Consider the following 57,671-nt stretch of genomic DNA (forward strand, 5'->3'; position numbering starts at 1 on the left):
TATGAACTGGTCATCTTCGATTGCGACGGCGTTCTGATCGATAGCGAGACGCTGGCAAGTCGAATCGATGCCGAAGAACTTACCCGCATTGGCTATCCCATGTCGTATTCTGATGTGATTCTGCGGTTTACCGGCCTTTCCTCAGCCACCATGCGGAAAATGATCGAAGAAGACTGGGGCCGCCCTCTACCCAGCGACTTCGACGTCATCGTGCAATCCCGGATAAAGGAAAGCTACCAGACGGAACTGCAAGCGATCAGCGGCATTGACCAACTCCTGCATCAGTTGCGATTGCCGCGCTGCGTCGCATCGAGCAGCGCCCCCGACAAGCTGCGGCTTGGTCTTGAACTGACGGAACTTTGGGCATACTTCCATCCCCACGTGTTCAGCTCCGCCATGGTAAAGGCCGGTAAGCCTGCACCGGACCTCTTCCTGTTCGCTGCCGCCCAGATGGGCACTAAGGCAGCGCGCTGCGTCGTTGTCGAGGACAGCATTGCAGGCGTTCGAGCCGGTATGGCCGCGGGGATGATGGTGATCGGTTTCACCGCGGGCGGCCACTGCCACGACGACCACGGTCAACGATTGCTGTCAGCCGGCGCTGCGGTGGTCGCGCGATCAGCCGAAGAACTTAGCGTCCTGCTGATGACGAGCGAAGTCCAGCCCAATACAAAATGGCAGGAGGCGGACCCGGTGGCAGCAGGTGCCGTAAGGTGAACTGCAGCAGCTTCCCATCCACTCAACCCCACAAAAATGTCTTCCTATACCGACTGTCCCGGCGATTCCGTCCACTTGACATAAATCCGAACAAAGCTCCCTTGCATTCGATATCGGCGAAGTCTGACAGGCGGATGCGGCATGGGGCGGGCGCGCGCAAGCGACACTCAACGGTGTTCGACCGAGCTGCTCACAAATTACAATTGAGGGTCAAGAAGGAGCATTCGTGTCTGCGTGGGGGAACTCACCGGAGCTCGAAGCACAGGCCCGTGGCACCGTTTCGATGATGGACGAGTTACTTCATGATCAACCGAAAGCGATAGCGACCGAGGTCCCTTATGCGGCCCGAGCATTTACAACTCGCGACATTTATTGGCCGTTCGTCGGTCAACTGTTTGCTTTGGAATCGAACACCTCGATCCGGGCGGCAGAGAGGGTCGACCCCTCACTGCTCACGGTTCGCTGTCAGACGCCTGGAATAGATGGTCACCACAACGACGGCAATCAAGTGGCCTGACGCAGCAGCGGTCTCTTGTCCCACTTCCTCCCAGGGTCGGGCCCAATCTGAGTGTGGAGCAATGCAGAAAATCATTCATATCACGGATCCTCATTTTGTTGCCCCTGGCAAGACGCTTTACGGCATCGATCCGGCGCAGAGATTGCGCGACACCTTGGACCATGTCTCGCGCGTACACGCAGATGCCAAGCTCATCCTTATTACCGGCGATCTTGCTGATACAGGCGATCCAGCCGCTTACGCACTCTTGCGCGAGATCTTGTCGGAGGTCCGGCTCCCGGTCCATTTGACGATCGGCAACCACGATGACCGCGGCGCATTTCGAGGCGTATTCGGCGGGGAAGGATTCGTTCAGGCGGCTGTCGACTTGCACGACTGGCTCGTCGTCTTGCTCGACACAAAGGACGACATCAGCCATTTCGGTTGTCTTGACGGTGGCCGGTTTGAATGGCTGCAGGACCAGCTTTTCCGTGCCGCCGGCCGACCAGTCGTGGTTGCTATGCACCATACGCCGGCGGATTTGCATGTGCCTTGTTTTAAGACGAGCGATATGAAGGAGTCCGATCGGCTCCTTTCCATCCTTCGGAAAAACGCATCGGTCCGCCACATGCTCTTTGGTCACCGGCATGTTGGTGCAGCAGGCAGTTTGTCGGGCATATCGTTTACTGCCAGCCGTGGCACGGCGCAGCATATCGTTCTGGACTGGGAACAATATGGCAAGCCCATATTTGTGGCGGCTGCGCCATCATACGATGTCGTCATGTTGGACGGATCGGATGTCGTTGTCCATCGTCACGAGGGACTTGATCAGCTGCCTGTCATTCGTCCCGGTGATCCGAAATGATGGCTTCACCATCGATCAAAACGTCCGATCGGTCGCGGCCTCGACTGATCATCTTCGATTTTGACGGCACCCTTGCGGAGACGGAAATCGTAGCATCGGAGGTGATTTCGGCAAAACTTGCCGCGGAAGGTTTCCAGGTGCATCCAGATGAAATAACGGCAACGCTCTCCGGTGTTGAGCGAGACGATCAACAACGGCATCTGGAAAGACTTGTCGGTGTAAGCCTGCCGAAGAACTTCATGGAAACGGCCGCGGCTGAGATCCAGCTGGCCGCCTCTGGGATCCTGTCGGCGACACCTGGCGCGGTTGAACTGCTCCAGTGGCTTTCCATTCCCTTTTGTGTCGCATCGAACACATCTCGTTTCGAACTCATCCACCGCATGAGAGCCGCCAATCTCTTGGGGCTTGTTGGCTCACGGTTCTTCTCCTCCGATGACATCGGTGTCCGGAAGCCTGACCCTTCTGTGCTGCTATTGGCGGCGGAAATCATGGGCGTGTCTGCCAGAGAGTGCCTTGTCATTGAGGACAGCGTCATCGGTCTTAGTGCCGCGCGAAATGCAAATATGCGCTACTGCGCATTCGGGGGCGCCCGCCACCATACGAGTCGACTGAGGAATGACCTCCGGACCTTTGAGCCGGAGGCATTGTTGCTGAACTTGGCGGAACTTAAAGGTTTGCTTTGCCCAATGTAGAAAGAGGGCAGCGGCGTGGACGGTCCGCCCGCGCCTGCATCCGGAACACCATACCCCGGCGGGCAGTGCAATGGCGGACAGGTCATCAAGCTTGGTGCGGGATGCGGTATGCGGTCTGGTCGCCAGCGGGCCTAGCTCACAATCCAGAATCGCGCATTTTGTTGCCTAAAACCCCGAGCTTCTTGGGGACTTATCTATCTCCAAACTCGTAAGTCAAACAAACAGCGGAGAAGCGTCGGTTTTGCGTTTTTGCCGTACTCTTGGCCTCTCTGGGTTTCGCGAGTTCAGGGTGGCGTTACCGGGGAGATTGAGCGCGATAAAGCCCGGCGACTGACACAGCACCTCGCCACTGAACTCGCATGTAAGACCGGAAATTGCGAACCTGAGCGCGGCCTTCCTACATTCGGTTGAGGCCTCAGCTCGCCTTCTCGACTACGCCCAGATCGAGCGCCTGACGGAGCGACTACAGAGTGCTACGCGTGTCGAAGCTCTTGGTATGGGCGTCTCCGCAATCTGCGCAGAGCTACTGTCACAGCCGCCTGATCTGGCTGGGGACCCCGGATTGTGAACATCGCTCGCGGTCTGGCTCATGGGCTGGACGCTTCGGCTTATGCTATCGGCATCTCCTATGAAAGATATGAGCGAGAGGCCGTCGCCTTTCTCAGAACTGGCCGCGACCGAGGAGCGCATACGCTTGCAATAACGACGCGTGACAAATCGCCAGTCTCTGGGGTGGCGCATGAGGTGCTCCTACTCAGCTCCGGCGCGGGCCCTGGCCGAACCTGGACCGGCAACGCTTATGCCTTCAATGGCTCTTCTGAGTGAGTGCATCGCCGAGTGTCTGAAGGGGCACAGAAATCCCAATGCCTCGCGAACCAAAGCATAGCTGTGCGAACGCTTGGTAAGATCTCTGTTGGTGCCAACACCGCCTTCAGCGGATCGCCAAGTGTAGTTTTAGTCGGAGCCGGGCCTCTCCGAGGGCAATGACAAGAGATGCCACCCCGGGAAGTTCCGTCAGAACGGTCGCTCCGTTAGTGACGACGACCGTCGTGCGGCGACCACCGAAGTATGGTCTACGAACAAAGCGAGGGCCAAGCGCAGACTGGTGAAACGACAGATGTACGGCCGCGGCAAGTTGGATCTGCTAAGGGCCGTTAGTCGGCGCTGTAAAGAAATGTCACCGAGAGTGGGTCAAAGCCCCCGTGGTAAGCGCTCGCCGGGCGGAACTGGTCAGGGTTGCGCAGTCCGCTAGTCTAGCGTGGCGAAGCGACGAGCGCAGGAAATGGTTTGCGCGCAGCTCAGGTGCGTCGAGCGCCTAACGCCTCCTAGATCTTTCCGCGTCCGGTCCTCTGAGGCTTCCTCCCGGTAGTGTGCTGAGAGTTCTGCAAATTCGCTGAGAGGGGGCGGTCATGGCAGGCTGGTGATGTTCAACGTCACCTGATTCCCGCGAAGGAACGCCACCATGACCCAAGACTGAAAGTAAGACCGCCAGCGCCGCCGTCAAAGACATTCTGCTTTCGGACCCGCAAGGTCTGCACGAAGTGATCCGGGCGGTGATGCAGGAGGTGCTCGAGGCCGAGATGGACGAGGCTCTGGGTGCTTCGAAAGGCGAGCGCACACCGGAGCGGCTCGGCTATCGCTCGGGTTATTATGGCCGCACTCTTGTCACCCGTGTCGGCAAGCTTGAGCTGCGAGTTCCGCAGGACCGGGCCGGCCGCTTCTCCACCGAGCTTTTCGAGCGTTACCAGCGTTCGGAGCGGGCCTTGGTGGCCACGCTTGCGGAGATGTATGTGCAGGGCGTGTCGACCCGCAAGGTCAAGGCGATCACGGAAGAGCTGTGCGGTCATTCGTTCTCGGCCTCGTCCATCTCGGCCATCAACAAACGCCTGGACGAGAGCCTGAAAGCGTTTGCCGAGCGCCCGCTTCAAGAGCCTTTTGCCTACCTCATCCTCGATGCTCGCTACGAGAAGGTGCGCGAAGCCGGCATCGTCATGAGCCAGGCGGTGCTGATCGCGGTTGGCATCGACTGGGACGGCCGGCGTCAGATCCTGGCCGTGGAGATGGCCAATCGTGAGAGCCGCTCGGCCTGGAGGGACTTTCTCGTTGGCTTGAAGGCACGCGGCCTCAAGGGCGTCGAGCTGGTCGTGTCTGACGATCATGCCGGCCTGGTCGCGGCGATCGGCGAGGTGATCCCGGAAGCGGCATGGCAGCGCTGCTACGTGCACTTCCTCAGGAACGCGCTCGATCACCTGCCGAGAAAGCATGGCGACGATTGCCTGCAGGAACTGCGCTGGCTCTACGACCGGCGCGATCTCGCCGAGGCCAAGGCCGATCTCGCCGCATGGCTTTCCAAATGGTCGGCCCGCTACCCACGACTGACGACATGGGTGGAGGAGACCATCGAGTACACGCTGACCTTCTTTCGTCTGCCACGCCAGCACCACAAGCATCTCAAGAGCACCAACATGCTTGAACGGCTCAACGAGGAAATCCGGCGCCGCACCTATATCCTGCGCATCTTTCCAAACTCACAGAGCTGCCTACGCCTCGTCAGGGCGCTGGCCGTCGAAACCAACGAAAACTGGATGGAGGCCAACCGCTACATCAACATGGACGACCTGCGCGAGCACAAGAAGCTCACTCTGCGCCAAGCCGCATGACCAGCACCATGGCCGCCCCTTTTTGCAGAACTTGACGCACACAACCGGCTTCCGCATCCGAGCGCCGCGGCTGGCCATGGTCACACCTCATACGCATGGTGTATGCAGCTGAGGCGGCGCGCGGTGCATGCGTCATGTTCGGATGTCGAGAAATAGCACGCCGCAGAAACTCAAATTCTGCTAATCGAACGTTCAAAGGACGTCGAAAAAAGGGGAAGCGTAGAGATGTGGTTCTGCAAAAATGCGGCCCAATGTCGTCGGACAGAAATGCCCAGTTTGGCTATTGAAGCCAAGAAGAACGCAAAAGCCGATGCAGCCTACGACGCGGTACTTCAATTGCTCTACAGCAAATCCCACATGCCGGGGCAGCATCTCAGCGATAAAGAGCTAGCGTCCGACCTCAACATCGGCCGGACTCCTATACGCGAAGCACTTATCCGACTTGCAGCGGAAGGGAAGATCGTGTCCTTTCCTCAAAGGGGCTACTTTACGAGACCTCTGGTCGAGTGGGTTCTATTGGACTCGTATGTGGTGGCGCGCGAAACACTTACCTTCGCCCTAACTCGTACACGGACTCACCCTCTCGACCGAACCGCCCCCTCTGGTGAGTTATCTCCAACGGAGCTCGCTCTTCGAGCGGAAGAAATATTCACTGACATAGCTCTGGGGGCATGTAATTGCGAAATCTGCCATATCATCGACAAGTTCTGTTTCTGCTCTCATGCCCTTCGCATGGAAATAACCGCGTCTGAGCTTTCCCCGGCTTTTCGAACCAGTCTTGCAAGGCTAACTGACGCAATGCCTCAGCTCGGCAAGACTACGAGCGCAGTGGCATCCGCATTGACTAACCACCTTGATGTAGAACAGCGCGCAGTGTCGCGCGCTTTGCAAAATATGAGCAGGAGACAGCTGGCAAACTTCACGTTTACAAAGAAGTATTGGTGAGCGATTTTCGCCGACATCAGCCGAGTAGCTGAGCCATTCGGCTTGGGCCGTCGCAGGAGGGCTGCGGGTCCCGTGCGATATGATGCTGGAGGCGGTCAAGACACGCTTCGGATCGACGAGGGTGCCTCATCCGATCGAGACCTGTCGGAAAATGGCACCCCTACACCGGCAAGGAACACGCGCCTTCGCCTCTGCGCTGACCGCGTTACTTGCTCCACGCCCGTGAAGCGCCCCACTCCAGCGACGTGTCGGAAGCCTGGGTCAAAACCTTCAAGCGTGATTGCGTTCGCATCACTCCTTGCATGATCACCCATGGTTCTCCGCCAGATCGCCCGGTGGGATGACTACAACGAGATACATCCTCACTGAGCGCTCAGAATACGATCCCGGGAGAGGTCATTCTGACACAAACCCACTAGCCGGAGTGTTCGCGAAAGGGGCTACTAACATTGGACGCCGGCCCTCGGTCCGGCGAGTGCTTCAACCAATTACGGAAGCTCGGGGTGCTCCCAGCTCGCCAAGGTTGGCTGATTATCTGGCCCGCGGCTTTGGCTGGATGATATTCCTGCGCATCCGCGCTGCGCTTTTTATCTTTTAAATGGTGCCGGTACGAGAGGCTGAAAAAGCAACCGCGCGTTGTCACTTCCGATACTAAAATATCTCAGATAGGAGGCTAAAGGTAGGCGGAGAATAAATAATATATCCATAAATATATTTCAGAGGACCACTTCCCCTTCTTGTCAGGGGCTATTAGGTGTTGATTTACGAAGGAGGGACTGAATCGTTCAGCGAGTTCATTTCCGACGAGGTTGACGCCTCATACGCCGGTTGCGAGCTTGAAAGCTCTTTCCTGAACTCAACGTAGCGAGGGCGCTACGGCGCCCAGCCTGTTCTCAGGAGCGACTCTGCTCTTGTGGGTTAGCCGAGCCTCGTTGCAAGACGCAAAAGTATGCGAGAGACGGTTCGGTTCGGCTCGTGACTTCGCGAGTGGCCGATGGCCGATGTAACACAACCAGGCTTGATCATATGACCAAGGATGTAAGCTTAGCCACGGCAGCAAGCACACGATGCGTCCACCAGAAGGACACTTCTCTTGCGCTCTTTGGAGGAGATCCCACGGTGCCGGCTGGGCGAGTTGTTCTTTGGCCAGCTGCGAAACGTAAACATTTGAAGGCGCTCGCAAATGTTGTCGAAAGCGGCAAATATCATCGCGTCAATCACCCTATGGTGATTGAGCTCGAAAAGCGGCTAGCGGATTGGTCGGGTAACTGGTCTGTGCGCGCCGTTGGAAGCGGCACAGCCGCTATTCACGTGGCTCTCGACTACTACCGGAACCGAGGTCGCCGAGTCGTTACGTCGGCTTTGAACTGGCCGGGAGCCGTCGGCCCAATCGCGATCAGTGGACTCGAACCGGTCTTTGTCGATGTTGAGCCAGACCTTGCCGGAGTTGATGAGAAGATGGCGGCCTCCCTCATCAAGCCAGGTGACGCGGCGACGCTCATAACTCATCTGTTCGGAAATAACCTCTTGGTTCCCAGCTTGAGATTCGCGGCGCGAGCGCGAGGCGTGGCGATTATCGATGATGTTTGCCAATCAATTGGCGCTGCGAAAGATATTGTCAATGGAGCTTACTTGGAGAGCGATGCACTCTCTCTCTCCGGCAACGGAGCTAAACACCTCGGGGCAGGTGAGCTTGGATTTGTCCTGACGAGGGACCCTGCTCTGATCCACCATGTAGATAATGTTTCGCTGACAAGCTCGTCGCGATGTGGAGCTAGGATATTCTCCCCGAACTCCAAAGGCTACAATTACCGACCCAATGTATTCTCTGCTGCCATTGCTAATCACAGGCTCAAGCAGCTTGACCGGCAGCTTAAAAAAAGGCGAAGGAATGCTAGGTTCCTTTGGCAGGAGATTGGCCACCTCTCAGGGCTTCTGCCTCTTTTCGATCCAGCAGATCATCAACAATCGATGCTGAATCTCCCGTTGCGTCTTGAGCCGGAAAAGCTCGGTTTTCTACCTGGCCCTACGGCCAGGGATTTCATCATTAAGCTTCTTCAAGCCGAGGGAGTTCCCGTTGCGGTCTGGCTGACGAAGCCCGTCTTTGAATATCTGCCGGATATCTGCGGCCAATGGTCAAGGACCGATTTTCCAAACGCCATGAAGATATTGAACACCATGTTTTACGTGTCTGAGATCGCTCCACCAAACGACGTTGACGTGATGAAATTGTACGCGGCCGCGTTTCAAAAGGTCTGGGCAGCGCTTCCAAACCTAGCTTCAAAAATTCCTGAGATCGTATCTGTTGCCTGAGGGCGGGATGGCAAGCCGATGGACTGCTCAATAAAAGGTTTTCCACCATATGGCTTTTCGATTGTTCTCAAATTCGGCGGGAGCATCATGCGTGATCTTGCCGTGTGTAAGCTCGCACTGGCTGAACTTGAGCGTCTCGCCGATAAGGGCCATCGAATCCTACTTGTTCCAGGCGGCGGCATCCCGGACAAAGCAATTGAGGCGATTGATGCAGCCGAGCGATTAGATCCGTGTACCGCGCATCATGCGTGTGCTCTAGCACAGGACCAAACGGGGTATTTGCTTGCGGATGCCGCCTTCTCTTCCAAACTAGTTCCATCGGCCAGCCTAGGCGAATGCCGAACTCTCGCGAGACTTGGGAAGATTCCAGTGCTGCTGCCTTCCCGTTTGCTGTTTGCGGCTGACCCAGTGGAATGGAGTTGGGACGTCACATCCGACGCCGTTGCCGCGTGGATCGCTTGGTTAACTGGGGCACCACAGCTGGTGATTTTGACAGATGTCGATGGCGTGCATCGCGGTGGAGCAACCGACGATCCCGCTGCACTTATAGAGCAGATCGCTGCTCAAGATCTTGTCCTTCTCGGCCACACCTCGATTGACGCCTGCGCGGTCGAATTCATGGCGAAGAAAAGCCTTCCCGGCGTTGTGATTAATGCCCGTCATCCCGCTCGTCTCGCCGATTGGCTGGAAGGGAGACGCGTTAGAGCGACTAGGATCACCGTCGCGAGCAGGAAGGCCCATATCACAAGCGACCCTTTGGGGGGGGCGGCATGATGTCATCCACGGCGCTGATAGTGTATGGCCCGGAAGTCGCGCGCTCTGGCCTAACCTCGCTGCTCGACGAATTTATTCGCCGGCGAACCGGTTTGGAACTCTCGGAACGGTTCTTTTCGATTCACAGTCGCAAATCCATTGATGCGTTTTATACCCTTACCTGTTCCACCGGCGGGAAGCATTGGCCATTGGTGCTGGACTTATTCGACATGCGTCCGGTTTGCGCCACGATCTGGAGCGGACCTAATGCGCTGCACTTGTCGCAAAAACTGAAGGGTAACACACAGCCGGCCCAGGCTTTATGCGGCACCGTACGTAGTCTCTTTTTCTGCGATAATCCCGTGACGAACCTCCTTCATGTGAGCGATAGTCATCAAGTAATGGATGCTGAGCTGAGAATACTTAGGTGCCGGTCGTTGGGCGACGAAGCGACTGCTTGGATTTCTCTCGATTCCGGCTACATTGCCCATTCATCTTTCCAAATGTTGCTAAACGTTCTCGGCGACAGGGGAGCTGCGCCGATGCCGGACAATCGGAGTGATGGTAGCGCCTTTGCCCACGCAAGATTCTGTTACGACAGAGCACTCCTAACCGCAGCAAAGTCGGGCCTAACGACAGCCGTCCAGCGGTATTTCCAGGGGGATCGAGCCGGTCTAGAAGGCCTCTTCCGGTATGCACCCCTCCGCTCATCTTGGGACCGCCTCATTCTTGAGGCCGGTCTGTTTTCAATGCCTCTTTGGAATTGCTTACTGAAGCGAACCGTTGATGCCGTCGAGCCGGGAAAACAACCAGGCATGGCACCGCGCCGGAAGGCCGCAGAACAATGAGCGAACTTGATCGTATCAGGACAACGCTTCGGACAAGTCAACAAGCCACTTTCCCGCGTCAGATGCAGGCATTCGGACTGGATCTGGTCGTACAGGAAGGGGTTTTTCCTCCAGAGCACTTCCAGAGTTGGCGTTGGATTAGCGAGAATTTTCCCCCATTCGACGGAAAGACCGTCTTAGAAATCGGCTGCGGTTTCGGTCTTCCCGGCCTTCTGTTGGCAAAGACTGGCGCGCTGTCGTTGCTGACTTGCGACATCAATCCGAGGGCCGTCGCGAACACGTTGGAGAATGCTGCAAGAAACGGCATTAGGAACGTCGAAGTCATCGCAAGCGATATATTTACCAATGTTCCACCTGGCAGAAGGTTCGACATCATATTTTGGAACTACCCGTCGAGCTACGCTCCAGAAGATTACGAGTTTGTCCACGACCTCGAAGGTGGTGCGATCGATCCAGGGTACAACTTGCTCGAGAGATTTCTTTCAGATGGCCCAAGATTCCTTACGGAAACAGGTCGTATCGTTCTTGGGTTCGGCACTAATGCCCGTGACGACCTTCTTGAAAAGATTGCGGGTTCAAATGATCTCACATCTGTGCTTCTGCGAGCCGGGACCTATCCCGACGTCAACGTAACTTACAGGCTGTTCTCAATATCAAAGAAGGCCACAAGCGCATGATGCCCGAGCTGATGCGCATTGCGTTAGTCGCCATTTCGCGCAATCGGAGCAAAGATAGCTGGGTAGCGGGCAGTAGCGTCCTTTCTCAGTTCATCCAGCGTGCGCCGAACGACATTGACATTCATCATGTCAATTTGGCCGCATTCACTCAGGCTGTGGATAAGGATACCAGGGCTCTGGCGGATGCGGGGTTCTCCATTGCCACATCGCGACCTGCCGACGCGGAGCTGGAGATCGTATTCTTGAGATCGAACGGGACCCTGGCGATAAATTGGGTTCTCGAACAGGAACGACCGACGGCGTTAATCAACGATCCGCTTTTTGGGACAAGGGCGAGTTTCGCGGACGTCATCGCGCGAAAGGTCGAGATGCACCTGGAGAACCACCATTCGAAGCACAGGGATGATCTCCTTGCACTCCTGGAGCATTCCGCCTCAATCTCGGCCGAAATGAGTCTGGACCAATTGGTTGGTAGCATCTCCGCGCTAGACCTCGCGAAATACGTCAATACCAACCTTCGTGGCAGCACCCGATAGATGTCAGCCCCCAATCTCCCAGGAATTCCCGAACACCGTGGCAAACGTAGAAGTGGACATGGAAGAAGCTCGACCTGGTCCACCGATCTGCCGACCGGCAAAAGGAGCCGCTGACTTGCTGTCGGTGAAGAAGGAAGCCAGGATCTTGCCTGCCTTCCTGCGTCCCACGCTGCTGCGGCCGACCCATGCCCTCTCGAGGCCCTCCAGCGCCACTCAGTCGGCGAGCGCGCCGTCGAACCTTGCGCATGGACCGCCTAGGGCACGGAGTCGACCTGGTGCTGCAGCCTTGCCAACGACGAGGAACCTGCCTTGTCCTCCGGTTTGATCCCGGTGTAGTAGTTCGTCAGCTTCTCAATTGTTGAAGCTTCCCCTATGATCACCAAACACCCCCGCGCCGTGGCAAGAGGGTTGCTCGGTGAGTTCGTCGTTTCCATGTAACAAGCACGCAGTACGCACAGTCGAAAGTGCGGTTCAAGTTTATCGCTTCAATGGCTCGTGCACGCGAGCACGCGCGACGAAGACCGAGGTGGGATCCGGAAATAACCTCGGAACTGCCCGAATTGGCCTTGGTGGGGATTCAGACTTCCGCCATCTGCAGACACTGGCAAAGATATTCGCTCAGCAACACCAGAGGCGGCACGTGCATCGCCGACCCGGCCTGTGGCCAAGCCTCAGCCGAGGTAAACAAGACCACCTCGTCCGCAGTCCGGGCGATCGGGCAGTCAACGCGGGTCGTAATGGCAACCGTGTATGCTCCGGTTTCGCGCGCAATGGCCAGAAAATCCTTGGTTTCCACAGTGTGGCCACGCGACGAAATGCCAATGGCGAGGCTCAACGAGCCAAGCCCTCGCGCGAGAGCGTGAGACACGGTGGCGGACCCCGAGCAATGTGCGGGGAAACCTAGGCAGATCAGTCGCATGGCCAGAATATCAGCGCAGACGGATGACGGCCCCGTGCCGAACAGTTCGACGCGTCGGGCCGCTCGGATGCGGTTGGCAAGCCCACTAATTTGAAGGTCGTCAAAACCACGCGCGGACGCGGAAATTGAGTTTTGTAAAGCAGAACTGAGGATGGCGATCCGAGGAGCTGTGTCTACAGCTTCTGATGGCGCGCGTTCAGCCAGTTCGCCGCTCAACTTCCGCCGCTCAATTTCGCCGCTGAGCGCAATCTTAAACTCGCGAAATCCCGAGAGTCCCAAGGTTCGGCAAAATCTTACAATTGAAGCAGAACCGGTAGCGGTGTTGCGCGCAAGGTCGGCAATGGACAGCGCCAGAACAGCCTCGGGGTCTTGTGCAACATACAGAGCTATACGTGCGAGCGCATTCGGAGCCGTGTTAATTGCATCATAGATGATGTCTAGCAGCAATTTCTGTGTATGTCGGGGCTTCCGCATGTGTCTTAGTGTTCGTTCCAAGCTGGCAGTCGACCCGCGAAGGCCTAGCAAAGCCCTGCATATTCGAGTCTCGCTGACGGTTCACTGACGCAGATCATAGACAAGGTCGATATCGGATTCCGGCTGCCGCTCCGTTCGCGCCCATGTCTCGGCAGTCGGGGCAATGGACGCGAGGGCATGCGCTCGGCCGCTCGCGAGGCGGTCTTGCGAGTGGCCTCGTTTAACGACGTCTCCTGGCCCGATGCTGTCAATGGAGCTTACTTTACTGGCTGCGCATGCGCCGCGCAAACCGTGGTGTCCTCGTCGTCAGGGCAGTGGGGACGACTGCACGGCAACGCAAGCGGTGCCGTCTGGGAAAATATATTCATTAGTATATTGGCGACATAACCAATCTTACTTGCGTTCTTCTATGATTAGGTTCATCGTCCGATCGAAACCGGGGGCATGACAAGGTGACTACATCTCTAGGGAACGCCGACGTGGCGTTTGGTAAATAGCTCATCTCAGCAAGTTGGCCACGAGCTTGCCGATGCCACCCGTACTAGCGGTTCGTCTCGCGGCTAGCGCATGCGACGGGCTTTACTTCTCTGGTACGGCAACAGAGGGCGCGACTGCTTGGGGTCAAGCTGGTCAGGAACTTGTCCTGTCGCGCATTGGCTCCGGCTGTTTAAAAAAGCCGCTGCAACAGTGAGGAAACCACAATGTTTCACCCGCTTCCAGAAGAGCTGCGCGATATCGCGGGTCAACCCTTTCCACTTTATCCCTGCTCGAATGAATCTTGGTCAATCAAGCCGACGGCCGGCCGCTCAAGCTCGCGGGTTATGATATGTTCCATTCCGAAGGCGGGCACCCACCTATATGCCCGTCTGCTTGGACTGCTCGGGCTTGTACAGTCCGATGTGTTCTTTAATAAAGACTATCTTGGAGACTTCCGCTTTGTGGATGTCGAGCGAGCTCGCTTCACTCATTCCGAAAATATTCTATGGATACCGATCGAGATATCCTCGCGCTTTATTCAGCCCGGTCAGTTTGGCTATGGGCATCTACCGTGCGACATCGGCACTCGCCATTGTTTAGCGGATTTCAAGATCGTCTTTCTTTCGCGCGAAATGCGTGCGGCAATTGTGTCGCAGATGCGATATGTAGGTGACAGCGATTGGTGCCCGCCTGAGAGGGCTGAGATTACGTGGCGCAATGAGCCGGACGGACCTGACAAAATGCTGAAGTACTTCGATGAGATCGCGCCTTTCATTTTCAATGATCGCTGCCATCCAGTGGCACCGTGGGCGGATCAGGAGAATGTTCTTGGATTGAGCTATGAGCAGATCATAGGCGACCAAGGACGCGAAGTTCAGCTCGAGACCATTCGCAGAATTGTAGAGTTTTGCGAGATCGAGCGGCCGCCGCAGCCTGAGCTGATCTTAAACCAGCTAATCGGACAGCAGACCTTCACCCTGTCCAGCGGGCGAACTTCGTGGGAGGCTTGCTGGAATGCCGAGATCGAGGCGCGGTTTACCGCGCTGGGAGGGACGAGACTCAACGAGCGATTCGGATTTGGTTCGAGATAGATTTCAGGCTGTCGCAGAGCCCGGCGATGGCAGGTACGCTCGGAGCCGCTCGCCGGACGTTTATGCGAGCGATATTCTGGAAAGGCGCGCTGACCACTGCCCACCTGCCGCCCGCGCAATCACTTCCTGAAGTGCCGACATCGCGATTGGCGCGGGGCTTGCAAGGACCCTTGGTGCAACGTTCGACCGGAGCGCAGCGACGGGAGATGCCCGGGAGGGAGGAACCTGCCTCGATCCGGTTAGGAGACAAGAATTGTTGAATATAATCCCGCACACCGCAGCGCGAGTCCCGCGCGCCCTAAGCCCTCTTATCCCAGCTTTACGTGCAGGTGTTTGCTGCAGTCACGCTCAGCCATCGCACTCGGCCGCCTGAAGTCGCTCGGCGAACGGCGACCGCGGGGGCAGTTCGCACGCACACAGCGCCGCTCACGGATGGGTCGGCTGTTGGGCCCAGCCATCCCACCGCATCTCTTCGAATAGCACGAGCCCCTTGACCTCCCGTCATCCGCGAACAGCGGGTGAGGCATTAAAGCGGTGCCCCCTTTGACGTCAAAAGGCCAGCCGTTGCCGCCCTGCCGTTCACTGTTAATTGGAGCCTAACCATGCCTTACGCCAAAAGCCGGCCTTATCGCTCTTTCAGCCCTAGCCCTGCTTTTTTTCGGGCTGGCGACGCAATATGGTCCAGTTGCCAAAGACTACGTGCGCCAGCATGAAAACCATAGCCGGCTCGTCGCGTTTTGGCGGAAGCTCATTCCACAGCGGCGCGACGCACTCTTAAACGACGCCGCTGCGCCAACTGCTGGCAACCCGAATGGCGACGTCCCTCTCGTCTTATTTTTGGACTACAACTGCCCGCGGTGCCGGGCGGAAGACCGTACAATCCAGCAAGCCCTCAAGCATGATCCCATGCTGAAGGTTGTCTACAAACATTGTCCGGGCAAGAGACCGGGTTCCAAATTTGCCGCACTGGCGGCGCTCGCCTCCAGCAAACAGGGAAAATATGAGGCGTTCCATCACGCCCTTATGGCTGCTCGCGGCCAGCTCAGCCAATTCGACATCTTGACTATCGCACGACACGTTGGCCTCGAGGTTGAGCAGCTCAAGCGGGACATGGAAGACCGCGCCATCGAAAACGTCCTCGAGCGCAATTGCGCGCTCGCCAAGGAGCTGTACATCAACGTCACGCCGGCGTTGGTTCTCGGCGACGAAGTGATTTCAGGTGTGCTCAAGATTCACACGCTGGAACGCTTCATCGCCAAAGAGCGGGAAGAAGCTAAGCGTCGTGCCGGATCACAACTTCGGCATTTTGACAGCGTGGCGGCCGGTGCGATCCCGTTCTTTGGCCACGAGTGCCGCTTCTCGCGCCGGGCCAAATCTCTTATATGGCCCGGCAACGCGGTGCTAGCGTGCAAAGTCCTGCATTCAGCTCGCTTTCCTCAACTTGGCCGAACGCGATCGCACAGCTCGGGATCTATTCAGCCGGTCCTGGTGTTTCCGTTCCGCCATCGGCGTCTTTCACCGAAGCCTCGCCAGAAGATAGGCGGGAGGCGCGCCGACGCCTGCTTCAGATCGCGGCCGGCGCGACGATGATCGTCATGGGCTCTCGCCCCCCTGGGGTGATCGTACAAGTCCCGATTGTCAGAAGAATCTGTTGACGTGGACGCCTCGGCGCCAAGCTCGCGCCACCTGTCGACAGCGCGGCCCTTGGCGTGTTGGATAAAGCCGCAAAGCGGTTGCAAGAAATCCCGTTCGGATTGACGAAAATGACGGTGGCCGCACCCATGCACCTCGATCATGCCATTCAAGGCCGAGGCTCTGGTCGAGGTCACCTCATTGAGGATGACGGCGGCCGGAATTGCCTGGATCAAGCAGCCAATCGTGGTGCGCGACACCTCATTTATTGAATTGAGGGTGGCGCCGGCGTTCCGGCATTGAAGTCCTGATATCAATTGTGCGACAGGCTGCCTCATCGAACCGCTGGCGGAGGCAAGCGTGGGCTGCAGCACCAGATCACAGGCATGCCGCCAGGCGAGGCCATCCCATGTGCTTAATGGCCATGCCGCCAAGATCGAATTCGCTACCCGCATGAAACCTCGGTGTGGTGGAGGTGTTGAGAGGCACCTGCGCCAGGCTGGCGAACGGTTAGAAGCGGGCAAAACCCGTAGCTCAGCTCATAGCCCGCCTAAACAAAGGCGGGCATCTTAGAAGGCCGCAGTCCTTCGGACTTAGGTCCAAAAGAGCGGCCCAGGTGATTTCGCAAGCCGGGCGGGGGTTTGCGCCGTTCGCATCAAGAGCTGTCCGCCCGGCCAATTCTGTCCCTTACATAAACCTGACAATCAGCCGCAAACGGTATACCAGCTGTCGAATCGGCCATTGTTTGGAACCGCACACAGAGCGCCGTAACAAACCTTCTCACCCTTGAAGTAGGCCAGGAACTGCAGTAAATGCGATATTTCGCACTGTTCATCTTCGTCCCGGATAAGCTCCGGACCGCCCTGCGACTTCAGTGCCAGCTCGATCAACTCGATCGCCCGATCTTTGTTGCCGCTCTCGTGATAGTACAGGGCTGCCAAACGATAAGGCAGGAGCTTACGTTTGTCGCTTTCCGGGGGATTCAGTGCCAGGATGTGTTCGGACAGCTGTTTTCCCATCGCCAAGCGCTCAGCAGACGGAAAGTGCGAATGGTCAAGGTTCGGAAAGAAGAGCTCGTCTAACGCCGCAACCATCCAATTCTCGGAGTTTCTGTTGATCGCGTCGCGAACGAATTGGCGCATGACGGGCAAGCCGACCTGCATGTCCTTCATTTTGTGAAGCAACAGATTCACATGAGAACGGCGGAAACCGAGGTTGTCCGGCATCAAGGCGATGCCTTCTTCGATCGCCGAGAGCGCCGTCTTCCAATCCTTTTTCTCCACCGCCGCCCGATATCTGTCCTTGATCGGCTTCTTCAGCGCTTGTTCGCGCGCTATGGGTTCGCCTTCCGCGATCCGCTCCGCATCGGCGGATTTTGCCTGATCGCTGGTGCGCCAGCTGCCGTTAAGCACCTTCGGCAAGACCTCATCGAGTTCCGTCGGTTCACCAATAAAGGCGATGCAGCCGTCTCGGTCGACCACGAAACTGGTGGGAATCCAGAAAGAAAAGCTGGGCTCCAGCCAAAGCTTGTCCATTTCGCCTGTGGAGTCGAATGCGATCCGATAGTTCAGATTCGGGAACTTTTCCGTCAACCAAGCGTCCAACGTGCTTCGGGCCTCATCGGCCGTTGGAGCGCGTTCACTAGCCGCGACTCCTACGATCTCAACGCCGCTTTCCCTGTATTTCTCCTGCAGCTGCATCAGATGGGGCATCCCGTCCACACACGAACCGCACCAAGTTGCCCAAAATTCGACGATGTACACTTTGCCGGGCTCGAAGCTGGTGAGGGGCTCGCCACGCAGCCAGGTTTCCGCTTGAATCGAAGGAGCCGGGGACTCGATCTGCAACACCACGTTGTTCTCCAAAGCCGTTGTCAAAGGTTGTGAGATTTTCTGCACGAGCTTATTTCCCTCTCAGAGACGGCACACGGTTCAGGGGAGAGAACATCCTCGTCTGCTCCATTGCATACCGTCCTGCTGCAAGCGTTGCAAGGTCCATGCCAGCGGGCTCAGCGCGCAAGTGCATGAATATGCTTTGAAAACCCTCCGCAGTGCCCGGATGGCGGTTGGATTGAACCTGACAAGTTTCTGCCTTTGTCAGGTTTTGAACGCGCATTGCCCGTGTTTCGCGCCGCCAGAAAAGCGTGGCCCATCCGCACGATCCTGAAGCCCAAACCGTCGAACACGTGCGACACCGCCGCAATATGTCGTGCCATGCATCGATGCCAAGCGCCTCGGCGTTGAGCTCGCAGCACGCCAGAACATCATCGACGAGACGTTCAAGCTCGACCCGGGAACGGGAAAACGGCCCGAGGTTTGGCCTTGGTCGGGACGGCCGAACGGCAATATCGCCGAGAGGGAAAGACGCAGAAGAAGATCATCACACCCGGCGAGCCGAAAGTGTCGGCAAGCCATCGCAGAAGGCAGCAAACATGCAGGCCCAGACGTATCGCTGGGCGATCTGAGGGAGTGGCATACGTTGCGCGCCTGGTGCAGAAATTGCTCGCATCATGCCGAAGTAAGGTCGGCCGCGCTAATCCGCCGGTATGGCAAAGGCGCACTATTCAGCACGGTCGAGGGCACTTGGTTGCCCGGGAATTGAACCGGCTCATCACTGGTCAGTGATAATGCCAGCCAGTTCATCTCGAACGCCATCCTCTCCTGCGCGGATCAGAACCGGTCGAATGGCATTCCATGCGCATGGCAAGCATCGCTATCGCCTGTGGCGCGCCGACTGCAACACCGCGCGGCCGCACTCCCAAATCGCCTGGCAGACACCGGCCAAGTTCGCCACCACCTTCAATCCGCGACGGTCGCTCGCGCTGCGCTATGCGAAAGGCTCCGCGCCAGCCCCCGTCGCTTCACCCGCCCAGCAGCGCACAACCCACGCCGGAAACGAACCCAAAACTGGAGAAACTCGGGGCGACGTCATTTAGATTCCACCCATGCAGAGGTACTTCATTTCGAGGTAGTCTTCGAGCCCGTGGCGGGAACCCTCCCGCCCGATGCCGGACTGCTTCATGCCGCCAAAGGGCGCCGCTTCCGAAGACATACGCCCCGTATTGATGCCAATCATGCCATATTCCAATGCCTCGGCCACGCGCCAGACACGCCTCAGGTTCGAGGCATGGAAAGGTGGCGAGCCCGTAAATCGTGTCGTTTGCCTCACAGACAACCTGATCCGCATCGTGGAAGCGGATGATCGGCGCCAACGGCCCGAAAGTCTCCTCTTGCGCAACCGCCATGATGCTGGAGATCTCGGTGAAGGCTGTGGGTTGAAAACGTTCGGCCCCGCATCGAATTATCCCACCCTTAGCAACGGCATCTGCGATGTGGGACTCGATCTTGGCCAAAGCATGCATGTCGATGAGTGGTCAGACGTCCACTCCCGGAGCGAAGCCGTCGCCAACCGATAAGTGCCGGACTTTCTCCACGAACTTCTCGACGAACTCATCGTGAACGCTCGATTGGACGTAAAGCCGGTTCGATGAAACGCAAGTCTGGCCGGCATTGCGGAACTTCGCCTGGATCGCCCCGTCAACGGCAGCGTCAATATCCGCGTCGTCGAAGACGATGAAGGGCGCATTGCCGCCGAGCTCGAGGCTGACCTTCTTGATCTAGTCCGAGCACTGGCGCATGAGCAGTCGGCCAACCTCGGTGGAGCCTGTAAAGCTGATGTTTCGGACCTTGGCATTGGAGCAGAGTTCGCGGCCCCACGCGATCACCTTCGGACGCATAGACCAGGTTGACAACGCCGTCAGGAAAGCCGGCTTGCTGCGCGAGGGCAAACATTGCACCTGCCACGAGCGGCGTCTGTTCAGCAGGTTTGAGCACGATCGCGCAGCCCGCCGCCAGGGCCGGCGAGATCTTGCGCGCCACCATCGACGCTGGGAAATTCCATGGCGTAATCGTGCCGACGACACCGATCTGCTGATTGATCACCATCATCCGACGGTCTGTAGACGGTGCGGAGATCGTCTCGCCATAGATGCGATTGGCTTCTTCGGCGTACCATTGCAGATACGCGGCCGCATGCGAAACCTCCGACTTGGCTTCGGCAAACGGCTTGCCCATTTCCGCAGTCAGAATCGCGGCGAGATCGCCTGCATGGCGATGATCAGCTGATGCCATCGCCAAAGAAGGTCGCTGCGCTCTCGGGCGGTCAGCGCCGCCCATCCAGGCTGCGCGACATAGGCCTCGTCTACCGCAGCCCGTGTCTCCTCCACGCCCATGTCGGACGTCCTGCCAGCACTTCGCCGCTCGACGGGTTGAGGACCACAAATGACCGCTCGCGAACTGACGTGCCAAGTGCCGGCAGGCGATGGACGGCGCCAAACAGGTCCGGGGATTTCAGTGGCGGATCATCGGCAGGCACAGGGGCAAACCGGGTTCCTCTCAAAGGCAGCTGATATGTATAATCGGCAGAGCCTCGGCGTGTACTCCGCACCTGCGGGTCCTTATAGGGCCTCGGCCATACGGCTGGTAGACCATCCACTCAACTTGAAAGGGAGAATTCTTGAACGCTTCTGGTCGATGGCTTGCGGTTCTCATCAGGTGCAAACTGAACAATGGACATCGGCTTCCCGACCGCGCGTACCGGCCATCGGTCCGAATAGCAGCAGTGCAGCCAAATGCCTTTTTTGAGCATCATCGGATTGAAATTGCTTTCAAAAGTCCTCGATCTTGCCGCCCCCCATCGCGAGCGCCACAAACGGGCGTGGAAAATCAAAAGGGACCACAATCGAGAATCAGCACGGTGATGCCTTCTTTGCGACCGTAGGCACGCAGATCATCTGCCAGCTGGGCTCGGGACCGTGCAGGTCGCGCCCCAAAAAACGAGAAGGGGGGTCGTTGTGGTGGAAGAGGTCGGGGATTTTCGAAAGAGCGTCGTTTACGGCGGGTCGTCCCTGTAGAGCATTCCCCTCGAATGCGACCGCCTTCAAAGGAGGACTTGCCATCGACGCCACGCTGATAACCGCTGCTGGCAAGCTGGAACTCAATACCGGTTAATTGCACTGAGGGCGGCGGCAACCACCCCTCGAAAACTTTTTGCCCGGGGGCTTAAGCTCGGAAAGAGTGTTCCTTATCATATTGTGTTCAAAGTAAATGGACGTGGTGCGTTTCGTGGGTTGAATCACATAAAGTAGTCTGTGTTAACGTCTGCCAAACCACGTTCCCTTGCCGGTTCCATGTTGGGGCTAGATGGTTTATTTCGACCAGGGTTGCCACATGTTTTTTGACGGTGTTCCGGTTTGCACCGGTCAGGTTGACGATCTCGCCAATGGTCATTCGCCCGCGCTCCTTGAGGGCTTCAACTAGTTGAAGGGAGAATTCCGGAAGCGTACCGAGCACGAGACGCTCGCGCTCGATTTTCTTCTCAAGCCGCTGCTTTTGCTGCTGAAGAGCGCGCAGGAAATAAACAGCCCAGCGCTGCCAATTAGGCCTCGGACTGCGGATCGTTTTTTGAGTTTGCCGAAGCGCCAGATAGTAGCCCTCCTTGCTGTTCTCGATCACGCTTTCGAGCGAAGAGTAAGGCACATAAGCATAGCCACTGCGCATCAGCAGAAGCGTCGTCAGAACGCGATAGCCTTCCATTGCCGTCCTGGAATGGATGGATCTCCAAAAAGACCACCGTGAACATTGCCACGACGAGCAGAGATCTCGACCGCATCGACTGCGCCAGCCGACGCCCGGAGGGATTGTGCAGACGATCGAGCGGTTACGTCGCCGGCGCTAGAAAATAGGCCCTCCACTGAGCATCTATCATTAGCCTGAACTTTCGAGCCCTTGCCAAGCTTTGTCGGGGCGGTCTCGCCCATCACGGCTGGGAAGTGCGGTCCATGGAAACCGGCGTATCAGTTAGATCGATCATCTATGCAAACCCTTCGATGCGTTCGTGGACAATCGCGCGCATTTGCTCCGCCATCTTCGCGCCTTGAGAGCCGTCTGATAGAGGCGGCGGCAATTCGAGGTGGTTGAGCGCGCGTGAGAGGGCTGCAACAAGATCGTCGATGCTGGTATCCGCATCGGCTGCCTTGAGGCCAGCCGTGCTCGCGAAAGCCTTGAAGTCGGCGCGCCGCAGACGATCGTCCTTGCCGTTCAGCTTGAGGGCCATCCGGTCTTTTTCGAGGCGTGGAAACACGCGAGTCGTGACCGCGTCGTAGAGCGGAGCCATGCGAACTGAGCTGAATTGCGTGCTGCCGGGCTCTGCGATTTCCAGCAGTGCCATGTTCTTCAGGTGCATGTCGCCATCGGCGATCAGCCAGGCGAATAAGGATCGCTTCAGGACAAGCAGGACGTCTTCTTCGGGAGAGGTCGATAGCGGCCTTAGTGCCCGCGCGATGCGCTCCATCGTGCCGTCGTATTTTGCTTCGGTGGGCACGCCAAGTACCGAGCAGAAGTCCTCAAGCGCGAGCAGGTGTTTGTCCTCGAGGCTCGTTCTGATATCGAACCGCTCCACGAGTAGCGCCGGAGGCATCCCGTCAGGCATCGGGACGAGCGCTGTCGCGGGCGTCTTGAAACCGGCCGCGCTGCCCAAAGCGAGCGACTGCCATTCGATAACTGGCAGGGCCTCAAATCCGCCCGTACCCGCAGGTTTGAGAATGTGGGTAAAAGGCCGGCCGATACTGGGAGAGAGGGTGCCATCCGCACTGAGGAACATAGGCGCTTTGATCTGAACACCCGAAAGGCGAGGCGTATCAGTACGCTCGAATATCTGTGCGAGATTGCGTTCGAAACTCTGCTCCAGGTCGCCGCGACCCGGCCCTGCATACTGGCCAGTGAAGACAGTGTTTCTAGTGAAGCCATTGAGCCGGGTTAACAGGATGTCGGGCGGCAGGGCGGAGAGATCGCTCGCACGCTCGACGATGGTGATGTTGGACATGTAGCGTTTGCCCGAGCGTAGCGTCGCGCGCTCGTCGCGGTCGTTCAACACTGACTCAAGCCAGCCTTCAGGCAGCAGCGACAGAATGAAAGGAGGGAGCTTGCCCGGCGTGGTCTGGCGAACAAGTGGCGGGCCCTGATCGTCTGCATTCCAGCGCCACTCAAAACCATCATGTGTGAGATTTCCGAGCGGAGCGCCGTGCCACGCCACGATCAGATCGAGCGCGGCTCCGTTGCGTGCCGGTTCTGTGGTCAGTGGAGGGCGGAGGAAAAAGCGCTCGGCGTGCTCGCCCTCGCGATACCACTGGTTCGCGCGGGCAAGCGCCCATGTCGCGTCGGCAGCGCCCTGGGCGCTGCCGTATTGTTCTATGAGGCGGTTCGCGATTGCCTCGCGCATCGTCTCGCCGATGGATGCCGCGTGTTCGCTGCGCAGGCGGAAAGCTTCGAGGAAGCGCTGGCGCATCGAGGAGACGTCGATCCGGAATTCTCCCATTCCATCATCGACAATCGCTTGAGCGACTGATGGGTGGTCGGGAGCTGCGTTCTGAATGATTTCCAGCAAGCGCAAGCGCCTGCGCTGTATTCGTCGCCCGCTCAGGAACAGGCGGCCATCCCGGGTCGGGCCGAGAAGCACAGCGCTCGCCGCCGATAGGTAAGCGTTCGGATACAGGTATTTGGCGATGCGGACGGCGTGCTTGAGTATCGTGGCCTCGATATCCTCCCCGGCATCGACATAGATGCCGCGCATTAGCTGGACGAGCTTGCCCGTTTCAGCCTGATAGTGGCTGCGGGTTTTATCGATGTTTTCCCCAACGAGGTGAAGGGCCATTTTCTAACTTTCCCGTATCTGAGATACGGGAAAGCTAGCATAATCCGCTTCATATTCAAGAGTTTCTAACTTTCCCGTATTTGGCATACGGAAAAGTTAGAATACTTTCTCGGAACGACGGCGTTCTCGGGTCGGGAATCGAACCACGGGAGAGAACCTGGTCTGCGAGGGCGAGCAGGCAGAACTCAAGGCGTTCATTCTGCCACACCATAGTCGGATCAGCCACACGTAGGTCGGCGAGTCCTTCAGCTATTGTAGAGCGTGGGATTATTCGCTGTCACGGGCCAACGCCCATAATCGCGGGCTCGGCCGAAAGCAGCTTCTTCGCCGCCGCCCTGCCTGCTCGAGGATCACCTGCTCGATGAGGGCCGGGCGGCGCTGGATGTAGTCTATGCCGAGTTTGTCGAGCTGCAACCCGACAAGCGTGGCGGAAATCGGCCTGGAGGAACCCAGATTGTCGATAGCATAGGCGCCGATCAGATACTTCTTGCTCGCTTCGAGTTCGGCCGCTGTTGGGCCTGTGTCCACCAGCTCCTTGATTAGTTGTCTTATCAGGTCGAGCGTCTCGGCCGCCCTGTCGGCGCGCGTCGACGTCGTCACGACAAGCATGTTGGGCTGGTAGTCTTCCAAGCTGGACGAGACACCGTAGGCAAGGCCGCGCTTTTCGCGCACTTCCTGGAACAGACGTGAGGTAAATCGTGAGCCTCCGACTATATCGTTCATCAGCTGTCCCGCGTAGAATTCCGGGTCGTTGCGTCCCATGGCGGGAAAAGCCAGCTGGAGCGAAGTCTGGGGGAGGGCGTTGCGACCTGCGTCCGCTCGCCGCTTCGGGGTGACATCAGGTACGGGGGCGAGCGCCTGTTTCTGAGGCAAATCGCCGAACAGCTGGTCGAGCCTTGCTCTCAGGGCTTTGGCATCTATGTCGCCTACGACCGCCACATGCAGCCCGTCGCGGGCGAAAGCGGCTTTGTGGAAGGCGCTTAGATCGGCGGGCGTTACGCTGGTCAGGCTCCCTTGGGCGGTCTCGAATACGGATGCGTGCCGTAGAGTCCGCGCCGCCAGGCCAGCTCGGGGATCGCGTGAGGTTCGCGCTCATCGGCAATGATTTCGGAGAGAAGCTGGGCGCGTATGCGGTCGAAAACTGCTGGTATAGCCGGCTGCGGGTCCCGCCGCCGAGGATGTCGGCCAGCAGTCGAGCGCCTCGGCCTCGCCGGGTGCGGCCGTATGATAGGACGGCACCATCCATTGCGTGGAAAAGCGCGGCACCGAATTGCGCACGCCGGTCAGCGTCACCGTGCGCTTGGCGTTTTGCTCCGGCTCGACTGGGCGGATGCGGGTTAGACCAGGAGCCGTCGGCACGGTTCCCTACGTCTTATCGGCCAGCGCCTTGACCGTTTCCGGCTCGACATCGCCGGCCACCACCAGGACGGCGTTGCTGGGCGTGTAATATTTGTCATAGAAGGCTCTGGAGTCGGTGCCGTAGCGGATCGTGTTGGAATTTGGCGGAGCAGCCTCCGGCAAATTGAGGTTATCGGTTCATGCGGCGAGGTCAATCTGCTGATCGAGTGGCTTGGCGGGGAGCGTGTGCCATCCGTCGATTTTTCGCATCGAGATTTCGCCGGACGCAATCAACGCCCAGAACAACATTGCCGCGGTTTCGGCCGAAGGCAGCACGGTCTGGGTCTTGATGCGCCGCTTGAACTCTTCATGCAGACGCTCAATCGCGTTTGTAGTTCTGGTGCGCTTTTCCACTGGCTCGGCGGCAGGCGCGTGAAGGCGAAGAGGCGCTCACCGGCCTCCTCCAGGCTGTCGGCCACCGCCCGGCACTTGAGCCGCCATTTGCGCAGGAACGCCTTGCGGCGGCTCTCGATCTCCTCCGGCGTGGCCGCGTAGATCATGTCGGTGTAATCGGCGCTGATCTCCTTGTGCAGGCGCTCGGGAGCGTGGGCGAGCAGGTTGCGGTGCTTGTGAACCGTGCATCTTTGAACCGGCACCCCGTCCCACAGCCCAGCGATCGCCCCGTCCAAGCCGGGTGCGCCGTCGACGATGAGGAACTCAGGGCGGCGGAGGCCGCGTGCGACGAGATCGTCGAGGATCGCCCGCCAGGCCTCGGTCGTCTCGCCGCCCATGTTCTTGACCGCGAGCAGGATCTTGTGGCCGTCCGCGCGCACGCCGATGACAACGAGCAGCGGGATCGAGGTCGCCTTGCGGTCGAGCCTGACACGAACCACCGTCCCGTCGAGGATCAGGCGCACGATCGGGCTCGTCGGCCAGCGAGCGACCCTTCCAGGCGTCCCAGTCCGTCTTCACCTTGCGCCAGGTGCGGCTGACGACGTCCTTGCCGATCGCGCCGCCGAACAAGGCGGCAAGCGCACGACGGACGCGTCGCGTGTTCGTGCCCGCCAGGTAGCTCGACGCGATCAGTGCGTCGGCGGCCTTCGTGCGCCGCTGATAGGCGCGCAGAGCCTTGCTCCTCCATTCCACCGTCTTGTCCTCGTCGACATCGAGGCGCGCCCGCGGAACCGTGATCTCAGTGGTGCCGAAGATCCCCGTCAGCGTGCGCGTCCGGCTGCCGTGGCGGTGGCCGGCGACACCGGTGATCTCATCACTGGCGCGCCGCCGGCTGCCGGCCATAACGGGGACGGGCAAGCACCGCTTCCAACTCGGTCTCGAGCATCGTCTCGATGAAGCCGCGCACCCGCTCGCGCAGGCCAGCTTCGATCGGATCAAACCAGTTGTCGAAAAGATAGCTCGTCGCCTCATCCCCCGGATGAACGGCTTCGGCTTTCATGGTAGTCCTTGTCATGGCGTAGTCTCCTGTCCGGCACCGCAAGGCCGGATGATTCGAGGTTGACACCCCGGAGACTACGCCAACTCACAATTCCAACCACTCCCGCGACGGCACCTTGGCAGTCATCTGCTCGGCAACCAAATCGAGCGGGACTTCGCTCTTGCGGGACTTCTCGAAGAGGAGGCGGGTTCCGCGAACCCAAGTCATCACGACCACACGCCGGCGACAAGGATTGAGACCCAGCCGCCGTCGAGCACTTTCATGATATTCGCCGAGAAGAAGCCGACATCGACCACCCCGAAGACGAGCGCAAGGCCGAGCGCCGGGAGGAGCGTCCACCTCCAGATACGCCTCATCACGACGTGGAGCAGGATTGTCGTCACAACCATTTCGCCCGTGACCGATATGCCATAGGCTGACGGGAGGGCGCTGGACTCACCAAAGCCGATGACCGCAACATGACCGACCATGCGAGCAGCAGGTTGACGCGCGGCAGGTATATCTGCCCGAATTGCATTTCGGATGTATGCCGGATTTCGAAGCGCGGAAGCATGTTGAGTTGGACGGCCTGTCGCACAAGTGAATAAGCGCCGGAATCACGACCTGGCTGGCGATCACAGTTGCCGCCGTAGCCATCACCACCATCGGCACCAACGTCCAGCCGTGGTCATCTCGAAGAATGGATGTCAGATCGTCCCGCCTCGGGAAAGAACGAACGCGCCCTGCCCGAAATAGCTAAGCAGCAGGCACGGAAATGCGATCGCCAGCCAAGCCAGCACAATCGGCCGGCGGCCAAAATGACCGAGATCAGTGTAGAGCGCTTCAGCCCCGGTTACGGAAAGGCTCCGCGGGCGGCATACTGCCTTGCCGAAGGGGCCATAAATGCTGCGCATCTACACGGGCCAGAACGGCCATCTGACAGCAATTGACGGCTTGCCGGAGGCCGAAGCTCTCGGTGCTCTCTGGCTCGACCTCCTCAACCCGACTGTTGAGGAAGTGAAGCTTGTTAAGGCGCATCTGGCCATTGATATCCCGACGCGCGACGAGATGGCGGAAATCGAGTTGTCGGACCGTCTTTATCATGAAGACGGCGCCGAGTTCATGACGATCACCGCGGTCGCGAATATCGAGGGCGAGGACCCTGTCAAAGCGCCGGTTACCTTCGTTATCAAGGGCCAGGCGCTCGTCACTGTCCGCCACGCCGAACCGAAGCCGTTCTTGATCTATGCGGCGAAAGCACAGCGTACTAGCGGCCCTCCCTGCACGTCCGGCGAATTGGTGATGCTGGGTCTGATCGAAGCGATCATCGACCGCGCGGCCGACACGCTTGAGCGCATCGGCGACGAGATTGATGCACTCTCACGCGAAATTTTTCGCAACACGTCTCCGAGCGCCTCGAAGAAAACACGCAACCTTCAATCCCTTGTCGAGCGAATCGGCCGGAAGGGTGAGCTGCTGACGAAAATTCAGGAGAGTCTCGTGAGCATCGCGCGGCTCGTCTCCTACCATAGCGCGAGTGACTCGACCAGCTGGGCAGTCGCGTCGTCCGGTCGCAAGTTGCAGAAGGAAATCCGGCAACGTATCAAGCTCGTCCAGCGCGATGCCACGTTCCTCAGCGACCATGCGACCTTCCTGTCCAACAAGATCAACTTCCTGCTGGACGCGACGCTGGGTCTCATCAATCTGGAGCAGAACCAGATCATCAAGATTTTCTCGGTCGCTGCCGTCGTGTTTTTGCCGCCGACGCTGGTTGCCTCGATCTACGGCATGAACTTCGATGCCATGCCCGAGCTAAAATGGCTTCTGGGCTATCCTTTTGCGCTGGGTCTGATGGTGCTCTCCGCCGTGGTTCCGTATCTCTTTTTCAAGCGGCGCGGTTGGCTGTGAAAGGAAATAGGCTGGTTCGGGGCGCTTACTGAAAGTCCCACGTCCCGGAGCGGTCGCGCAGCTCAGCGAATTCGACATCTTGACTATCGCACGACACGTTGGCCTCGAGGTTGAGCAGCTCAAGCGGGACATGGAAGACCGCGCCATCGAAAACGTCCTCGAGCGCAATTGCGCGCTCGCCAAGGAGCTGTGCATCAACGTCACGCCGGCGTTGGTTCTCGGCGGCGAAGTGATTTCAGGTGTGCTCAAGATTCACACGCTGGAACGCTTCATCGCCAAAGAGCGGGAAGAAGCTAAGCGTCGTGCCGGATCACCAACTTCGGCATTTTGACAGCGTGGCGGCCGGTGCGATCCCGTTCTCTGGCCACGAGTGCCGCCTCTCGCGTCGGGCCAAATCTCTTATATGGCCCGGCAACGCGGTAGTGGGCGGACCAAGCCGTTCTATGCAGCGCACCAGACAAAGGGCAATGACCAAAGCCGTCCCGGACATCGCATCGGAGTTCAACGTCTTTGCACCAATGCCCAGCAATGGTCGCCGCGACAAACAACGCCTGCGAACGGGCGCTGTGAGCCGCCATCGTTCAACGAAAGATCACCAACGGATGTCCCGAGGAGGCCCCATGAATCGCTGCACATCAGCATTTGCAATTCTTGCTTTCGGCACGTTCTGCACATCGTCGACCATCGCCATGGCGGCGCATTCGACCACCTATTCAGCGCCCGACAAGAGCGTCGTGTTTCTTGGTGGCGTTGGCTACACCTGGCTAAAGGGCAACGAGCTTTTCTACGACGAAGTGGGCAATCGTATCAGCAAATTGATCTGGGAAACCGGCGCGCCGGTTCTGACCACCGGGCTAAAGGCCGAGGTCTGGAAGAACTGGACCATCTCAGCCAACGGCGTATTGCCGGACAGGATTGGTCGGATCAGTCAATCCACCCCGACACCCGCCTTGACCGCTACATCAACCTTGACATGGCAGCAGGCCCAGACTTCGTGATCAACGATGCCACGGTTATCAACCTTCATGGTGGCTTCAAATACACCAACATGAAGTGGAAGGCCTATGGCGGTTCGTACATATAGAGTGGGGACGGCTTCGGCTTTCGCGAGGATCGCGGCAAGTTCCCGGACGGCGAACCGGTCATCGATTACGAACAGCGCTATTTCGGCCTGTTCCTTGGCGCGAAAGCGACCACGACGCTCGGGAACTTGACGCTCTCGGGTCTGCTCCGCAGCGGCTTCACCGTTGATGCAAGCGCTGTTGACCATCACTGGCTGCGCGAGGAGGGGCGCGGCCTGCGATTTGAGGACGACTTCTTCACGGTGCCGTTCATCTCGGCCGGCGCCAAGATCGATTATCAGATGACCGACCGCGCCAGCGTCTTCCTGGCCGGCAATGTCGACAAATATTTTCGCAACAAAGGCTAGAAAACGGCCTACAGCATCGCGACCGGCGAACAAGGAGCCCACAAGGATAGCGCTGGCATGGACTTCTATGCCTTGACCCTGTCGGCCGGCTTCAAGCTGACGTTTTAAGCGCAGTCGTTTCTGACGCTGAGCACGTAAGACCATGCGTGCATTAAGGACGCACAATGCCTCTGCGCGCAATCCATTCAATCGCGGCTATCCAAGCGGCGCCGACGTTGGCCAGGATCTCAGGATTGTCCGGGCGGTCCGCCAGGCCTGGTATGGCCGGCGTGGAGGTGTTGTCCGCCGGTCATCCCGTCGATTTTAAGGTCCCGACGGCCGTCTGGCACCGGTGCGCGAGCCGCCAGAAAAGCGTGGCCTTCCGCGCGATCCCGAAGCCACAAACCGTGAGAACCCGTGCGACACCGCCGCATCACGTCGTGTCGTGCATCGATGCCAAGCGGCTCGGCGTTGAGCTCGCCGCACGCCAGAATAAACTTGGCGCTCCTCAAGATTGCAGAGTCAGGCTAGTGGGTTGCGTCCCGCGGCGTCGTCTCCCAGCGTCAACCGGATCGTCTCGGCAATCTCCTCATCGGGCGCGCCGGGACGCGGTTCATCGTAAAGGCTATCGAGCCGCTGTTCGGCAAAGCGCCGACGCAATGTGCCCACTGTGTTGGGCGTTGCACCAAGGCGTAAGGCAATTTCCTTGTTCTACATCCTCTCGCTGGCCAGCAGCACTATCCGCGCCCGTCGCGGCAGGCCTTGCGCCGTGCCTCGACGCCGGACCAGACTTTCCAGTTCACTCCGCTCTGCTGCGGAGCCAGCGCCTTGAGCAGCGGCCAACCTGGACTCGTCCCGTCCTCGAAAAGCAAATTGTTACGCAGATGCTTGTCCACCCTGACCCGAGCCATCCTCCTGCACGCTTTCGCCGTTGCGCGCGACGAAGACCGCAACGCTTCATCGCGCTTGGCGTAGTGGCACCAGGGACCGCCCATCGAATGACTCATGCGAGGCATCTCAAGGCTGTCCGCGGTCCAGCGCCAGATCTCCGCCTCGCCCGAGGCGCGCAGAGCTGGCCGGTTGTGCAGGAGCCGTAGGCAATATTCGCCGTCCTTGTTCGGATGGGTAACGCTTGCGTCTCCCGTCGCATTCTACCTCGCTTTCCGAACGTAGCCGTGATGCGAACTCTTGCTGCATATAAAGTCGAATCAGGGGGATTTGGATCATACGATACGGAGGCTTGACTTTGGCAGTCGCTCTGCGACGTTACCTATATAAAGGTCGAAATGAGGTGATATGGCTCATGGATAGGTCACGGAGACCCGAATGACGGCAACGCATAAACGCACCTATTCGCGCTACGCAATGGAAGCGCTTGGCCTTTTCGGTAAGACCATCCGGCTGGGCCGGATGCAGCACCGGTTAACCGCACAGGAGTTAGCCGAGAGAATCGGTGTTTCACGCAGCACCCTGCAGCGCATCGAGAAGGGCGATCCCAAAGTTGAAATCGGACTGATGTTCGAAGCTGCTGCCATTGTCGGTGTGAAGCTGTTCGATGCGGACGGCAAGGGCATCACAGCCCTCACAGGCCGCATGGACGATCGCATCGCGCTGCTGCCGAAGCACGTCTACAAGGCCGGCAAGCAGATCGTCGATGAGTTCTAAGGTCCCCAAGTACGACGAAGCCTATGTCTGGGTCTGGCTGCCGGGCGAGACCGCGCCGGTTGTCGCCGGGCGGCTATATGCCCATGACGGACTCGTCAGCTTCAACTATGGCAGGAGCTTTCGTGAACTGGGCAGCGCGATCCCGCTTTATCTCCCGGAACTGCCCCTGAAGGCAGGCGAATTGCCTTTGCTTCCTGGCCTAACCATGCCGGGATGCATCCGCGATGCTGCCCCCGATGCCTGGGGACGACGGGTTATCCTAAACCGCAAATTCGGTGTGAAGGGCGATGAAATCGCGCGGCTCGATATTTCAGAACTGACGTTCCTGCTGGAATCAGGCTCGGACCGCATCGGCGCGCTCGATTTTCAGTTTTCGCCCACGAATTACGAGCCGCGCGCACTGGCCAATGCCACTCTCGAAGAGCTTGTCCAATCGGCGGAGCGGGTAGAGAAAGGTATTCCGCTCACCTCCGAATTAGATCAGGCGCTGCATCACGGCAGCTCGATCGGCGGCGCAAGGCCAAAGGCGCTGATCGAGGACGACGCCATCAAGCATGTCGCGAAATTTTCCTCGTCTGCCGACCTTTACAGCGTCGTCAAAGGAGAATTCATAGCCATGCGGCTTGCCGCCTTGTGCGGCATCAGAGCGGCATCCGTCTCGCTCGTTCGCGCCGCAGGCAAGGACGTGTTGCTCGTCGAGCGATTCGACCGGATCAAGGTCACGGGCGGCTGGCAACGCAAATCCATGGTCTCAGCGCTGACGATGCTCGCGCTCGATGAGATGATGGCGCGTTACGCCAGCTACCAGGATTTGGCGGAGATCATTCGCCACCGATTCACCGCGCCGTCGGAAACTCTGCGCGAGTTGTTCGGCCGCATTGTCTTCAACATACTTTGCGGCAACACCGACGATCATGCCCGCAACCATGCGGCATTCTGGGACGGGGCTAAGCTCACCCTCACGCCTGCTTACGATATTTGTCCGCAGGCCCGCAGTGGCCAGGAGGCCAGCCAGGCCATGCTCATCAGCGGCAATAACCGCATGAGCCGGATCGCGTCGTGCCTTGAAGCCGCGCATCACTTCCTGCTCAGCGCGCCGGAAGCTCTTGCGATTGTTGAAGGCCAGCTCCGATGCATTGCGGAGAATTGGCCGCGTGTCAGCGAGGAAGCTGCGCTATCCGGCACAGATCGCAATCTGTTCTGGGGCCGACAGTTCCTCAATCCCTACGCTTTTACGGCGCTGGAAGGGAGCGCCGACGTTCTCCGCGCTCTGGCTGACGAACTACGCAACAGTGTTCACGCCTGATCCGGCGCTGGATTTCGGACAAGCTCGGCAAGCGCAAGACGCCCACAATATGGACAATCCTTGCCGTGCCAGCACGAAGTCATGAACAGACGGCTCTTCGACAGCGACAACGTGCACTGCGGAGAGATGTGGAGCTGACAACGCAAGAGCCCACAGACGCGCGACTTCCCACGATACAACTCCACATAACTGAGCGTCTACAAGCGCTGCAGCCAGCGTAACATCCCGCCATCATAGCGATGATTGTCTGATCTTTTGCCGATGACATCACGTCGGGAAAGACTTGTTCGAGCGCTTGCCGCTTCATATCGATACCGGCCCGGGCGTAGCGCACGTTACGTTCAGCCCCGAGTGGCTAGCCATTGACTGATGGTGGCGATGTCAACACCCGCCTTGACAAGGTGGATGGCCGTCGTGTGCCGCAAAGAGCGGTGATGGATGCTTTTTCCGCCAGGGTGGTTCCTTCCCCCGCAGCCATATCAAAATGTTTGCGCAGCAAGTATCGAACACCGAACCGGGTCAGCGGTGTGCCGCGGTCGTTGAGAAAGCCCCTTTGCTCGGCGGGACAGGGCGATACCAGACGAAGGTCAAAATTCGAAGTTTCAGGATTTCCTGAACTCGTGCATCCGTATTGAACATCAGCGAGAACAGCGCGTAATCCCGCTGTCCAGAGGCGTGCGGCGGTCAATACGCGCCAGGACGCTCTTGATTTTCCGGGCCCTTCGAGATATTCGACAGGTGCCACCCGCGCGCCCTCTTGAAGGGAAGTGTCACCACCAGTTGCAGCGTATCCATATATTCGGGGTGCTCCGAGATCAGGCACCGCGCAAAGGTATGCATCGCCGCCAGCCTTGCATTGCGGGTCGCAACTGCCACGCTCGACCTCAAGTGACGTGAGAAAGCTGCCGATCCTGTCGGTATTGATGTCGGAGACCGCTTCTTTCAAGAATATCTTCCCGCTCTCCGCGGCATGAGCCCGTGGCATGCTTCGGCCCAATGCGGTGGATTGATGTTTCTTCATGCCACAACCTCGCTGACGAGACCGCCGAAAGCCCCTTCAAAGCGGTCGGTGGCGATCTCTCTCAGCTTTGGAAGGTAGTGCATTGATTTTTCGTGGATGAGGACCCTGTTTAAGGGGTGATTTTCGTCCAAACGGGACCCCTTAACGATGGGGTCATCAAGATGCCTCCGGTTTGATCGGAGGCGTTTGTGTTTTGGATGTTGGTTTTGGAGACGATTGCAAAGATACGTCGGCTGTCGCTGGTCCAGGGGAAGTCGATCAAAGCGATCTGCCGTGAGCTGAAGATCTCGCGCAAGGTGGTGCGCAAGGTCCTGCGTTCTGAGGAGACGGAGTTCCGCTACGAGCGCAAGCACCAGCCCTGCCTGCTTGATCAGCCATTCGATGTGATTTGACCACATCTGCAACGCCTCGCGCTTTTGCTTGACGTAGGTATAGAGATTGTAGATTTCGCCTATGTCTGTCAGGGACGCTGCCTTGTGATTCAGTATGTGCTCGATGACGTGTGGCAATACCTGCCGCCTGCCGAGATTTGTCGCGAGCGTCCTGCGCAGATCGTGAAGGGTCCAGTTCTCCAAAGCCGTTGCCCCTCGCAGGGAAAAGAAACGTGTCATTGGTCTTCGGTACCGACTGGGGGACCGACACCGCCAGTGTGGACAGCGGAATAAGCGTAGGCTCTTCGTTCTTCGTGCGGTCCGCCGATAGGTCCCATGTTCCGGCTTCAAGGTTGAGTTCAGACCAACGCATCGCGGCAACTTCCGTACGCCTCTGTCCGGTCAGCATGAGCAGCTTGACGATGGAGCCGAACGAATAGCCGATATCGCCCGGTTCGGGCTCACAGCCCGTCCATATAGCCGCCAGTTCGGCATCGTTCACCACTCGCTTGCGCTTGACGATCAGGGCCGGATTTTCCAATCCCTCGCGGGGAAACCGCGACGAGCCGTTGCGGCGGTTTGCGACACCGGATAGCCGCCAGTTCGGCATCGTTCATCACTCGCTTGCGCTTGACGATCGGGGCCGGATTTTCCAATTCCTCGCGGGGAAACCGCGATGAGCCGTTGCGGCGGTTTGCGACACCAGTTGAAAATGCCCGCATATACCAGAAGGCCGTGTTAGCCGCTTGCGGGTGACCCCCGGCGACGATCTTCTTGGTGATGTTAGCAATGTCGGTGTCGATCACATCGGATAGAGCGACTCCCGAGGGCAGGCACAAGATACCGGTTCAGGCTGGCCTCGACCAGTTCCCAGAAATCCCATTCTGCCTTGCCGGTTTTTGCAAAGCCCGCTCCCTTGCATTCGCGCCGATCGGCCGACCCCGTTCGAGGAAGGGCGTGATCTGGTCGGCGGCATGCAGAATCCGGGTGGCGCGGCTGGTCCGGTCGGACGCGGTCTGATCGAGGAAGCCAGCCGGAATGCCGGCGGCTCGTGCGGGAAGGGCGTTCATGAGAAGGTCCTGTCGGGCAAGCTGTTTGGGGGCACGATCACCATAGTTGATCAGGCTCCCGAGTGGGGCATTCTCGTAAATGTCGCTTGCGGACGTATGTTTGCTCTTTGTCCAGAAACAGAAAAGGCCCGATGGGACGGCCGGGCCCAGGGCGGTGTTTTGAGGGTCGTTACTCGGCGGCCTGGAGGTGATCGCCGTCGCCGTCCTCGGTATCGTCAGCGCTGATCTGCGCCTGATTGGCAAGGAAGGCTGGCAGTTCCGATGGAGCTATGCTGGAATTTGGGTGACGAGGCTGATCAAGCGGCGCTCTGCGGCTTCGTTTCGATGACCTCGATTCCGTCCAGGAACCTGGCACCTGCGATGAGTTTCGGCAACTGATTTTGTCCTTTCAATCGTCGCCACGTCCTGGCCGCGGCCATGACCAGCTTGAAGACCATCAGCTGGGCGGTTTTCGAGGATAGCGATCCCTTGGTACGCACCGTGCGGTGGCGAACGGTCGCAAAGACGCTTTCGATGGGATTGGACCTTCGCAGATGATCCCAGTGTTCGGCGGGGAAATCGTAAAACGCCAGGGACGCATTCTGATCCTTCGTCAGGCAGTCGACCGCCTTAGCATACGCCTCGGCTTCCATCTCGATCGCCTGCGCAAGCAATTTGCGCGCGCCGCTGCGAAGTACATCCGTCAGGTATCACCGATTTCGTCGGGCTGACGAAGGCGAACAATGTTGATAGTCTCGTTCATGGCGTATCGCTCTCCTTGAGAGGTACTGGCAGGCTTCATCACCCGCCTCGATACGCCGCTCTCCTCAAACCGTCATCACCCAGTTTCCGCCATAGCTCCCCCCTGATTGGTCCGCTTCACCTGTGCAACTGCACAGGCTGCCATAGCGGGGAGATTGGCCTCCAATGGCGAAAACTTGCCGCAGGAGACCCTCCGATGACCGTGCCTATGGCGCCGCCGCTACGAAAACTTGCCGACAGGCAGCTCCATCCACTGCCGCGCTTCTGCGCCTTCAAGGGACGTCTGGATGGGACGCAGGAGCCGATGACGGTGACGGAATCAATTCCCTCGGCGTGCTCAGGTCGCGCTGGCCGTCACTGTGCGGGTTCAACGGTCTGGTGGCAATTTGCGCACATCTTCTGTCGCCGACAGTGGCGATGGCTGACGCTTCAACAAAAAGGTGCCTTCGACGTCTGCTGCCTTCGCCGGTGCTTTGCGAAGTGGCATAATGTTTCTACGCACGCAGGCGCGGGCAGGGGGTGTCAGTCATGAATCTCCTGACTGGCGCGGATCAGGCCGATTGGCGGGATGAAAGATCATACGACTACACCGCTGGCCTGACGCTGCGGGAGTGGGCTTGGGAGTTCTTACGCCGCAACCCGGCGTTCCAGCGCGATCTGACCGCTGCGCGCCAGCATTGCAAGACTTGGTCTCTCCAACCCTTTCTCGATATGGTCGCGTCGGCCGGCGACCTGTCACGCTGGGGTGTTCTGTTTCGCGGAGTCGTGTGGCCGCGCTTCGGTCGTATTCTGGTGTCCGCTCTGGTGCGTTCATGTGCTGCCGGTCATTGCGGAACGGTTGCCTGCCTCGTCGCCGACACCGCCGTTCGAACTCTCGGCATTGCCCTGTCGTGCAACCGTCCTGCTGGCGCCCGACAAGAGCCAGCATGTTCTTCTTCGCAATGCGGACCACGCGCTGCAGCTCGCCGTCTCGGGCGCGAATATCCTCCACCCTGTTTGCCTGCATACGCAAGCCATCTGGCCCGCGGTGCTTTTAAAGCATCGACTGAGGGGACTGGAGTGCCTCAATGCTCTCAGTCTAGGGCAACAGTTGCCCCCCCGCTTGTTTGCGCCGGAAAAGCGCGGCGTCCGTTTGTCCTTCGTTCTTCGTGCGCTCGACGGTTCGCTCGCCGGAGCACCACATCGCGAGCTCGCCGAAGTTCTCATCGGTCAACGGCGCGTCCATGCCGACTGGGCGGATCCTCGCGATCATCTGCGCGACCGCATCCGTCGGGCCGTCTCGCGTGGCCGCGCGCTCATGAATGGTGGCTACAGAGATTTCCTAGTTTGAAAAGCGACAGTCCGCGCTGTGCGTCGGTGGATGAACGTTCGCTCGCAGCTGTACCCGCCACCAACAGTTCGCCCGCCGACAGATCTGCATGGCGCCTTGCGGGTACGCTCTGGTCAGGCGTCGGCCGACGCCACAATGACATCGGTGAAGTTGCCAAGGCGGTGGTTCATTAGGGCCGGCCTCGACCTGAACCCACATCAGTGGTCGGAAAGCGGCGTGCACCGCAATGTCGCCATAGTAGCCAAGATCATTTGAGTCCGGACCTGCAGTCCTGTTGGACGGCGGGTGCAACAATATGGAGGGATTTGAGACCTCAAACCGTTCCCTGGATCGACAGCTCGGTCAGACATCGCACCCATCGCTTGATTAGGGAAATGGTGTGCCTGGAGTGCAGCGAGTAGCGCTTGCTGCGCACTGTCCTCAGAATAGCAATCATGACCCGTCTGGGGGTCTGCAATGCGACGATTCAACCGCTTGGGCATTGTCGCATATCCCACAATGTAGAGTGCGGATAGGGCAGAAGGTGATCCATCGGCTGTTTATCAATGCTTTTGGCCTTGGCACGGCACATGCAACGCAATCGGCAAAAGGCGCACGTACTGAGTGGCCCCTCGGCCCTAGGAGCGCTGACTTATGCCCTCCCAAGGCATGTCCGGCCCGGCAGCGAGCTCAGTCTCCTGCCCGGGCATCCGCGTTTCAGGTCAACGGCGTTTGGAACTTCAAAATTAGGTGGCGGCATTGACCGCAGGCCGCCCCCCGGTGGGCGGAGAGACAGTGCAGCAGGTTTCAAATCCCGCCCATGCAGAGATATTTCATTTCCAGATAGTCCTCGAGGCCATGGCGGGAACCCTCCCGCCCGATGCCGGATTGTTTGATACCGCCAAACGGTGCCGCCTCCGAGGACATGCGTCCCGTGTTTATGCCAACCATGCCATATTCCAGAGCCTCTGCCACACGCCAGACCCGCTTCAGGTTCGAGGCATAGAAGTATGCGGCGAGGCCGTAAATCGTGTCATTGGCCTCGCGCACGACCTGATCCGCATCGTTGAAGCGAATGATCGGCGCCAGCGGCCCGAATGTCTCCTCTTGCGCGACTGCCATGACGCTGGAAATCTCGGTGAGGACCGTGGGTTCGAAAAACGTGCCATTCTTGCCGATACGTTGGCCCCCACATCGTATTGTGCCGCCCTTCGCAATGGCATCTGCGATGTGAGACTCGATCTTGGCCAGAGCATGCCTGTCGATGAGCGGTCCGATGTCTACTCCGGCACCGAATCCGTCGCCAACTGACAAGTGCCGGACTTTCTCCACGAATTTCTTGACGAACTCATCGTGAACGCTCGATTGGACGTAAATGCGGTTCGCCGAAACGCAGGTCTGGCCGGCATTGCGAAACTTCGCCTGGATCGCACCGTCAACAGCAGCGTCGATGTCGGCATCATCGAAGATGATGAAAGGTGCGTTGCCGCCGAGCTCAAGGCTAACCTTCTTGATCTGGTCAGAGCACTGACGCATCAGCAGCCGCCCGACCTCGGTCGAACCGGTGAAGCTGATCTTGCGGATCTTGGAATTGGTGCAGAGTTCACGGCCGACGCGATCACCTTCGGACGCATAGATCAGGTTGACCACGCCATCGGGAAAGCCGGCCTGATGGGCAAGGGCGAACATTGCGCCAGCCACGAGCGGCGTCTGTTCAGCGGGCTTGAGCACGATCGTGCAGCCCGCAGCCAAGGCCGGCGAGATTTTGCGCGCCACCATGGAGGCCGGGAAATTCCATGGCGTGATCGTGCCAACAACGCCGATGGGCTGCTTGATCACTAGCATTCGGCGGTCTGTCGAGGGTGCCGAGATCGTCTCGCCATAGACGCGATTGGCCTCCTCGGCATACCATTGCAGATACGCCGCCGCATGCGATACCTCTGACATGGCTTCGGCAAGCGGCTTGCCCATTTCCGCAGTCAGAATCGCGGCGAGATCGCCTGCATGGTCGATGATCAGCTGATGCCATCGCCAAAGAACGTCGCTACGCTCTCGGGCAGTCAACGCGGCCCATCCCGACTGCGCAACATAGGCCTTGTCTACCGCAGCACGTGTCTCCTCCACGCCCATATCGGGAAGCTCTGCCAAAACTTCGCCGGTCGACGGATTGACGACCTCGAACGTCTTATTGCCAACCGGTCTGCCGAGTGCCGGCAGGCGGTCGATGGCGCCAAACAGGTGCGGGGATTTCAGACGGCGGATCATCGGCAGGCACAGGGGCAATACCGGATTCCTCCTCAACGCAGCGAACATCCAGGTCGACAGGCCGTCGGTGTGTATTCTGCACCAGCGGGTTCGTCCTAGGGCCTCGGCAAAGCAGCTGGTAGACCAAACATACGACAACAGTTCGGTTAGTTTGAGTGCCCGCGGTTCATCAGTTGATGGATTGAGCAGCCGGATGTTTGCTTCATCCACCGCTGCCTGCTGGTGGCGTGCGACTGTATTCTGCAAAAGGCGGCATACATGCTGAGGAGCGCCGTTTCGGCGAGAGGCCCGCCTGGACCGCCAATGCCGCGCAAGGCCCGCGAAACGACTCCGCGGGTCTGCATGATCTGCTTGGCCCACCGGCCTCCATATTCGTCTTCCCACGAGAAGCCCCAAGGAAGAAGGAAGGCGAGATGAGTTTCTTTACTCATCCTTGCCGCCCAGCGGCGGGCCGACCACCAAAATGGCGGGCTCGGCCGAAAGCAGCTTCTTGGCCGCCGCCTTGACCTGTTTGAGCGTCACCCGACCGATGCTGCGGGCGCGACGTTGGTTGTAGTCGACGTCGGCCTTGTGAATCTGCAAATCCAGGAGCCGGTCTGCAATCGAGCTGGTCGAGCCCAGACGGTCAATGGCATAGGTGCCGATCAGGTGCTTCTTCGCCGCCTTGAGCTCGGCCCCGGTCGGTCCTTGCTGCGCCATCTGCTTTACCACATCTCGCACGATGCTCAGCGTTTGGGCGGCGCAGTCCGAGCGTGTCTCTGTCGTAACCAGAAGCTTGTCAAGGGTCAGTTCAGAGCTGACGTGATAGGCAAGGCCGCGTTTTTCGCGCACCTCCTCGAAAAGGCGGGAAGTCATGCCCGAGCCGCCGAGGATGTCATTCATCAGCACGGTGGCGAAGTGATCCGGCGCGCTACGCTTCACGCCAGGCCAGGCCAATCGCAGCGAAGTCTGCGGCAGGTCGCAGTTCTCCTCCACCAGTTGGCCGAGCTTCGGTACGACATCGGCGACGGGGGCGAGGGTTTGTTGCTCAGGCAAGTCACCAAACAGCTGGTCGAGCCTTTCCCTCAGCGTGTTTGCATCAATGTCACCGACCACGGCAATATGGAGCCCGTCGCGAGCGAAAATCGCCTTGTGGAAGGCGAGGAGGTCGGACGGCGTGATGCCGGCGAGGCTCTCTTTTGTGCCTTCTCCCGGCCTCGAAAAAGGATGCGTGCCATAGATCGCGCGCAGCCATTTGCGCTGAGCGATTGCGTCAGGGTCGCGCTCGCTGCCGACGATGTCGGAGACAATCTCGGCGCGGACGCGATCGATCGGCCCCTGGTCGAAGCGCGGCGCGTTGAGTGCGAGCCGAAGCAGGCCGAACGCGGCGTCCTGCTGTTTGGGAAGCATGCACACCGATCCGCAGATGTAGTGTCTTTGCGCCTCCAAACCCATCTCGGCGCCGGCATCGTCGAGCTTCATCTGGAAGGCATCGCTGTCGTAATTACCGGCGCCTTCGATGAAGAGGCCGGCCATCAGATTGGCCATCCCCTCCTTCCCGACCGGGTCCTGCGTGATGCCGCCGTTGAAGGCAAAGCCGATGTTGACGATTTCCACTGTGTGGTCCTCCACCAGCCAGGCGATCATGCCCTTTTCGGACTTCACCTCCTGGATGTTCATCGCAGCATGGGGCTGAGCGCCGAGCGTCATCTCTTCATTCTCCGTCTTGGGCAAGAGATAGCCCGTGGTCGAACGGTCGAACGCGAGATAGCGGGCGGCAACTGCTTTGATTTGCGCGGCGGTAACCCTGCGGATGCGAGACGGCCGTTCCTCGACATCTTTCACGGTGCCGCCGGTGGCCAGCGTCGAGCCGTATATGCAGGCGAGGTCGTCCTGGTCGTCTTCGGCAAAGATCATATCGCGCACAAAGCGCTCCTTGGCCTTGCCCAGTTCCTCGCTGTTGACACCATCCTTGGCAATGCGAGCGACTTCGGCAGCGGCCGCCGCTTCGAGATCGGCCAGCTTGGCATCGCCGCGCGGCGCGCCATAGATGGCGAACCTGGTGTCGTCGAGCATGGTGCCCTGGAAATAGGCGCAGGCGTTGGAAGCGATACCTTGCTGGACAGCGAGCGCCTGGTAGAGCCGGCTGCGGTTACCGCCGCCGAGGATTTCGGACAGCAGGTCGAGCGCTTCGGCCTCGCCCGGCTTGGCGGTATGGTAAGACGGCACCACCCACTGCGTCGAAAAACTGGGCACGCTGACGCGGGCGTCGGAGAGCGTGACGGTGCGCCTGGTGTTCTGCTCGGGCTCAACCGGCCGGATGCGCGGCGGCAGGTCGGGCCCGCGCGCCACCTTGCCATAGGTCTTCTCGGCCAGCACCTTCACCGTCTCCGGCTCGACATCGCCGGCCACGATCAGCACGGAGTTGTTGGGCCAGTAGTATTTTTCATAGAAGGCGGTGGCGTCGACGCGGTTCAGCTGCTCGATCTCCTGCATCCAGCCGATGATCGGGATGCGATAGGGCTGGTTCTGCCACAGCGTCGCGTCGATCTCCTCATGGAGCACGTCCTGCGGGTTGGTGTCGGTGCTTGAGCGGCGCTCCTCGATGACCACGTCGCGCTCGGTCTTGACGACATCGTCGGTGAGGATGAGGTTTCGCATTCGGTCGGCCTCGAAGCTCATCATCAGCTCGAGCGCCGACGGCGCCACTGTCTGATAGAAGGCGGTGTAGTCGGAGGAGGTGAAGGCATTTTGCGAGCCGCCGATCTCGAACACTGCGCGGTCGAATTCGCCGGCCGCATGGTTGGTCGTCGCCTTGAACATCAGATGCTCGAAAAAATGGGCAATGCCGGATTTGCCCGGCGGCTCGTCGGCGCTGCCGATCTTGTACCACACCATGTGGGTGACGATCGGCGCCCGGTGGTTGGGAATGACGACCACCTCCATGCCGTTGTCGAGCACGAAATCCGTCGCCTTGCCGTCCTCCCATGCGACGGGGATCGGAGCCGTCCTCGCGCCGCCCAACTCGGTCGCAACGGACGTCCTGCGAAGCCCGTGAGTGCGGGGCTTGCTTGGTAGTTCTGATAGGGAGAGTGGGATTATGGGCTGGGTTCCTGGCAAAGTGATTTGTTCCTCATTTTGAAGGCTCTATGTCTCCCGACGCCTATTGGGAGAAAGTGGATCGGCACGCGACGCCGAGCCAGATGAGCCGTCAGCGTGTTGCCGGGCCTGACGCGGGCCTCATCTTTGGATGCGTCCGGGGAACGTTCGGCAGTATTTTGGTGAGGCCATGGGAAGTCTGCTCGTTATCCATTGGGTGTTTGCGGATACCGAGCATGCGCCGTGCCAAGTAAGAAAGCCCCGATTTGCAAGGTTTGATCCAACCTTGATACTTGCGATATCCGACATTGTCGGGCATCCGACAGAAAGCGCCTTTCGCCGGCGCGCCGGCTACGGCGCTCGCCTCCTCCGGCGTGACGACGATCCTTTGGCGGGCGCCGCGCACACCGATCTGCCCGCCTATCAGCACCGCGACATCGAAGGACAACGCGATCGTGACTGATGGGTCTTACGCAAACATGCAGCAGTGCCACCGCCATCAGGACTTCATCCGCCCCTCAAAGCCCCGAGCGCGAGGGGACGACGTGTAAGGCAACATGTCATCCTCGACAATGATGCCGCGCATAAAGAGGTAAGGTCCCTCGTCGTACCGGCGAGCCCCTTCGCTGGGTTCGCCGAGGGTCTGGTTTGCGAACGTCGACCGACAGCATCACGCATGGGCGGCCGGATCGATAGACAAGCATTGACCGTGCCACCAGCGCATTGAGGGCAGCGCAGAGTCCAATTGGCCTGTGCCAGCCGGTATGTTGGAGCTTCAAGTGTGGCCAGCCAAGCGGGCTGAGGCCATGGAACTCCTGATATCCTGGACAGTCCAGATTGCAACGCACGACGCCTTTGGTCATCGCCCGAACGTTCATTGACGCTCAGCGAAGCTTGCGTCATCCGGACGATCTGGGAAAAGCTTGGCCGGGCCGGCGCCTTCCCAGGCGCACGGGACGCGCGACGACCCATGTGGACCTTGGATTTCACTCCGCACCTACGCTGCTTTGGCCTTGTCAGCAGCCTGGGCGGCATAGCTGAGTCCCGCCCTTGCTCAATCTGCCAAACCATCTCGCTCACAATCGATCGGGTGGTTTGTGCCGTCTGAACGCGCATTGTCAACTTGCCGACAGTCTGGGGTTCCGAACCCGACAGTTGATTCAAACCGACAATGGCCCGCCTCAGAAGCAGGCAACCGCGCTTCGTAGCAGGCCGAAGCTAATCGAGGTTCGCGGGTCTCGGTTTGAGTGTGCAGTGTCGCTGCGCGCCTGATCTTTCGGTCTGATGACAAAAACGTCGTCATTTTGGCCGACGATATCGGTCGGGAGCGGGTATTGCGGTCGAGCAGCGACCCAAGCACGTCCACAAGATGTGCCGAGTTTGCAGGGTTGGGTCATTGTTTCTGTCGACGTTTGAGCGACAGCGCACGACGAAACGTCTGGCATACGCCTCGTCTGGCACGCGCCTCGCATGTGTGGCAGGTGCTGCTGGAGATCAGGCGGTCGAGTGGGCCTTGCAATTTTCCGATTTTGCTGCGCCTAAAGTCTCGTGTACAAATCAGGCTGGCGTGAATGGCCTGCCTAAGTTGCGACTTGTTACAAAGGAATGGATATATGGCGACTGGAACGGTGAAGTGGTTCAACAGCACCAAGGGTTTTGGTTTTATTCAGCCCGACAACGGCGGTCAGGATGTCTTTGTCCACATTTCCGCTGTTGAACGAGCGGGCCTGTCGACCCTTAATGAGGGCCAGAAGATAAACTACGAGGTCGAACAGGATCGCCGCACCGGCAAGTCCTCTGCAGGCAGCCTCAGCAAGGCTGGCTAACGCGTGCGGCAAGGATGCGGCATACTCCGAACGCATTGACCGGCTCGAAACCCGGCCGGAGCATGCAACCAGGTAATGCCGCGGCAGCGATTGCTGGAGCCGTCGCGAATTCCTCTGGAATGAGGCTCTTGGACGGGAAAGGCGGGGCTCGTCCCCGCCTTTTGATTCCGCGCAGATTGGGCCTACGGCTGCCGCGCGTCCCGAACGACTGTTGATACGGATTTAGGCTGCGACCTTTTTGCGGGTCCGTTTCGCCGGCGCCGGCACCGGGGCTTCCGGCTCTTTCGGTTTGCGGCCGAGTCCGATGGTCTTGGCCAAGGCGGAGCGCGTAGCGGCGTAATTCGGCGCCACCATCGGATAATCCGACGGCAGACCCCATTTGGCGCGATATTCGTCCGGGGTCAGACCATAGTGCGTCGACAGATGGCGCTTTAGCGATTTGAATTTCTTGCCGTCTTCAAGGCTAATGATGTAGTCCGGTTCGATCGACTTTTTGATCGGGACAGCAGGTTTTTTCACAGGCACAGGCTCTTCTGCCGGTATTAGTCCGGCCGTGCCTTTTAGAGCCCCGTGCACTTGGGCGATCAGGGCAGGAAGCTCCCCCGCCGGGACGGGGTTGTTGGAGACGTAGGCTGATACAACCTCGGCAGTGAGCTCGATGAGGATGTCGGTGTTGTGGGCTTCTTCTGTCATAAACTTCTCCGGGCAGCTTGAAACACAGTCGGGCGAAGTGTCGCTACATAGTGGCGGTTGACGCTGAAAGCAAATGGATCGACGGGTGCGCTGCTCCCCACCATTGAAGTCTCGGGGAAGTATCCCGTCATCGTCCATCGGCCTAGAGGCAGCGTATTGCATTATGGGAGCGGTCGCGCCTGCCCCAAGTTAGAGGCAGGCATTCGCGCGTGAATTAATCAAATCCATCCTGAGCGTATCTCGCGTGGCAACCACGAAGGCGCTCTGGCAACGAAGCGAGGCGGATGGCCTTGCGGGTGGCCGAGAGATGTCATCCGGCTCTCCTGCCGACCTCTGCCGGCCAGATCTGGAGCAACAGCTTTGCGCAGATATGGCTCTCTTCAGAGGCCATCTATGATGGGAGCCGAGCGCGTCTCGAGCCGGGGAATAGGCTGCACATGCGCTGTGCCCACCTATTGCGATCGTGCTAACCTTGGCTGTTCGGACTTGCCGTTAAGGCAAGCGACAGATTGAAGTTATGCTGCACCATCTGATTCCCTGGCTCGGTTTCGAGAGCTCGCCGATACAGGGCCTGTGCCGCGTCATGCCGCCCCTCAATGTCCAAGATCACGCCCTTCGCATTCAATGCACGTACGTTTGCTGGGGCTGCAACCAAGACGCTGTCGAGCACCTCAACCGCTTCGTGCGGGCGCTTCTGGGCCACCAAGGCTTTTGTAAGCCGTATCGCCGCATCAACATTGTCCGGGTGCTGCTTCACCTCATCCCGCAAAGCCCGCTCTTGAACATCCTGACCAACTTCGCGCAAAATGCGTTCGCGCATAGCCGGATCGATTTGATCGGCGCTGAGCAACTCTGGGGAAGATGTCTCCTGCACGGAAAGAGCGGGCTTTTGCCAGCTGGCGCAACCGCCCAAAGGCAGAATGGCGAGTACGGCAAAAAGAAGTGAGCTCCGGCGCAGAAACATAGGCGATGGAGAAACTGTATTTCTAACAAATTTCATATTATCTCTCGGTTATCAGGGAGGCGGGTCGCGTTCAGTTAGGAAAGGTGGAACTACTCTAACAATCCGCTGTTCGATCCGTGCGGGAGTTTGACGGATCCTGCCGGGCGAATTGTAAAGTCGGAGGCGAGGTCTTGATAAGACAGCACGGCGAGATCGATCCCGTTTCGCGTCAGAAAGCCGCGGACGAAACGTCGGACATCCATTGACGTCAACAGAATAGGGCGGGTTTGACCCGGTTCTGTGTTCGAAAGGACCTGACGTATCTGTGATAGCATCGCTTCGCTTTGCCGATCCTCCAGTGCGAGATAGGGGCCTGCATCCGAATCTCGAACCGCGCCACGCATCACATCCTCGCTCTCGCGTTCGACGACCAGGGCGGACACGATGCCCTCGGTGTTGGCATAGCGGTGGCAGATCTGTCGCTTCAAACCAGAACGGACATATTCCGTCAGCAGGGCAACGTTTTGCTCACGCTCGCTCCATTCGGCCAATGCCTCCAACACGAGACGGGTGTGGCGGATTGGGATACCTTCCTCCAGGAGGCGGCGCAGAACATCGGCAATCCGAGGAATCGGCGTCGTGCGCAGCACCTCTTTCACAAGATCAGAATATTCCTGCTCCATTCGGCCCAGGAAATGTCGGGTCTCTTGGATGCCCACCAATCGCGGTGCGTAGCGGGTCAACGTTGCATGGACGCGCAAGGCGAGGAGTTCGCCGGGAGCCCAATGCTCCGTGCCGGCGCCCGTAAGGGCCTGTGCAGGGGTATGTTCGACCGGGAGTCTGTCCGTTTTCGGCTCACGCCTAAGGGGGATACCGCTCGAGTCGACGTGCGCTACATCGGCTCGGAGCGTCATCTGGCTTGGATCTATCGCGTCCTGTTCGACTGGCACGCCCTCGACATCTATCCGGAATTGCGATGTAGGCAGCTGCTCGTCAACCAAGACAGGGATGCGGGGAACGATAATGCCCAGATCGGCTGTGACCAGGAGCGAAACGCGCCCAATATGTTTTTGCAATTCGGCTTGATCGATCGCCTGCATAAGATTTGGCGCTAAAAAAAATGCGATCGGGAATTCCTTCGCAGGCGCGGCTTGCTTAGGCTCCGCTGCAGTTCCATCTTTCGCATCGGCAGTGCCGGCGCCCAGCACATCAGCCTTGACAATGCTTACCGCAGCGAACACTGCGGCCAGCATCAGAAAGACGGGGAGGGGAAACCCAGGAACGAACCCCATCACGACCAGGACGCCGGCCGCCAGCCGCAAGGCTCGAGTACTGGCCGTGAGCTGACTGACCATTTCGGTACCGAGGTTGATCCTCGCCGTCCCAGTCACACGGGTGACGATGGTCGCCGCAGTAATGGAGAGCAGAAGGGCCGGAATCTGCGATATCAATGCATCGCCTATCGTCAGCAGAGTATAGTGATGCAGCACCTCGCCGAAGGACATGCCCTTGGAGAGCAGACCGATCGAAATTCCACCCAGCATGTTGATGCAGATAACCACCAGCCCGGCGATGGAATCGCCCTTCACAAATTTCATCGCGCCGTCCATCGCGCCATATAGTTGGCTTTCCTTCTCCAATTCGGCGCGCCGCCGGCGGGATTCGTTGGCATCGATGTGGCCGTTGCGTAGCTCTGCGTCGACCGCCATTTGCTTGCCCGGCAGAGCATCCAGCGTGAAACGCGCCGCCACTTCTGCCACCCGTTCGGCACCCTTCGCGAGGACCATGAATTGCACCATGGTGACGACCAGAAATATGACGAAACCCACCACGATATTGCCTGAGATGACGAAATCGCCAAAGGTATGAATAATGCTGCCGGCCTCCCCCTCGGCCAGGATCAGTCGCGTCGTTGCGACCGTCAGCGCGAGACGGAATACAGTGGAAATCAAAATAACGCCGGGCAAAGAGGAAAAATCAAGTGGAGTACTGACATACAGGGCAACCATCATCAGCAGTATGGCCAACCCCATATTGAATCCTATCAGTGCGTCGACCACCACGACCGGGATAGGCATGACCATCATCGCGACAGCCAGAAGCAGCATCAACGCAACCATTAAATCCGGGCTGGCCGGCGCACGCTTGATGAAGTCACGCAGGACGTTGGCCATCGAGACACCTTTGCAATCGGTTGAGACTTACTCTGCTGTTACGCCCTGAAACGTAGCTTTCGAACTCCGAAGGCGCCTCGGCCTTGGCCAGCGCGTGACCCTGCATGAGAGCCACAAACAGGCGCGAAATGGCTGGGCAGCAAATGTTTCCAACGCAGCCAGCTTGTCAGCACCGAGCGCGACAGGATGTTTGGCTGGCCATAGAGTGCTGCTTGATGGGGCCTGCGAGCTTTCAATATGGGAGAGCAGCAATGCGGCCATTCCTGCTCAGCAGCACACGGCTGTCCTCAATACGATCGACTACCCATCCATCAGCCAAAATGGCCCCGACAAAATACTTCTCGCTGTCGATGACAAGATACGGTTGGGCCCCATGCCACACAGCTTCGACCGCGATTGCGGATGGCGCCTTCTCCTCTTTGATGAGCACTCCGTTCACCAGTGTTAGAGTACCCTTGGTGCGACGATCGAACGATTGCTGAAGCTTCTGCCAGCTGATGACCGATTCAGACGTGACGGTGCCCTCGGCGGTCACAACACCCTTTGCGGAGCCAATCTTGACGTCGAGAAGACCCGCTCGATCGACTTCCTCCTGCAGCTCTTTGGCCGCTGCCCCCGTAAGTTCATTGTCAGCGCGGTGACTGATCGTTCTGGACGCGACTTCAGCCCGAAGTGAATTGGGGCTCGATCCACTTGCATTGCCAAGATAGGAGAACATGCCCGAAAGCGCGCCGATCCCGAGTGAGCTGATTATGACCATGGCGAGCACACCGATCGGTAGGCGCGGTATGCCGGTCGAACCAGGCGGCTCTGCATCCTGCACGGACCAAGCAATGGACATCTCGCCTACGAGCAGGACGGCAGGAAGGGGCACAACAACGGACTGGCCGGCGGCGATATTCCGGTTGCCCTCGATACTGAGTCCGGGTGCAAGCGCCTCGAGTTCGATCGACTTGCCAAGAAGAGTTACACGAAGATGATGCGGTGCCAGTCCTTGCTCGACAAAGACCAAATCGGCATCGAAGCCGCTGCCGATTAAACACGTTTGAAGATCCGTCTTGCCGGTCAGTCCGCAATAGAGCCCCGAAAGCACTTCGAAACGGAGGGAAACGGCGTCATCCACAGAGCATCTCTCAAACAGGATAGAAGCCGCACGGCAATTGCCATGCGGCTCATTTCGGGACTACGTCGCGTCAATAAGGAGACGCGCTAGGGGCAGTCTAAAAGCCGCTTCCGACATTACGAAACGCGTTCGTCGGCGGCCTTCTTGATGGTCTGGAGATTGGTCGTTAGAGTGCGCAACTGGACACTCCTTTTCGTCGCCTCCAAGCTAACATTGGTTAGTTCTTGCACTTGCGCCTGAAAAGCAGTAGCATCAGCTCCGCTTGTATTGGCGGGAGTGCTACTGTTAGTTTTATCGGTGTTGCCAGTGCTATTGGTGTTGGTATTGCCTGATTTTTTATTATTATCAACTGCAGCCATGATCATTCCTTTTTCTGTTGGAGTTGTGCCGTCGATAACGGCCTGTATGACCTCACGCCGGATTTTCCCGCGTCAGGCATCTTCTGTGTCATCCAAAGCTTCATCGGCCTCAGCCATCGCATCGCTCGCGAATTGGCACGCGAACGATCGCAGGATACTTTGGAAGGCTTCACTTTGTGCTGCAGACTGTGAGTTGTCTTGAAGTTGATCATTTGAAACGGTCCGGTTATCCGCCCGGTCGTTCCCGCCAGCCGGCTTGCCATCATTCCCACCAGCCGGCTTGCCGTCATTCCCACCAGCCGGCTTGCCATCACTAGGATGCTCGGATTTCGAATCCCCATGGCCCTTTCGGATCAAGGAAGTCCCGAAGTTGCTAACTCCACTCCCAATTGCTGCGATCATCAGGTACTCCGGCATTTGCCATTGGCGGCGACGTGTTAGAGATCAATCTCGATCAAGCTAAGAGCGGGAGCTTTCGAGAACCTGACGGCTTTCGACAAAAACCGGCCAGCGCAAAAATGTATGCTCTGCAGGATTTTGCTCTCGCATCGAACAGTCGACGACGATCTCGGCTGTTCGGCCAATCCCGCCGTCCACGCGTGCCGCGACCGAATGGCAGCCGCAGCAGCTCGTTTGCATCCTCGATGCTGTGGTGTCGAACAGGAGACACGGTCCACGTGCTGCATGACCGTATTCTTGCTGGCTCCACGGGCGCACGCAACGAGCAGGAACTCGGTCTTGTGCATCACCATTCTCTCGCCTGCACATCACGGCCCGGCGCGGTGAACTCATTGGCTTCGAGAAGGTCGGCGACCGTACGAACATGGGATGGTCTGCCGGCTTTGGGAGGCCGGTGCGGATCCTCTTCTCACCATATCGAAAGCTTGAAGCGGTCGGATTTTCTTGCCCTGTTCGTGAGAACTCCCATCGTCAGCTAATCGTCAGCCAAGCGGTCTATCTAGGCCGGCCGTGCCTGACCTTCGGGTCCAAAGGTCCCATCTCGACACTTTTTATAACTATAGATCGAAATGGTTTCCCGCGCGATACGCAACGCACACGCTTCTCTGAAGCAAATGTGTGACTTTGTCGGTGGCGAACGAGAGGAGTGACGCCTCAATAAAATCGTCAGGCACGTGTCTAGGAAGGGAGCTAGCCGAGTTGGTCTGATTTCATTCGCTGTTCCTGGAAATCGGCGGACTGAAGCGCTGATAATCTCAGGACATCGATGGCAACGTTGCGAAAGTCCTGTGAGCTCGGGCCAATCTTGGCCTGCTACTGAGAAGCACTTTGGCGGGAACATTACGCCGTCGCGGGTCTGGCTGACCGTGACGTTAACCGAAAGATGCCGCTGGTCTCGTCAGCCGCCAGCACAATAGCAGCACATTCTCGCCTACTACGGAGACGCAATATGAAGGGCATTGGCCGACCACGGAAATCGCAGGCTGAAACTGGAGCCAGCCGCGCGGGGCGGGCGAGCAGTTCCCTTTCGCAATCAAGTCTTGCTGCGGGAGAAGGTGGACAGTCATTCGATTCCGTTGTGGAGCAGATGCGCTCTGGGGACGCCGATAGGAGGCCCTCCTCCCTTCCAGTTGCGCGCGGTCCAGGCGATGCCCGCGAAAGTCTGCCAGGCGCCTCGATTGGCGAAGATCAAATCCTGAACGCACCGCCACGTGGAGCCGCTGCGCCACCACGCGGAACCGTAGCGCCACGTGGCGCAGCCGCAAGGCGGCGCGGTTCTCCCTCCATGTCTGAGGGCGAAGCCATGGCGCCGGTCGGTAGCCAACTATCAACCGCGCAGGTGGAAGGCACCAGCTCATCGTCAAATGAAGATATCAGTCCGACACAGCTCAGAATGAACAGTCTTGTTCAACAACTGACTGATTGCGAGGCTGCGGCCAGGAAAACCGACGTCCCCGAGGAGGCGGTGGAGCTGATCAGTCGGGTCGTCGATGCAGCCTCAGCAATTCTGGAGTACCGCGCTAGCCTGCCTGCGGCTGAGGCGCAGACAATTATGCCAGACGACAAGGTGCGTAGATGTTGCCAGATCGTGTGCGACGCCGCGAATGAAGTAGACAAACTTGGCCTGTCGACGATCACGAAATTGGACAAAAAGACCAAGAAAGCGGCAGGTATGGTCGATAAACTCTACTCCTACTCCCAGGCGGACCGGCAGGAGCTGTTGATTTTAAATGTGGAGAACCACCATACGGCGGCAATTAAGTGGTGGGAAAAAAAGGCATGGCGCTCCGAACGGCAGCGATCCGCCTGCGCTGCCACCGCTAGCCTATCCAGTGGAACGCCCGTGATGCGGGAAGCCGAGCGGTGCGCACTGCGGCTGCGTGCCGGCTCGGTACTGAGTGTCAGGATCTGGCTGGTCCGTGAGCGGATCGGTCTTGCGCGGGCCAAGATTGAACTGCGGGCGAGCAGGTTCGAGCCAGATTTGAAGGAACTCCTCGTCGGTCGAAATGGAGTGGTGCAGCTGATGGCAAGCGCCGTTCAAGAAGCTCTTCGCGCCCTCTCTTTGGCGAAGGGCATAATGGATGATGGCAAAGCACTCAACGCTCATGATTGCGCGGTTGTAGAAAGAATCATGGAGCGGCTTTCGGATTTTGGATTGGCGTTGCACGAGGTGCATACCAAGCTAAGCCATACCTACCCAGATGCCGGCCTCCCATTGAAACTGTTCGAACGGATCGTGGACGATGCATGGATCACTGCGCACGATGCCATGCACTTGTTGAACCTGCAGTCTCCGCCGTCAGCCATCATGGCGCCACAGGCCCAGGCGGGCGCTGCGATGCCGGCCAGGGCAGGCGCTGCGATACCGGCTGACACTGCTGGTACGGCTGCAGTGTCAGAAGGCACTACAGCGCGAAGGAAAGGGAAGTCAAAGCATAAGTCGGCAGCTCGCGCCGGGACTTCTGCCGCCGGGCAGCCATCAACACCAGTCGCTGCGAACGCCGGCACAGTGCCAGCAGCCAAGGTTCTCGCGCGCTCGGATCAAGTTGCGAGTACACAGGTGAGAGCGCAAGAGGTGGCTGCGAGTTCGTCGGGGGCAGGCTCGACAATCGGGAGCGCCGCGTTGTCAATGGAGGTATTGACGGAGCGGCTCAAACGATTGGACGAACTTTTGCAGTTCGATCTGGCCGGTCAGCAAAGCGTCGTCTCCCAAGTGCGCCAGATGAAGCCTGAGGAGGCCGGTAAGGTCGTGGACGATGTGGCCCAGTACCTGCGAGCCCAGGCCGTTGAGATGCAAACCTGTCTCGCCGGGTTGCAGGGGCGTAATGTACGCCTGCTACTCACCTCCACCCAGCTACCCAAAGTGCACGAACGCACAGACCAGCTCAAAGGGTTGCTGAACATGGTGCTGGGACAGGCCAACGCATTGAATGAAGGAAAAGCCGGCATTACGACTGATTGCATGAAGACCTACGCATTTCCGGCGCAAAAATACCTGGAACATTTGTGCAATGCCGACGAATTGATGCCGCCGGAGGCACCGGTCGCGCTGCGTGGCGAGCCAGGAAAGCTGTTTGAGATGAAGCTGCAGCCCAAGATGCTGGTCAATGGTGGGATGCCGAGCCCGATGTGGGTGCACATCCACACGAGTCGCCCCGTCATGGCCAGAAACTTGGAAGGGCTGGCTGATTCCGAATTCACCGCTTGCCACGTTAAATCCAACGAACAGCGCGGCTACAATCGAGAGCGAGAGGAAGCCGATGCTAGGTCCGGTCGCGAGAAGGTCATAATTCATCGCGGCAAACTCACCCCCGCTTTCTGTAAGTCCTTGTTGACCTCGGGGCTTGGCCGCCAACCACGCCATTCGCGTGCCGAGCTCCCGTCGGCGCAGGCTGCATGACAGGGCACGTACTTTGGGGTCTAGGGCAGAATGCGGCCGGCCACGCTGTGAGTCAGCGAGCATTTCTCCTGGCCAAACCGCGAATGCCGCTGCGCGAGTTGCGGTCCGGCGATTGGAGTCGATCGGCTACCGTCAGGGCCGATTTGCGATGTCGCGTTACCTGCTGTTGACGTGGCGGCGTATCTTGCCTCCCATCCAACTTATCGCCGAGATCGCGCCGCCAAGATCGAGGCGGAAGGTCTTCCTGCGAGCGCGGAGCAGGCATAGCCGATCCGATCGGGATCGGCGCATCGCAACGACCCAACGGTGTGGTGGAGAAAATTGGATTCGGGAGAGCTCGTATCCAAGAGGCGGAGTTCCGGCCCGAATACAATCCGCTCGCCCGCTGCACCCACGATGCGCATCCGCAGTTTATTGTCTGGGAGATGGGCTGGATTGCTCGGCGGCGCTGGCGCTAAGGCGGGGCTGATCGCCGGACAATTAGCATTCACTGCCAACAGCCTTGCAACCGTCACCAGTTGCAAGGCTCGGCGGCGGGTCGACAAATCACATGAAATCGTCGTCAGACCCGCTATCGCTGCTGTCGCTGTCCTCGGTTTTGTGGAGATAGAGTGGAGGTTTGCCTGCACGCTGCCACTCACCGGCACTGTTCTTCGTCCATTTGTCGGGATGCTGCGTAGGGTCAAGCACCAGGTCGCCATGATCCACTTCAACAAACCCCATCGTCTGCGCGCGCGCTTGTGCTTCCGGATTAGCCGCACGCCAATTCAGCAACGGTCGGTCGCCGTCTATCCGAAGTTGATGCTCCAGCAGAATATCGCCCGCATTTTCGACGAGCGGATGGGCGACTTGAAGATCCACTATGGAAGTGACCTCAGTTCGACCAGGAAATTGTTCCCGCCAACTTTCCGATTCGAACTCGTTCATGCTGAATCCGCCTTCCATTCTCAGCAGTCCGGCACTCCGGTCTCCCAATTGGTAACTGAAATATCGCGCGTGCTCCGTATCTCGACGGATGCCATATTGCTGAGCAACGTCCGCGGTGCGCCTGGCTCGTGACGATACGAACTCCGAATACTCTTGAGGATTGTCGGCGATGTGCGTGATTTCATCACCATGAAATTGCCTCACCTGTCTCCTGAAGGAAGTCCTGTTGATCTCCACCACAGGAGGTCGGGAATTGAGGGAGTATGCTTGGGGAGCCGCCGATGATGAGGCGCCGCTACCTTCCGATCCGGATAAGTGCATTCGGGCAAATGTGTCCGCGAACCCTTCGCTTCCTGCATCCGATTGCTCGCCGGCATTATGCGCGCGGTAACTATCGGATGAGCCACCAATTCGACCATACATGACGATTCGTACTCCTATGTTTCGCAACCGAGCTCAAGTTAGCACGGCTGTTCAACATAGGTCGCTTAGTTGACGACTAGCTGACGAGGGCATTCCAACGGCTGCACGAATCAAATCCGCACTGCCGGCCTCAAAACCTCGGACTGCGCCACGCACCGGCCAGCAGAGGCTGCAAGGTCATGCCCGGAGGACTTGCCGTAGTTGCTGGGTGGCAGATCCGAGGGGAGTGATTGCCCCAGGCCCGCGGTTGCGCGGTTGGCCTGACAGAGACACTGGGGCACGGATGGCCAGCCGACATTTGCCACTAGCTAGCATGGAGCCAGGTCAGTTTTGAACTGGGCAGTCGTGGACTTCCAATGACTAGGCCAAGCCTGCGGCAAAGAGTGCTTTCGCGACAGGCTGGAAATATTGCATAGGAACGGCGTTGCCGAGTTTTGTAGTGCTTATCAGCTGACGTGCTAAGACATGGTCATGGACGATCGTCAGGCGTAGTGCCCGCGCCTCACTCAACACATGTGAAACGCGCTCACCTTCGGCACGGCAAACTAAGAACGGCACCCCGGTTTCACCGCGAACGTAACGCAGACCGATCAGGACCGCCCTTCCTGTTAAGACCAGCGTGGCGCGATGCACGCCAAGCGCAGGCTCGTCGGCCGCCTCCTCGCGGATGCGACGCTGTTCACCTTTCAACTCTGGCGCTCCTTGCTGATCCTTCGACTCGCGCGTCACTTCGGTATTGGTCATGCGCATTTCGCGCAGATACAACGCGCGCTGGAGCAGGAGATCGATCAGTCCGCCGACCAGCAGTGCGCCGGCGCCAATTCCCATCAGCAATTTTGTCTCCATAAAGATGAGGCCAACACAGCCCATGCCGCAGATCGGCAGAGGGACCATTGTCTTCCACATCCCGAGAAGGACAATGGAAAAGGTTGCGCTGAGAACCAATACCTTGAACATGGTCTTGCAGACTTCGACCATGGAACGAGCAGACCCCAAGCGCTTCAGCCCTTCAAAGGGGTCAATTTTCTTAAAGCTGAGCTTCATCGGCTCCAGAGAGAAGACAAATCCACCATTGGCTAGCAGGCTGGCCAAAATCACCGCGGCGACGAGGGTTCCAAGCAGCGGGCCAACAGCCGCGACGGTGAGTTGGACGAGCACAACCAATGCCTGCGGCACCGCGGTATCGAAAGGTAGGCTCTGCAACTTGGTGGCTAATAGGAGCGCTTCCCGGCATTTGTCCTCGATCACGCTGCCTCTTAGCCAAAGGTAGCCGAGCCCAGCGCAAGTCCCGACCGCGCGGACGAAATCGGAGCTACGTGGCAGCTGTCCTTTTTTGCGCGCTTCACTTAACTTCTTCGGGCTGGCGGCGTGTGTCTTCTCTTCACTTGTGTCGCTCATGGCAGCAATTTGTCGAACCACTCCAGCGCGCCGTTGGCTTGTGTGACCTCCAGTTTCATGCTCTCCACCAGATAGGCAGCGTAGGTGACCATGAGAACTGGAAAGACAATGTTCTTGATTGCCGGAGACAGTTGGCTCGCCTTAAATTGCGGGGCAAAGCGACGCAGCAGCATCATCGATATATCAATCAGTATCAGGAAGAACACGACAGGCCCCGATACCAATAATGCCGTGCGCATTATGCGGTCGAGAAGCCCCAACAACTCCATTGCTCCTGGCCCGCTCAGTGTCGGGTGAAACTGATACACCGGCCAGATCAAGTAGCTGCGGTACAGGACACTGATCAAAGTTTCCAGGCCTCCTGATCCGACGAATATGGCAATCGCAGTGATCCCCAGAAAAACGCCCATCGCGGAAGCCTGACTGTTCGTCGCGGGATCGGCCGAAGCGGTCGGGCTGCTGATGCCGCGTTGGTTGTCGATAAGCTCCCCGGCAGCCTGAAGGCCCCAAAGCGGAATGCCAAGAAAAGTGCCAAGGAGTACACCGACAAAAACTTCCTTGAATCCGAGCAGGGTTAGCTGGATCAGGCGTGTATCAGAATCCAGCGCCGGCAATCCGCCGCTGACGTGTGCCAGGCATGGTAGTGCGAAGCCAACAGCCAAACAGCCCCGGATCAGCCCACTGATCTGCGAGCGTGTGAATACGGGAAAGATCAGCATGATGCCCATCGCGCGGGCTGCCCCAAGACCTGCCGCAACGACGAGTTCGAGAGCCGTCTGGATCAGAATTTGAATATCGGCCGATGGCGCGTCCATGGGGCGGACTAGTAGCTAAGTGTCATTGCGGGAAACTCGGTGAAGATCTGATCGGCTAGCTCTATGAGCGGGGCGCTTAGCACAGGAGCAAACAGCCCAATCACCGCGACAACGACCAGAAGCTTCACGGTGAGCGGCAAGCTTTCATCCTGGATCTGCGTCGCCGCCTGGAGGATGCCGATGACGAGGCCGACAACCACTGATGCAATGAGCGGCGGTAGAATCCAGATCATGAAAACCACCAGTGATTGGCTCATAAGAGTAATGATGCTGGATTCAGTGATGATCAGCCTCCCGGTAACGTATAACTCAGCACAAGCCCATGCATCAATTTTGACCAACCATCAATGGCGACAAACAAAAAGATCTTGAACGGGACAGATATAACAGTTGGTGAGACCATCGACATACCCATTG

The 57,671-nt window shown here is 58.6% G+C and carries 45 protein-coding genes and 9 pseudogenes (2 of these 54 cut by a window edge); 24 read left to right on the forward strand and 30 right to left on the reverse strand.

From position 1 onward, the window contains the following. The 10 genes and pseudogenes from EOA78_RS00265 to EOA78_RS00315 form a co-directional block, all read left to right on the forward strand. On the forward strand, window positions 1–714 hold the 3' portion of the coding sequence (locus EOA78_RS00265; RefSeq protein WP_127313423.1) for an HAD family hydrolase. 18 nt of this gene lie to the left of the window's left edge; the window shows 714 of its 732 coding nt (coding positions 19–732); its start codon lies beyond the left edge, outside the window; the stop codon is at window positions 712–714. Between the two features lie 578 nt (window positions 715–1,292). Beyond that, window positions 1,293–2,075 (forward strand): metallophosphoesterase, encoded by a 783-nt coding sequence (locus EOA78_RS00270; RefSeq protein ID WP_164783575.1) that lies wholly within the window; start codon window positions 1,293–1,295, stop codon window positions 2,073–2,075. Next, complete coding sequence (locus EOA78_RS00275) at window positions 2,072–2,767, forward strand: HAD-IA family hydrolase (RefSeq protein WP_091597848.1); 696 nt, start codon at window positions 2,072–2,074, stop codon at window positions 2,765–2,767. The genes EOA78_RS00270 and EOA78_RS00275 overlap by 4 nt, the downstream gene beginning before the upstream one ends. 1,469 nt (window positions 2,768–4,236) lie before the next feature. Further along, window positions 4,237–5,427: pseudogene (locus EOA78_RS00285) on the forward strand (IS256 family transposase); the annotation flags it as partial. A gap of 225 nt (window positions 5,428–5,652) precedes the next feature. Next, on the forward strand, window positions 5,653–6,372 hold the full coding sequence (locus EOA78_RS00290; RefSeq protein ID WP_029354792.1) for a GntR family transcriptional regulator: 720 nt from the start codon (window positions 5,653–5,655) through the stop codon (window positions 6,370–6,372). Between the two features lie 1,026 nt (window positions 6,373–7,398). Continuing rightward, a complete protein-coding gene (locus EOA78_RS00295) occupies window positions 7,399–8,685 on the forward strand; it encodes a DegT/DnrJ/EryC1/StrS family aminotransferase (protein WP_127313425.1) in 1,287 nt (428 codons plus the stop codon). Between the two features lie 18 nt (window positions 8,686–8,703). Then, entirely contained in the window at window positions 8,704–9,459 is a 756-nt protein-coding gene (locus EOA78_RS00300) for an aspartate kinase (protein ID WP_051695332.1), read from the forward strand. After that, the gene (locus EOA78_RS00305; RefSeq protein WP_245477072.1) at window positions 9,456–10,286 is read left to right on the forward strand and encodes a nucleoside-diphosphate kinase; all 831 of its coding nucleotides are present in this window, start codon (window positions 9,456–9,458) and stop codon (window positions 10,284–10,286) included. The genes EOA78_RS00300 and EOA78_RS00305 overlap by 4 nt, the downstream gene beginning before the upstream one ends. Then, window positions 10,283–10,963 (forward strand): methyltransferase, encoded by a 681-nt coding sequence (locus EOA78_RS00310; RefSeq protein ID WP_127313426.1) that lies wholly within the window; start codon window positions 10,283–10,285, stop codon window positions 10,961–10,963. The genes EOA78_RS00305 and EOA78_RS00310 overlap by 4 nt, the downstream gene beginning before the upstream one ends. Beyond that, the gene (locus EOA78_RS00315; RefSeq protein WP_126089924.1) at window positions 10,960–11,499 is read left to right on the forward strand and encodes a hypothetical protein; all 540 of its coding nucleotides are present in this window, start codon (window positions 10,960–10,962) and stop codon (window positions 11,497–11,499) included. Before EOA78_RS00310 ends, EOA78_RS00315 begins: the two co-directional genes overlap by 4 nt. A 577-nt stretch (window positions 11,500–12,076) precedes the next feature. On the opposite strand, the gene EOA78_RS00320 is transcribed toward EOA78_RS00315, so the two are convergent. Continuing rightward, window positions 12,077–12,865, reverse strand: coding sequence for a MurR/RpiR family transcriptional regulator (locus EOA78_RS00320; protein WP_164783576.1), 789 nt, complete (start codon window positions 12,863–12,865; stop codon window positions 12,077–12,079). Between the two features lie 728 nt (window positions 12,866–13,593). Here EOA78_RS00320 and EOA78_RS00325 point away from each other — a divergent pair. The 3 genes from EOA78_RS00325 to EOA78_RS35745 all read left to right on the forward strand — a co-directional run bounded on the left by EOA78_RS00325 (window position 13,594) and on the right by EOA78_RS35745 (window position 16,395). After that, window positions 13,594–14,460 (forward strand): sulfotransferase domain-containing protein, encoded by an 867-nt coding sequence (locus tag EOA78_RS00325; RefSeq protein ID WP_108722861.1) that lies wholly within the window; start codon window positions 13,594–13,596, stop codon window positions 14,458–14,460. 699 nt (window positions 14,461–15,159) lie between these two features. Beyond that, a complete protein-coding gene (locus tag EOA78_RS00330; protein WP_245477073.1) occupies window positions 15,160–16,050 on the forward strand; it encodes a DsbA family protein in 891 nt (296 codons plus the stop codon). A gap of 204 nt (window positions 16,051–16,254) precedes the next feature. Then, window positions 16,255–16,395 carry a hypothetical protein gene (locus tag EOA78_RS35745; protein WP_164783577.1) on the forward strand — a complete coding sequence of 47 codons (141 nt, stop codon included), beginning with the start codon at window positions 16,255–16,257 and terminating at the stop codon, window positions 16,393–16,395. 401 nt (window positions 16,396–16,796) lie between these two features. On the opposite strand, the gene EOA78_RS00340 is transcribed toward EOA78_RS35745, so the two are convergent. Then, entirely contained in the window at window positions 16,797–17,990 is a 1,194-nt protein-coding gene (locus EOA78_RS00340; protein WP_245477074.1) for a TlpA disulfide reductase family protein, read from the reverse strand. 715 nt (window positions 17,991–18,705) lie between these two features. Between EOA78_RS00340 and EOA78_RS00350 the strand changes: the two are divergent. Further along, window positions 18,706–19,027, forward strand: a pseudogene (locus EOA78_RS00350) (hypothetical protein); the annotation flags it as partial. Here the strand turns inward: EOA78_RS00350 and EOA78_RS00355 are convergent. From EOA78_RS00355 to EOA78_RS00385, 8 genes and pseudogenes are all read right to left on the reverse strand, one after another. Further along, window positions 19,024–20,474: pseudogene (locus EOA78_RS00355) on the reverse strand (NAD-dependent succinate-semialdehyde dehydrogenase). The pseudogenes EOA78_RS00350 and EOA78_RS00355 sit on opposite strands and share 4 nt — an antisense overlap. A 714-nt stretch (window positions 20,475–21,188) precedes the next feature. Then, a complete protein-coding gene (locus EOA78_RS00360; RefSeq protein ID WP_236473726.1) occupies window positions 21,189–21,686 on the reverse strand; it encodes a helix-turn-helix domain-containing protein in 498 nt (165 codons plus the stop codon). A 19-nt stretch (window positions 21,687–21,705) separates the two neighbouring features. Beyond that, a pseudogene (locus tag EOA78_RS37875) lies at window positions 21,706–21,762 on the reverse strand (hypothetical protein); the annotation flags it as partial. 201 nt (window positions 21,763–21,963) lie between these two features. Then, entirely contained in the window at window positions 21,964–23,802 is a 1,839-nt protein-coding gene (locus tag EOA78_RS00365; protein ID WP_091595876.1) for a HipA domain-containing protein, read from the reverse strand. 267 nt (window positions 23,803–24,069) lie between these two features. Next, window positions 24,070–24,864 carry a pitrilysin family protein gene (locus tag EOA78_RS00370; RefSeq protein ID WP_329608241.1) on the reverse strand — a complete coding sequence of 265 codons (795 nt, stop codon included), beginning with the start codon at window positions 24,862–24,864 and terminating at the stop codon, window positions 24,070–24,072. Between the two features lie 82 nt (window positions 24,865–24,946). After that, window positions 24,947–25,278: pseudogene (locus EOA78_RS00375) on the reverse strand (insulinase family protein); the annotation flags it as partial. 60 nt (window positions 25,279–25,338) lie between these two features. Further along, window positions 25,339–26,593 (reverse strand): annotated as a pseudogene (locus EOA78_RS00380) (IS256 family transposase). 132 nt (window positions 26,594–26,725) lie between these two features. Further along, window positions 26,726–27,435 (reverse strand): annotated as a pseudogene (locus EOA78_RS00385) (KUP/HAK/KT family potassium transporter); the annotation flags it as partial. Between the two features lie 40 nt (window positions 27,436–27,475). Here EOA78_RS00385 and EOA78_RS00390 point away from each other — a divergent pair. The 3 genes from EOA78_RS00390 (at window position 27,476) to EOA78_RS36705 (ending at window position 29,478) form a co-directional block, all read left to right on the forward strand. Then, complete coding sequence (locus EOA78_RS00390; RefSeq protein ID WP_127313429.1) at window positions 27,476–28,480, forward strand: magnesium transporter CorA family protein; 1,005 nt, start codon at window positions 27,476–27,478, stop codon at window positions 28,478–28,480. A 79-nt stretch (window positions 28,481–28,559) separates the two neighbouring features. After that, the gene (locus EOA78_RS00395; RefSeq protein WP_281034021.1) at window positions 28,560–28,811 is read left to right on the forward strand and encodes a DsbA family protein; all 252 of its coding nucleotides are present in this window, start codon (window positions 28,560–28,562) and stop codon (window positions 28,809–28,811) included. A gap of 136 nt (window positions 28,812–28,947) precedes the next feature. Continuing rightward, on the forward strand, window positions 28,948–29,478 hold the full coding sequence (locus EOA78_RS36705; RefSeq protein ID WP_236473727.1) for a hypothetical protein: 531 nt from the start codon (window positions 28,948–28,950) through the stop codon (window positions 29,476–29,478). Here EOA78_RS36705 and EOA78_RS37680 read toward each other — a convergent pair. Together EOA78_RS37680 and EOA78_RS35755 are read right to left on the reverse strand one after the other, a co-directional pair. Next, window positions 29,409–30,098 (reverse strand): hypothetical protein, encoded by a 690-nt coding sequence (locus tag EOA78_RS37680; RefSeq protein WP_280141194.1) that lies wholly within the window; start codon window positions 30,096–30,098, stop codon window positions 29,409–29,411. The two genes, EOA78_RS36705 and EOA78_RS37680, sit on opposite strands and share 70 nt — an antisense overlap. A gap of 527 nt (window positions 30,099–30,625) precedes the next feature. After that, complete coding sequence (locus EOA78_RS35755) at window positions 30,626–30,799, reverse strand: hypothetical protein (RefSeq protein WP_164783579.1); 174 nt, start codon at window positions 30,797–30,799, stop codon at window positions 30,626–30,628. A 454-nt stretch (window positions 30,800–31,253) separates the two neighbouring features. On the opposite strand from EOA78_RS35755, the gene EOA78_RS00410 reads away from it, so the two are divergent. Both EOA78_RS00410 and EOA78_RS00415 read left to right on the forward strand, forming a co-directional pair. Beyond that, window positions 31,254–31,553, forward strand: coding sequence for a helix-turn-helix transcriptional regulator (locus EOA78_RS00410; RefSeq protein WP_240992510.1), 300 nt, complete (start codon window positions 31,254–31,256; stop codon window positions 31,551–31,553). Further along, window positions 31,543–32,859 (forward strand): HipA domain-containing protein, encoded by a 1,317-nt coding sequence (locus EOA78_RS00415; protein WP_091595870.1) that lies wholly within the window; start codon window positions 31,543–31,545, stop codon window positions 32,857–32,859. The genes EOA78_RS00410 and EOA78_RS00415 overlap by 11 nt, the downstream gene beginning before the upstream one ends. Window positions 32,860–33,214: 355 nt before the next feature. Here EOA78_RS00415 and EOA78_RS00420 read toward each other — a convergent pair whose 3' ends face one another. Continuing rightward, the gene (locus EOA78_RS00420; RefSeq protein WP_127313432.1) at window positions 33,215–33,805 is read right to left on the reverse strand and encodes a hypothetical protein; all 591 of its coding nucleotides are present in this window, start codon (window positions 33,803–33,805) and stop codon (window positions 33,215–33,217) included. 272 nt (window positions 33,806–34,077) lie between these two features. On the opposite strand from EOA78_RS00420, the pseudogene EOA78_RS36715 reads away from it, so the two are divergent. Continuing rightward, window positions 34,078–34,239: pseudogene (locus tag EOA78_RS36715) on the forward strand (IS21 family transposase); the annotation flags it as partial. 473 nt (window positions 34,240–34,712) lie between these two features. On the opposite strand, the gene EOA78_RS36720 reads toward EOA78_RS36715, so the two are convergent. The 3 genes from EOA78_RS36720 to EOA78_RS00440 all read right to left on the reverse strand — a co-directional run bounded on the left by EOA78_RS36720 (window position 34,713) and on the right by EOA78_RS00440 (window position 36,007). Next, window positions 34,713–35,057 (reverse strand): hypothetical protein, encoded by a 345-nt coding sequence (locus EOA78_RS36720; RefSeq protein ID WP_164783581.1) that lies wholly within the window; start codon window positions 35,055–35,057, stop codon window positions 34,713–34,715. 42 nt (window positions 35,058–35,099) lie between these two features. Continuing rightward, window positions 35,100–35,321, reverse strand: coding sequence for a hypothetical protein (locus EOA78_RS00435; RefSeq protein WP_127313434.1), 222 nt, complete (start codon window positions 35,319–35,321; stop codon window positions 35,100–35,102). 296 nt (window positions 35,322–35,617) lie between these two features. Next, the gene (locus EOA78_RS00440; RefSeq protein ID WP_281034023.1) at window positions 35,618–36,007 is read right to left on the reverse strand and encodes a transposase; all 390 of its coding nucleotides are present in this window, start codon (window positions 36,005–36,007) and stop codon (window positions 35,618–35,620) included. Window positions 36,008–36,876: 869 nt separating this feature from the next. Between EOA78_RS00440 and EOA78_RS00445 the strand changes: the two genes are divergently transcribed. Next, on the forward strand, window positions 36,877–37,392 hold the full coding sequence (locus EOA78_RS00445) for a DUF2285 domain-containing protein (protein ID WP_245477075.1): 516 nt from the start codon (window positions 36,877–36,879) through the stop codon (window positions 37,390–37,392). A gap of 786 nt (window positions 37,393–38,178) precedes the next feature. Here the strand turns inward: EOA78_RS00445 and EOA78_RS00450 are convergent. From EOA78_RS00450 to EOA78_RS00460, 3 genes and pseudogenes are all read right to left on the reverse strand, one after another. Further along, window positions 38,179–39,654: an NAD-dependent succinate-semialdehyde dehydrogenase gene (locus EOA78_RS00450; RefSeq protein WP_127313481.1), complete on the reverse strand. Its 1,476-nt coding sequence runs from the start codon at window positions 39,652–39,654 to the stop codon at window positions 38,179–38,181. A gap of 405 nt (window positions 39,655–40,059) precedes the next feature. After that, a complete protein-coding gene (locus EOA78_RS00455; protein WP_292202060.1) occupies window positions 40,060–41,325 on the reverse strand; it encodes a pitrilysin family protein in 1,266 nt (421 codons plus the stop codon). 9 nt (window positions 41,326–41,334) lie between these two features. After that, window positions 41,335–42,639, reverse strand: a pseudogene (locus tag EOA78_RS00460) (pitrilysin family protein); the annotation flags it as partial. A 265-nt stretch (window positions 42,640–42,904) separates the two neighbouring features. Between EOA78_RS00460 and EOA78_RS00465 the strand changes: the two are divergent. Continuing rightward, complete coding sequence (locus tag EOA78_RS00465) at window positions 42,905–43,177, forward strand: hypothetical protein (RefSeq protein ID WP_127313436.1); 273 nt, start codon at window positions 42,905–42,907, stop codon at window positions 43,175–43,177. A gap of 1,150 nt (window positions 43,178–44,327) precedes the next feature. Further along, window positions 44,328–44,540, forward strand: a complete 213-nt coding sequence (locus tag EOA78_RS00470) for a cold-shock protein (RefSeq protein ID WP_008874821.1) — start codon at window positions 44,328–44,330, stop codon at window positions 44,538–44,540. 222 nt (window positions 44,541–44,762) lie between these two features. On the opposite strand, the gene EOA78_RS00475 is transcribed toward EOA78_RS00470, so the two are convergent. The 6 genes from EOA78_RS00475 to EOA78_RS00500 all read right to left on the reverse strand — a co-directional run bounded on the left by EOA78_RS00475 (window position 44,763) and on the right by EOA78_RS00500 (window position 50,234). After that, window positions 44,763–45,233, reverse strand: a complete 471-nt coding sequence (locus tag EOA78_RS00475; RefSeq protein ID WP_091595855.1) for a MucR family transcriptional regulator — start codon at window positions 45,231–45,233, stop codon at window positions 44,763–44,765. A 466-nt stretch (window positions 45,234–45,699) separates the two neighbouring features. After that, complete coding sequence (locus EOA78_RS00480; protein WP_101918715.1) at window positions 45,700–46,233, reverse strand: tetratricopeptide repeat protein; 534 nt, start codon at window positions 46,231–46,233, stop codon at window positions 45,700–45,702. A 53-nt stretch (window positions 46,234–46,286) separates the two neighbouring features. Further along, window positions 46,287–48,350: a type III secretion system export apparatus subunit SctV gene (gene sctV, locus EOA78_RS00485; protein ID WP_029354834.1), complete on the reverse strand. Its 2,064-nt coding sequence runs from the start codon at window positions 48,348–48,350 to the stop codon at window positions 46,287–46,289. 232 nt (window positions 48,351–48,582) lie between these two features. Beyond that, window positions 48,583–49,473 carry an EscD/YscD/HrpQ family type III secretion system periplasmic domain-containing protein gene (locus EOA78_RS00490; protein WP_029354836.1) on the reverse strand — a complete coding sequence of 297 codons (891 nt, stop codon included), beginning with the start codon at window positions 49,471–49,473 and terminating at the stop codon, window positions 48,583–48,585. Window positions 49,474–49,589: 116 nt separating this feature from the next. Continuing rightward, window positions 49,590–49,832, reverse strand: a complete 243-nt coding sequence (locus tag EOA78_RS36725) for a nodulation protein NopA (protein ID WP_240992513.1) — start codon at window positions 49,830–49,832, stop codon at window positions 49,590–49,592. A gap of 72 nt (window positions 49,833–49,904) precedes the next feature. Continuing rightward, window positions 49,905–50,234, reverse strand: coding sequence for a hypothetical protein (locus EOA78_RS00500; protein ID WP_029354838.1), 330 nt, complete (start codon window positions 50,232–50,234; stop codon window positions 49,905–49,907). Window positions 50,235–51,594: 1,360 nt separating this feature from the next. On the opposite strand from EOA78_RS00500, the gene EOA78_RS00505 reads away from it, so the two are divergent. Further along, window positions 51,595–53,691: a hypothetical protein gene (locus EOA78_RS00505; protein WP_245477076.1), complete on the forward strand. Its 2,097-nt coding sequence runs from the start codon at window positions 51,595–51,597 to the stop codon at window positions 53,689–53,691. Between the two features lie 546 nt (window positions 53,692–54,237). On the opposite strand, the gene EOA78_RS00510 is transcribed toward EOA78_RS00505, so the two are convergent. The 5 genes from EOA78_RS00510 to sctR all read right to left on the reverse strand — a co-directional run. After that, window positions 54,238–55,041, reverse strand: a complete 804-nt coding sequence (locus EOA78_RS00510; RefSeq protein ID WP_024505378.1) for a hypothetical protein — start codon at window positions 55,039–55,041, stop codon at window positions 54,238–54,240. A 360-nt stretch (window positions 55,042–55,401) separates the two neighbouring features. Continuing rightward, window positions 55,402–56,439: an EscU/YscU/HrcU family type III secretion system export apparatus switch protein gene (locus EOA78_RS00515; protein WP_095521255.1), complete on the reverse strand. Its 1,038-nt coding sequence runs from the start codon at window positions 56,437–56,439 to the stop codon at window positions 55,402–55,404. Beyond that, complete coding sequence (gene sctT / locus EOA78_RS00520) at window positions 56,436–57,254, reverse strand: type III secretion system export apparatus subunit SctT (protein ID WP_091595845.1); 819 nt, start codon at window positions 57,252–57,254, stop codon at window positions 56,436–56,438. The genes EOA78_RS00515 and sctT overlap by 4 nt, the downstream gene beginning before the upstream one ends. An 8-nt stretch (window positions 57,255–57,262) precedes the next feature. Further along, a complete protein-coding gene (locus EOA78_RS00525) occupies window positions 57,263–57,511 on the reverse strand; it encodes an EscS/YscS/HrcS family type III secretion system export apparatus protein (RefSeq protein WP_081714428.1) in 249 nt (82 codons plus the stop codon). A 29-nt stretch (window positions 57,512–57,540) separates the two neighbouring features. Continuing rightward, window positions 57,541–57,671 carry the 3' portion of a type III secretion system export apparatus subunit SctR gene (gene sctR / locus EOA78_RS00530; RefSeq protein WP_095486053.1) on the reverse strand. Its footprint extends 535 nt past the window's final position, so the window shows 131 of its 666 coding nt (coding positions 536–666); the start codon falls outside the window, past its right edge — the gene reads right to left on this strand; it ends in the stop codon at window positions 57,541–57,543.

This window comes from Mesorhizobium sp. M5C.F.Cr.IN.023.01.1.1 (genome assembly GCF_003997585.1).
Classification (GTDB): Bacteria; Pseudomonadota; Alphaproteobacteria; order Rhizobiales; family Rhizobiaceae; genus Mesorhizobium; species Mesorhizobium wenxiniae.

Bases quoted from the DNA above. Each gene is read 5' to 3' on its own strand.
- EOA78_RS00525 (WP_081714428.1), bottom strand. From the start codon at position 57,511: ATGAGCCAATCACTGGTGGTTTTCATGATCTGGATTCTACCGCCGCTC.
- EOA78_RS36705 (WP_236473727.1), top strand. From the start codon at position 28,948: ATGACCAAAGCCGTCCCGGACATCGCATCGGAGTTCAACGTCTTTGCA.
- EOA78_RS35755 (WP_164783579.1), bottom strand. From the start codon at position 30,799: ATGGCTCGGGTCAGGGTGGACAAGCATCTGCGTAACAATTTGCTTTTC.
- EOA78_RS00455 (WP_292202060.1), bottom strand. From the start codon at position 41,325: ATGACGCTCGGCGCTCAGCCCCATGCTGCGATGAACATCCAGGAGGTG.
- EOA78_RS00480 (WP_101918715.1), bottom strand. From the start codon at position 46,233: ATGAAATTTGTTAGAAATACAGTTTCTCCATCGCCTATGTTTCTGCGC.
- EOA78_RS00270 (WP_164783575.1), top strand. From the start codon at position 1,293: ATGCAGAAAATCATTCATATCACGGATCCTCATTTTGTTGCCCCTGGC.
- EOA78_RS00290 (WP_029354792.1), top strand. From the start codon at position 5,653: ATGTGGTTCTGCAAAAATGCGGCCCAATGTCGTCGGACAGAAATGCCC.
- EOA78_RS00360 (WP_236473726.1), bottom strand. From the start codon at position 21,686: ATGGAAGGCTATCGCGTTCTGACGACGCTTCTGCTGATGCGCAGTGGC.
- EOA78_RS00505 (WP_245477076.1), top strand. From the start codon at position 51,595: ATGGCGCCGGTCGGTAGCCAACTATCAACCGCGCAGGTGGAAGGCACC.
- EOA78_RS00300 (WP_051695332.1), top strand. From the start codon at position 8,704: ATGGACTGCTCAATAAAAGGTTTTCCACCATATGGCTTTTCGATTGTT.
- sctV (WP_029354834.1), bottom strand. From the start codon at position 48,350: ATGGCCAACGTCCTGCGTGACTTCATCAAGCGTGCGCCGGCCAGCCCG.
- EOA78_RS00515 (WP_095521255.1), bottom strand. From the start codon at position 56,439: ATGAGCGACACAAGTGAAGAGAAGACACACGCCGCCAGCCCGAAGAAG.
- EOA78_RS00475 (WP_091595855.1), bottom strand. From the start codon at position 45,233: ATGACAGAAGAAGCCCACAACACCGACATCCTCATCGAGCTCACTGCC.
- EOA78_RS00310 (WP_127313426.1), top strand. From the start codon at position 10,283: ATGAGCGAACTTGATCGTATCAGGACAACGCTTCGGACAAGTCAACAA.
- EOA78_RS00305 (WP_245477072.1), top strand. From the start codon at position 9,456: ATGATGTCATCCACGGCGCTGATAGTGTATGGCCCGGAAGTCGCGCGC.
- sctT (WP_091595845.1), bottom strand. From the start codon at position 57,254: ATGGACGCGCCATCGGCCGATATTCAAATTCTGATCCAGACGGCTCTC.
- EOA78_RS00275 (WP_091597848.1), top strand. From the start codon at position 2,072: ATGATGGCTTCACCATCGATCAAAACGTCCGATCGGTCGCGGCCTCGA.
- EOA78_RS00315 (WP_126089924.1), top strand. From the start codon at position 10,960: ATGATGCCCGAGCTGATGCGCATTGCGTTAGTCGCCATTTCGCGCAAT.
- EOA78_RS00415 (WP_091595870.1), top strand. From the start codon at position 31,543: ATGAGTTCTAAGGTCCCCAAGTACGACGAAGCCTATGTCTGGGTCTGG.
- EOA78_RS00295 (WP_127313425.1), top strand. From the start codon at position 7,399: ATGACCAAGGATGTAAGCTTAGCCACGGCAGCAAGCACACGATGCGTC.
- EOA78_RS00500 (WP_029354838.1), bottom strand. From the start codon at position 50,234: ATGATCGCAGCAATTGGGAGTGGAGTTAGCAACTTCGGGACTTCCTTG.
- EOA78_RS36725 (WP_240992513.1), bottom strand. From the start codon at position 49,832: ATGGCTGCAGTTGATAATAATAAAAAATCAGGCAATACCAACACCAAT.
- EOA78_RS00435 (WP_127313434.1), bottom strand. From the start codon at position 35,321: ATGAACGCCCTTCCCGCACGAGCCGCCGGCATTCCGGCTGGCTTCCTC.
- EOA78_RS00390 (WP_127313429.1), top strand. From the start codon at position 27,476: ATGCTGCGCATCTACACGGGCCAGAACGGCCATCTGACAGCAATTGAC.
- EOA78_RS00410 (WP_240992510.1), top strand. From the start codon at position 31,254: ATGGAAGCGCTTGGCCTTTTCGGTAAGACCATCCGGCTGGGCCGGATG.
- EOA78_RS00325 (WP_108722861.1), top strand. From the start codon at position 13,594: ATGTTTCACCCGCTTCCAGAAGAGCTGCGCGATATCGCGGGTCAACCC.
- EOA78_RS00470 (WP_008874821.1), top strand. From the start codon at position 44,328: ATGGCGACTGGAACGGTGAAGTGGTTCAACAGCACCAAGGGTTTTGGT.
- EOA78_RS00365 (WP_091595876.1), bottom strand. From the start codon at position 23,802: ATGGCCCTTCACCTCGTTGGGGAAAACATCGATAAAACCCGCAGCCAC.
- EOA78_RS35745 (WP_164783577.1), top strand. From the start codon at position 16,255: ATGCCATTCAAGGCCGAGGCTCTGGTCGAGGTCACCTCATTGAGGATG.
- EOA78_RS00510 (WP_024505378.1), bottom strand. From the start codon at position 55,041: ATGTATGGTCGAATTGGTGGCTCATCCGATAGTTACCGCGCGCATAAT.
- EOA78_RS00465 (WP_127313436.1), top strand. From the start codon at position 42,905: ATGGGAAGTCTGCTCGTTATCCATTGGGTGTTTGCGGATACCGAGCAT.